57 protein-coding genes and 1 pseudogene (2 of these 58 cut by a window edge) are annotated in these 56407 nt (G+C 64.5%); 25 read left to right on the top strand and 33 right to left on the bottom strand.

Features of this window, described 5'->3' with window-relative positions; all coding sequences use genetic code 11:
* Both WIMU1_RS01915 and WIMU1_RS01910 read left to right on the top strand, forming a co-directional pair.
* Positions 1 to 1043, top strand: the 3' portion of a protein-coding gene (locus tag WIMU1_RS01915; RefSeq protein WP_062794914.1) for an acyl-CoA dehydrogenase family protein. Its footprint begins 124 nt before the window's first position; only the last 1043 of its 1167 coding nucleotides appear in the window; the start codon falls outside the window, past its left edge; it ends in the stop codon at positions 1041 to 1043.
* Between the two features lie 11 nt (positions 1044 to 1054).
* Positions 1055 to 2014: an acyl-CoA dehydrogenase family protein gene (locus WIMU1_RS01910; protein ID WP_158599292.1), complete on the top strand. Its 960-nt coding sequence runs from the start codon at positions 1055 to 1057 to the stop codon at positions 2012 to 2014.
* A 73-nt stretch (positions 2015 to 2087) separates the two neighbouring features.
* Here WIMU1_RS01910 and WIMU1_RS01905 read toward each other — a convergent pair whose 3' ends face one another.
* Together WIMU1_RS01905 and WIMU1_RS01900 are read right to left on the bottom strand one after the other, a co-directional pair.
* On the bottom strand, positions 2088 to 3215 hold the full coding sequence (locus WIMU1_RS01905; RefSeq protein ID WP_062794912.1) for an acyl-CoA dehydrogenase family protein: 1128 nt from the start codon (positions 3213 to 3215) through the stop codon (positions 2088 to 2090).
* Between the two features lie 73 nt (positions 3216 to 3288).
* Positions 3289 to 4092 (bottom strand): enoyl-CoA hydratase/isomerase family protein, encoded by an 804-nt coding sequence (locus tag WIMU1_RS01900; protein ID WP_062794911.1) that lies wholly within the window; start codon positions 4090 to 4092, stop codon positions 3289 to 3291.
* A 322-nt stretch (positions 4093 to 4414) separates the two neighbouring features.
* Between WIMU1_RS01900 and WIMU1_RS01895 the strand changes: the two genes are divergently transcribed.
* The gene (locus tag WIMU1_RS01895; RefSeq protein WP_062794910.1) at positions 4415 to 5194 is read left to right on the top strand and encodes a FadR/GntR family transcriptional regulator; all 780 of its coding nucleotides are present in this window, start codon (positions 4415 to 4417) and stop codon (positions 5192 to 5194) included.
* On the opposite strand, the gene WIMU1_RS01890 is transcribed toward WIMU1_RS01895, so the two are convergent.
* The 6 genes from WIMU1_RS01890 to WIMU1_RS01865 form a co-directional block, all read right to left on the bottom strand.
* Positions 5191 to 5979 (bottom strand): FadR/GntR family transcriptional regulator, encoded by a 789-nt coding sequence (locus WIMU1_RS01890; protein ID WP_245969155.1) that lies wholly within the window; start codon positions 5977 to 5979, stop codon positions 5191 to 5193. The genes WIMU1_RS01895 and WIMU1_RS01890 overlap by 4 nt on opposite strands.
* A 33-nt stretch (positions 5980 to 6012) precedes the next feature.
* Positions 6013 to 6318, bottom strand: coding sequence for a hypothetical protein (locus WIMU1_RS01885; RefSeq protein ID WP_062794909.1), 306 nt, complete (start codon positions 6316 to 6318; stop codon positions 6013 to 6015).
* 91 nt (positions 6319 to 6409) lie between these two features.
* Positions 6410 to 7153 (bottom strand): SDR family oxidoreductase, encoded by a 744-nt coding sequence (locus tag WIMU1_RS01880; RefSeq protein ID WP_245969156.1) that lies wholly within the window; start codon positions 7151 to 7153, stop codon positions 6410 to 6412.
* Positions 7154 to 7264: 111 nt separating this feature from the next.
* Complete coding sequence (locus WIMU1_RS01875) at positions 7265 to 8017, bottom strand: enoyl-CoA hydratase-related protein (protein WP_062794907.1); 753 nt, start codon at positions 8015 to 8017, stop codon at positions 7265 to 7267.
* 57 nt (positions 8018 to 8074) lie between these two features.
* Complete coding sequence (locus WIMU1_RS01870) at positions 8075 to 10207, bottom strand: acyl-CoA dehydrogenase family protein (protein WP_062794906.1); 2133 nt, start codon at positions 10205 to 10207, stop codon at positions 8075 to 8077.
* A 10-nt stretch (positions 10208 to 10217) separates the two neighbouring features.
* Positions 10218 to 11831 carry a class I adenylate-forming enzyme family protein gene (locus WIMU1_RS01865; protein ID WP_245969158.1) on the bottom strand — a complete coding sequence of 538 codons (1614 nt, stop codon included), beginning with the start codon at positions 11829 to 11831 and terminating at the stop codon, positions 10218 to 10220.
* Positions 11832 to 12103: 272 nt separating this feature from the next.
* Between WIMU1_RS01865 and WIMU1_RS01860 the strand changes: the two genes are divergently transcribed.
* Entirely contained in the window at positions 12104 to 13303 is a 1200-nt protein-coding gene (locus tag WIMU1_RS01860; RefSeq protein WP_062794905.1) for a thiolase family protein, read from the top strand.
* An 85-nt stretch (positions 13304 to 13388) separates the two neighbouring features.
* Here the strand turns inward: WIMU1_RS01860 and WIMU1_RS01855 are convergent, their stop codons facing one another.
* From WIMU1_RS01855 to WIMU1_RS26580, 3 genes are all read right to left on the bottom strand, one after another.
* Positions 13389 to 13844, bottom strand: a complete 456-nt coding sequence (locus WIMU1_RS01855) for a MaoC family dehydratase (RefSeq protein WP_062794904.1) — start codon at positions 13842 to 13844, stop codon at positions 13389 to 13391.
* 75 nt (positions 13845 to 13919) lie between these two features.
* A complete protein-coding gene (locus tag WIMU1_RS01850) occupies positions 13920 to 15116 on the bottom strand; it encodes a thiolase family protein (RefSeq protein ID WP_062794903.1) in 1197 nt (398 codons plus the stop codon).
* The gene (locus WIMU1_RS26580; RefSeq protein ID WP_307714027.1) at positions 15116 to 15565 is read right to left on the bottom strand and encodes a Zn-ribbon domain-containing OB-fold protein; all 450 of its coding nucleotides are present in this window, start codon (positions 15563 to 15565) and stop codon (positions 15116 to 15118) included. The genes WIMU1_RS01850 and WIMU1_RS26580 overlap by 1 nt, the downstream gene beginning before the upstream one ends.
* 270 nt (positions 15566 to 15835) lie before the next feature.
* Between WIMU1_RS26580 and WIMU1_RS01840 the strand changes: the two genes are divergently transcribed.
* Positions 15836 to 16483 carry a TetR/AcrR family transcriptional regulator gene (locus WIMU1_RS01840; protein WP_084247944.1) on the top strand — a complete coding sequence of 216 codons (648 nt, stop codon included), beginning with the start codon at positions 15836 to 15838 and terminating at the stop codon, positions 16481 to 16483.
* 68 nt (positions 16484 to 16551) lie between these two features.
* Here the strand turns inward: WIMU1_RS01840 and WIMU1_RS01835 are convergent, their stop codons facing one another.
* Both WIMU1_RS01835 and WIMU1_RS01830 read right to left on the bottom strand, forming a co-directional pair.
* Complete coding sequence (locus tag WIMU1_RS01835; RefSeq protein ID WP_062794900.1) at positions 16552 to 17700, bottom strand: thiolase family protein; 1149 nt, start codon at positions 17698 to 17700, stop codon at positions 16552 to 16554.
* Positions 17687 to 18139 carry a Zn-ribbon domain-containing OB-fold protein gene (locus WIMU1_RS01830; protein ID WP_062794899.1) on the bottom strand — a complete coding sequence of 151 codons (453 nt, stop codon included), beginning with the start codon at positions 18137 to 18139 and terminating at the stop codon, positions 17687 to 17689. Before WIMU1_RS01830 ends, WIMU1_RS01835 begins: the two co-directional genes overlap by 14 nt.
* Before the next feature lie 339 nt (positions 18140 to 18478).
* Between WIMU1_RS01830 and WIMU1_RS26055 the strand changes: the two genes are divergently transcribed.
* On the top strand, positions 18479 to 18640 hold the full coding sequence (locus WIMU1_RS26055) for a hypothetical protein (RefSeq protein ID WP_157366779.1): 162 nt from the start codon (positions 18479 to 18481) through the stop codon (positions 18638 to 18640).
* 112 nt (positions 18641 to 18752) lie between these two features.
* Here WIMU1_RS26055 and WIMU1_RS01825 read toward each other — a convergent pair whose 3' ends face one another.
* Genes WIMU1_RS01825 through WIMU1_RS01810 form a run of 4 tightly spaced genes read right to left on the bottom strand, consistent with a single transcriptional unit; the run spans position 18753 to position 21678 of the window.
* The gene (locus WIMU1_RS01825) at positions 18753 to 19205 is read right to left on the bottom strand and encodes a nuclear transport factor 2 family protein (RefSeq protein WP_062794898.1); all 453 of its coding nucleotides are present in this window, start codon (positions 19203 to 19205) and stop codon (positions 18753 to 18755) included.
* A gap of 19 nt (positions 19206 to 19224) precedes the next feature.
* The gene (locus WIMU1_RS26340) at positions 19225 to 20148 is read right to left on the bottom strand and encodes a VOC family protein (protein WP_062794897.1); all 924 of its coding nucleotides are present in this window, start codon (positions 20146 to 20148) and stop codon (positions 19225 to 19227) included.
* On the bottom strand, positions 20145 to 20999 hold the full coding sequence (locus WIMU1_RS01815; protein WP_062794896.1) for an SDR family oxidoreductase: 855 nt from the start codon (positions 20997 to 20999) through the stop codon (positions 20145 to 20147). The genes WIMU1_RS26340 and WIMU1_RS01815 overlap by 4 nt, the downstream gene beginning before the upstream one ends.
* 43 nt (positions 21000 to 21042) lie before the next feature.
* On the bottom strand, positions 21043 to 21678 hold the full coding sequence (locus WIMU1_RS01810; RefSeq protein WP_062794895.1) for an isochorismatase family protein: 636 nt from the start codon (positions 21676 to 21678) through the stop codon (positions 21043 to 21045).
* A 217-nt stretch (positions 21679 to 21895) separates the two neighbouring features.
* Here WIMU1_RS01810 and WIMU1_RS01805 point away from each other — a divergent pair, with 217 nt between their 5' ends.
* Both WIMU1_RS01805 and WIMU1_RS26835 read left to right on the top strand, forming a co-directional pair.
* Positions 21896 to 23077, top strand: a complete 1182-nt coding sequence (locus tag WIMU1_RS01805; RefSeq protein ID WP_307714020.1) for an AMP-binding protein — start codon at positions 21896 to 21898, stop codon at positions 23075 to 23077.
* A gap of 21 nt (positions 23078 to 23098) precedes the next feature.
* Positions 23099 to 23452 carry a class I adenylate-forming enzyme family protein gene (locus WIMU1_RS26835; RefSeq protein WP_307714018.1) on the top strand — a complete coding sequence of 118 codons (354 nt, stop codon included), beginning with the start codon at positions 23099 to 23101 and terminating at the stop codon, positions 23450 to 23452.
* An 87-nt stretch (positions 23453 to 23539) separates the two neighbouring features.
* Here WIMU1_RS26835 and WIMU1_RS01800 read toward each other — a convergent pair whose 3' ends face one another.
* Positions 23540 to 24409: an acyl-CoA thioesterase gene (locus WIMU1_RS01800; RefSeq protein ID WP_158599293.1), complete on the bottom strand. Its 870-nt coding sequence runs from the start codon at positions 24407 to 24409 to the stop codon at positions 23540 to 23542.
* Positions 24410 to 24592: 183 nt separating this feature from the next.
* Between WIMU1_RS01800 and WIMU1_RS01795 the strand changes: the two genes are divergently transcribed.
* The 6 genes from WIMU1_RS01795 to WIMU1_RS01770 all read left to right on the top strand — a co-directional run bounded on the left by WIMU1_RS01795 (position 24593) and on the right by WIMU1_RS01770 (position 30011).
* Positions 24593 to 25762 carry a thiolase family protein gene (locus tag WIMU1_RS01795; protein WP_062794893.1) on the top strand — a complete coding sequence of 390 codons (1170 nt, stop codon included), beginning with the start codon at positions 24593 to 24595 and terminating at the stop codon, positions 25760 to 25762.
* A gap of 37 nt (positions 25763 to 25799) precedes the next feature.
* Complete coding sequence (locus WIMU1_RS01790) at positions 25800 to 26945, top strand: thiolase C-terminal domain-containing protein (RefSeq protein ID WP_062794892.1); 1146 nt, start codon at positions 25800 to 25802, stop codon at positions 26943 to 26945.
* Entirely contained in the window at positions 26942 to 27379 is a 438-nt protein-coding gene (locus WIMU1_RS01785) for a Zn-ribbon domain-containing OB-fold protein (RefSeq protein ID WP_062794891.1), read from the top strand. The genes WIMU1_RS01790 and WIMU1_RS01785 overlap by 4 nt, the downstream gene beginning before the upstream one ends.
* A gap of 81 nt (positions 27380 to 27460) precedes the next feature.
* Positions 27461 to 28078, top strand: a complete 618-nt coding sequence (locus WIMU1_RS01780) for an acyl-CoA dehydrogenase family protein (protein WP_245969287.1) — start codon at positions 27461 to 27463, stop codon at positions 28076 to 28078.
* Entirely contained in the window at positions 28030 to 28545 is a 516-nt protein-coding gene (locus WIMU1_RS01775; RefSeq protein WP_062794889.1) for an acyl-CoA dehydrogenase family protein, read from the top strand. Before WIMU1_RS01780 ends, WIMU1_RS01775 begins: the two co-directional genes overlap by 49 nt.
* Positions 28542 to 30011 carry an AMP-binding protein gene (locus WIMU1_RS01770; protein ID WP_062794888.1) on the top strand — a complete coding sequence of 490 codons (1470 nt, stop codon included), beginning with the start codon at positions 28542 to 28544 and terminating at the stop codon, positions 30009 to 30011. Before WIMU1_RS01775 ends, WIMU1_RS01770 begins: the two co-directional genes overlap by 4 nt.
* Positions 30012 to 30050: 39 nt before the next feature.
* Here WIMU1_RS01770 and WIMU1_RS01765 read toward each other — a convergent pair whose 3' ends face one another.
* From WIMU1_RS01765 to WIMU1_RS01755, 3 genes are all read right to left on the bottom strand, one after another.
* Positions 30051 to 30899, bottom strand: a complete 849-nt coding sequence (locus WIMU1_RS01765; RefSeq protein WP_084247940.1) for an alpha/beta fold hydrolase — start codon at positions 30897 to 30899, stop codon at positions 30051 to 30053.
* Positions 30900 to 31021: 122 nt separating this feature from the next.
* On the bottom strand, positions 31022 to 31447 hold the full coding sequence (locus WIMU1_RS01760; RefSeq protein ID WP_062794886.1) for an acyl-CoA thioesterase family protein: 426 nt from the start codon (positions 31445 to 31447) through the stop codon (positions 31022 to 31024).
* Entirely contained in the window at positions 31448 to 31729 is a 282-nt protein-coding gene (locus tag WIMU1_RS01755) for an acyl-CoA synthase (RefSeq protein ID WP_120803051.1), read from the bottom strand.
* 292 nt (positions 31730 to 32021) lie between these two features.
* On the opposite strand from WIMU1_RS01755, the gene WIMU1_RS01750 reads away from it, so the two are divergent.
* Positions 32022 to 33194 carry an amidohydrolase family protein gene (locus WIMU1_RS01750; RefSeq protein ID WP_062794885.1) on the top strand — a complete coding sequence of 391 codons (1173 nt, stop codon included), beginning with the start codon at positions 32022 to 32024 and terminating at the stop codon, positions 33192 to 33194.
* A 97-nt stretch (positions 33195 to 33291) separates the two neighbouring features.
* Here WIMU1_RS01750 and WIMU1_RS01745 read toward each other — a convergent pair whose 3' ends face one another.
* Together WIMU1_RS01745 and WIMU1_RS01740 are read right to left on the bottom strand one after the other, a co-directional pair.
* Entirely contained in the window at positions 33292 to 34269 is a 978-nt protein-coding gene (locus WIMU1_RS01745; protein WP_062795695.1) for an NAD(P)H-dependent flavin oxidoreductase, read from the bottom strand.
* A gap of 128 nt (positions 34270 to 34397) precedes the next feature.
* The gene (locus WIMU1_RS01740) at positions 34398 to 35447 is read right to left on the bottom strand and encodes a TIGR03617 family F420-dependent LLM class oxidoreductase (protein WP_062794884.1); all 1050 of its coding nucleotides are present in this window, start codon (positions 35445 to 35447) and stop codon (positions 34398 to 34400) included.
* Between the two features lie 119 nt (positions 35448 to 35566).
* On the opposite strand from WIMU1_RS01740, the gene WIMU1_RS01735 reads away from it, so the two are divergent.
* The 5 genes and pseudogenes from WIMU1_RS01735 (at position 35567) to WIMU1_RS01715 (ending at position 40559) form a co-directional block, all read left to right on the top strand.
* The gene (locus WIMU1_RS01735) at positions 35567 to 36760 is read left to right on the top strand and encodes an acyl-CoA dehydrogenase family protein (protein WP_062794883.1); all 1194 of its coding nucleotides are present in this window, start codon (positions 35567 to 35569) and stop codon (positions 36758 to 36760) included.
* Entirely contained in the window at positions 36757 to 37932 is a 1176-nt protein-coding gene (locus WIMU1_RS01730; protein ID WP_062794882.1) for an acyl-CoA dehydrogenase family protein, read from the top strand. The genes WIMU1_RS01735 and WIMU1_RS01730 overlap by 4 nt, the downstream gene beginning before the upstream one ends.
* A complete protein-coding gene (locus WIMU1_RS01725) occupies positions 37929 to 38645 on the top strand; it encodes a FadR/GntR family transcriptional regulator (RefSeq protein WP_245969160.1) in 717 nt (238 codons plus the stop codon). The genes WIMU1_RS01730 and WIMU1_RS01725 overlap by 4 nt, the downstream gene beginning before the upstream one ends.
* Positions 38642 to 39418: an enoyl-CoA hydratase gene (locus tag WIMU1_RS01720; protein ID WP_062794881.1), complete on the top strand. Its 777-nt coding sequence runs from the start codon at positions 38642 to 38644 to the stop codon at positions 39416 to 39418. Before WIMU1_RS01725 ends, WIMU1_RS01720 begins: the two co-directional genes overlap by 4 nt.
* A 77-nt stretch (positions 39419 to 39495) precedes the next feature.
* Positions 39496 to 40559 (top strand): annotated as a pseudogene (locus WIMU1_RS01715) (CaiB/BaiF CoA transferase family protein).
* Positions 40560 to 40571: 12 nt separating this feature from the next.
* Here WIMU1_RS01715 and WIMU1_RS01710 read toward each other — a convergent pair.
* Genes WIMU1_RS01710 through WIMU1_RS01700 form a run of 3 tightly spaced genes read right to left on the bottom strand, consistent with a single transcriptional unit; the run spans position 40572 to position 43668 of the window.
* Positions 40572 to 41357 carry an enoyl-CoA hydratase/isomerase family protein gene (locus WIMU1_RS01710; protein ID WP_062795691.1) on the bottom strand — a complete coding sequence of 262 codons (786 nt, stop codon included), beginning with the start codon at positions 41355 to 41357 and terminating at the stop codon, positions 40572 to 40574.
* Positions 41350 to 42483, bottom strand: a complete 1134-nt coding sequence (locus WIMU1_RS01705) for an acyl-CoA dehydrogenase family protein (RefSeq protein WP_245969162.1) — start codon at positions 42481 to 42483, stop codon at positions 41350 to 41352. Before WIMU1_RS01705 ends, WIMU1_RS01710 begins: the two co-directional genes overlap by 8 nt.
* Positions 42484 to 42495: 12 nt before the next feature.
* Positions 42496 to 43668 (bottom strand): acyl-CoA dehydrogenase family protein, encoded by a 1173-nt coding sequence (locus WIMU1_RS01700; RefSeq protein ID WP_062794879.1) that lies wholly within the window; start codon positions 43666 to 43668, stop codon positions 42496 to 42498.
* A 130-nt stretch (positions 43669 to 43798) separates the two neighbouring features.
* Between WIMU1_RS01700 and WIMU1_RS01695 the strand changes: the two genes are divergently transcribed.
* The 3 genes from WIMU1_RS01695 (at position 43799) to WIMU1_RS01685 (ending at position 47811) form a co-directional block, all read left to right on the top strand.
* Positions 43799 to 45049 carry an OB-fold domain-containing protein gene (locus WIMU1_RS01695; RefSeq protein ID WP_062794878.1) on the top strand — a complete coding sequence of 417 codons (1251 nt, stop codon included), beginning with the start codon at positions 43799 to 43801 and terminating at the stop codon, positions 45047 to 45049.
* Positions 45046 to 46206: a thiolase C-terminal domain-containing protein gene (locus tag WIMU1_RS01690; RefSeq protein WP_062794877.1), complete on the top strand. Its 1161-nt coding sequence runs from the start codon at positions 45046 to 45048 to the stop codon at positions 46204 to 46206. Before WIMU1_RS01695 ends, WIMU1_RS01690 begins: the two co-directional genes overlap by 4 nt.
* Positions 46207 to 46311: 105 nt before the next feature.
* A complete protein-coding gene (locus WIMU1_RS01685; protein ID WP_062794876.1) occupies positions 46312 to 47811 on the top strand; it encodes a class I adenylate-forming enzyme family protein in 1500 nt (499 codons plus the stop codon).
* A gap of 117 nt (positions 47812 to 47928) precedes the next feature.
* On the opposite strand, the gene WIMU1_RS01680 is transcribed toward WIMU1_RS01685, so the two are convergent.
* From WIMU1_RS01680 to WIMU1_RS01660, 5 genes are all read right to left on the bottom strand, one after another.
* Positions 47929 to 48507 (bottom strand): isochorismatase family protein, encoded by a 579-nt coding sequence (locus WIMU1_RS01680; protein ID WP_255283857.1) that lies wholly within the window; start codon positions 48505 to 48507, stop codon positions 47929 to 47931.
* A 29-nt stretch (positions 48508 to 48536) separates the two neighbouring features.
* On the bottom strand, positions 48537 to 48923 hold the full coding sequence (locus tag WIMU1_RS01675) for a hypothetical protein (RefSeq protein WP_062794874.1): 387 nt from the start codon (positions 48921 to 48923) through the stop codon (positions 48537 to 48539).
* Between the two features lie 786 nt (positions 48924 to 49709).
* Positions 49710 to 50717: a ferredoxin--NADP reductase gene (locus WIMU1_RS01670; RefSeq protein ID WP_062794873.1), complete on the bottom strand. Its 1008-nt coding sequence runs from the start codon at positions 50715 to 50717 to the stop codon at positions 49710 to 49712.
* A 64-nt stretch (positions 50718 to 50781) separates the two neighbouring features.
* A complete protein-coding gene (locus WIMU1_RS01665) occupies positions 50782 to 51414 on the bottom strand; it encodes a TetR/AcrR family transcriptional regulator (RefSeq protein ID WP_062794872.1) in 633 nt (210 codons plus the stop codon).
* Positions 51415 to 51422: 8 nt separating this feature from the next.
* Complete coding sequence (locus WIMU1_RS01660; protein WP_062794871.1) at positions 51423 to 52427, bottom strand: Rieske 2Fe-2S domain-containing protein; 1005 nt, start codon at positions 52425 to 52427, stop codon at positions 51423 to 51425.
* A gap of 309 nt (positions 52428 to 52736) precedes the next feature.
* On the opposite strand from WIMU1_RS01660, the gene WIMU1_RS01655 reads away from it, so the two are divergent.
* Positions 52737 to 53534, top strand: a complete 798-nt coding sequence (locus tag WIMU1_RS01655) for an SDR family oxidoreductase (RefSeq protein ID WP_062794870.1) — start codon at positions 52737 to 52739, stop codon at positions 53532 to 53534.
* Positions 53535 to 53637: 103 nt separating this feature from the next.
* On the opposite strand, the gene WIMU1_RS01650 is transcribed toward WIMU1_RS01655, so the two are convergent.
* Together WIMU1_RS01650 and WIMU1_RS01645 are read right to left on the bottom strand one after the other, a co-directional pair.
* Positions 53638 to 54072 carry a Zn-ribbon domain-containing OB-fold protein gene (locus tag WIMU1_RS01650; protein ID WP_062794869.1) on the bottom strand — a complete coding sequence of 145 codons (435 nt, stop codon included), beginning with the start codon at positions 54070 to 54072 and terminating at the stop codon, positions 53638 to 53640.
* Entirely contained in the window at positions 54069 to 55205 is a 1137-nt protein-coding gene (locus tag WIMU1_RS01645) for a thiolase C-terminal domain-containing protein (RefSeq protein WP_062795689.1), read from the bottom strand. Before WIMU1_RS01645 ends, WIMU1_RS01650 begins: the two co-directional genes overlap by 4 nt.
* Before the next feature lie 645 nt (positions 55206 to 55850).
* On the opposite strand from WIMU1_RS01645, the gene WIMU1_RS01640 reads away from it, so the two are divergent.
* Positions 55851 to 56407, top strand: partial view of a TetR family transcriptional regulator gene (locus WIMU1_RS01640; RefSeq protein ID WP_062794868.1) — the 5' portion only. 55 nt of this gene lie beyond the right edge of the window; 557 of the gene's 612 nt are visible here — the first part of the coding sequence; the start codon lies at positions 55851 to 55853; its stop codon lies off the right edge, out of view.

Below are 56407 nucleotides of genomic sequence, written 5' to 3'. Positions count from 1 at the left end.
CGGTTCCGGCCGAGCTCCAGCACCATGCCCAGCTCATGCAACTGCTTTATGCCGGTGGCTGGAACAGGTACGGCTGGCCCGTGTCCGCCGGCGGCCTCGGCGGTGACGAGCGACATCGGGCAGTCCTTTACGACGAGCTCAGCGCACACGGCCTGCCGGTGCCCGGTCAGCATCTGGTGATGGAGACCCTGGGACCGCCGACGGTCCGATTCGCGCCGGAGATCGCGAACACTCTCTTCCAGGGCTTCCTCAACGGAACCGAGTGGTGGGGACAGGGGTTCTCCGAACCCGAGGCGGGAAGTGATCTCGCCTCCCTGCGGTGCCGGGCCACCCGGGAGGGCGACGACTACATCGTCAACGGCCAGAAACTGTGGACCAGTTACGGCGCCACCGCGCGCCGACTCGTGTGCCTGGTACGTACGGGCACCACCGAGAGCCGCCATCGCGGTCTGAGCATGTTGCTGATCGACGTGGACACGCCGGGCCTGCAGGCCCGGCCCATCGCGCTGGCGAGTGGACGCGAAGAACTGGCGGAGGTCTTCTTCGATTCCGTACGGGTTCCGGCGAGTCGGCTCATCGGCGAGCAGGACCAGGGCTGGGCGGTGGCGATGTACCTGTTGCAATTCGAGCGCGGAATGTATGCCTGGCTCACCTCGACCGTGCTCCTGCAACGTTTGGACACATTGCGGAACCAACTGCGCGACCGCGGAATTCATCGCGATGGCGCGGCCGTGCGCCTCGGCAACGTCTACCTCGACATCGTCGCACTGCGGGCCCGCAGTGCCCAGACCGTGCAGCGACTGGCCGCCGGGGAGACCATCGGCCCCGAAGCCAGCACCGACAAGATCCTGCTGGGCACCGCCGAGCAGTCGCTCTACGACGCGGCCCGTGACCTTCTCGGGCCACTGATCGACATCGGCACCGGACCCGACCTCGACACCTGGCGCGACGAATGGTGGTACAGCCGCGCCGCCACGATCCTCGGCGGTTCGGCAGAGGTACAGCGCGGAATCATCGCCGACCGCGTCCTGAAGCTGCCGTGAAAGGAACCCAGATGGACAACGAGACCAGAACACTCCTCGCCGGCTCGCTCAAGGGGATGTTCGAAGGTGAGGGGGTCGACATCGAGGCGGCGCTGGCCGAACTCGGTTGGGACGACGTCATTGACTCCTACCCCGCCGCCACCGAACTCCTGTTCGCCGAACACGGACGAGCGCTGGCACATTCACGGTCACTGGACGCCGAGGTCGTCCGCGAGCTGGCGGATGTCCTGCCCGCGCCCCGGGGCACGCGCGCGCTCGTCTATCCGCTGCCCTCGCCCTCGGCCGGTCTGACCAGTGACGAGAACTCGATCGACGGAGTTGTGCTGACCGGCCTGGGCGACGTCGACGAGCTGATCGTGCCTGTATCCACGGCTCACGGCACGGGCATCGTCGTGGTGCCGGTTGCCGACGTCGAATCCGGACCCGTCGGCAGTATCGAAGCCGATTCGACCATGGTGCGGGTGCGCGGCAGCCGTGTCCCCACCGTCACCGCCGACGCGAGCGCGGACTGGGATAGAGCGGTCGCTTCGGGACGACGCGCACTGGCCGCCGAGATCATCGGGGCGTGCGGTGCGGCGCTGCAACTGGCAATCGAACACACCAGTTCCCGCAACCAATTCGGTCAGCCGATCTCGCGTTTCCAGGCCGTCCGCCACCGGCTCTCCGAGGCTCACGTCGCCATTGCGGCGGCGCAGGGCATGCTGGACGCGGCCTGGGCCGACCTGGACCCCGACACCGCCACCATCGCCAAGGCTCTGGCTGGCCGGGCCCAGGCAATCGCCAGCCGGACGGTACTCCAGGTGTGCGGAGCGGTTGGAATCTCGGCCGAACACCCGATGCACCGTTTTGTCGAACGGGCGGCCGTCCTCGACGCGCTGCTCACACCGCACCTGATCTCGGTGGAGCATCTGGGTTCATCGCTACTGGCAGGCGAGCCGATCTTGCACCTCACCGAGATCGACACGGCGTAGCGCCAATACAGGCAAAACAAGAGGGCCGGAAGAGGATTCCCTCTTCCGGCCCTACTCGTGGTTTGGAGCCTGCTCAGCGGGCAGGCAACAATCCGACCCGCTCACCCAGCAAGCGCCGATGGTGCGAAGGCCCACCGAACAGCACTTCACTGCTGCGAGCCCTCTTGAAGTACAGGTGCGCCGGATGTTCCCAGGTGAAACCGATGCCGCCGTGCAGCTGGATCGTCTCACTCGCACATCTGCTGTACGCCTCCGAGCACACGGACTTGCTCAAATCAGCCAGCGCGGACACCCCCGGATCACCGTCGGCATCGGCCGCAGCAGCCAGCCGCGCAGTCGATTTCGCCGATTCAAGAGCGACCAGCATGTCGGCGCACTTGTGCTTGACCGCTTGGAAGGATCCGATCGGGCGACCGAACTGGGTGCGTTCTTTCGCGTACTGCACCGACATGTCCAGCACTCGCTCGATTCCCCCCACCTGCTCGTTCGCCACGGCGATCACCGCGACATCGAGCATCCGGGCGACCGCCGCCCAGCCCTCGCCGTCGACGCCCACCAACCGGCCGCCTGCACCGTCGAACGTCAGCGTTGCCTGCCGGCGCGTGCGATCGAGCGTCGGCAGTGGCGTTCTGGTGACCGCGGCATCCGCCGCGTCGACCAGGAACAGACTGACGCCGGCATCGGTACGTCCGACCACCAGGATCACATCGGCGATGTGACCGTCGAGTACGTGGGTCTTGGTCCCGTTCAAGGTGTATCCGGAACCATCGGCGCGCGCTGAGAGCTTGATGCCCTCGGGTTCCCAGCTCTCTTTGACCTCGGTCAGCGCGACCGTGCCGATCATGGCACCGGAGGCGATCGCCGGAAGGTATCGGGCGGCGGCATCGTTGTCACCGGCTGCGCCGAGCGCGGTGGCGAACATGACAACGCTGCTGAGATACGGGCCGCAGTAGAGAGCCCGCCCCATCTCGGTCATCACGACACCGATCTCTTCGCTACCGTAACCGTCACCGCCGAATTGCTCGGGGATCGCCAGCCCGAACAACCCCATCTGCTCGGCCATCTGGGCCCACAGTTCACGGTCGTAACCCTCGGCGGTCTCCATGCTCTTCCGCACGGCCGCTTCGGGCGACTTGTCAGCGAACAGCGCGTTCACTGCCGCGCCGAGTTGTTCCTGCTCCTCGGTCAATACCCCGCGCATGTGGCTCCTTCTGGTGGGCGACGGCAAGGTCGATGATTCTTGGATGTGGTGGTGCAGACGAACCTGCCGACGGTCAGCTGCGGCTTGCGGCCGGTGCCGCGTTGTTGCTGCGTTCGACGAACTTGTTCACGATCGCCTGGTGTTCGGGCTGGTCGAAGGAGACGTACTCCTCGGTGAGGGCGTAGTCGAGAACTCCGGCGATTGCACGCTTGATGTGCAGGTTGAGCGCACGCTTGGTCGACTGGATCGCCTGCGGCGGCTGCGCAGCCAGCTGCTTCGCCAGAGCCAGTGCCTCGGTCTGCAGGTCCGCGTCATCGACCACTCGATTGGCCAGTCCCAGCGATACCGCCGTTTCGGCGGGAATCCTAGCGCTGGTGTAGAGGTACTCCTTCGCCCGCAACATGCCCATCAGCAGTGGCCAGGTCGGCGCTCCACCGTCGGCAGCGGTCAGACCGATGCCGACGTGCGGGTCGGCCAAAAATGCGCTGCTGCCGATCAGCACGATGTCGCTGCAGACCGCGAGGTTGCACCCCAGCCCGACTGCGGGCCCGTTGACCGCAGCGACCACCGGAAGCGGGAAATCGACCATCGCGGTGACCAATTCGCGCGCGCCGTCGATCTCCCCGCGCCGTTTGACCGGATCCGTCTGCAACGACTGGAGATGGTGCATGTCGCCGCCGGCACTGAAAGCGCGCCCAGCGCCGGTCAGGACGACAGAACGGGCATCGGGATCCTTGGCGATACGTCCCCACACCGCGATCAACGCGCCGTGCAGGGCTTTGTTGGCGGAGTTGAGAGCCTCAGGCCTGTTGAGCGTCACCTTACGTACGCCGCCGTCGCTCTCGACCAGGAGTTCTGGTCCCAGGTCCGAATACATGTGGCCTCTATTCTGTATCGACTATTCGCTGGACGGCACGGCTGGGGAGAAGCCCCATCTCTGCCGCGGCAAGTTCGCGAAGCACCACCGACCCGTTGCCGGTATGCACTCCACCCTACCAATCAGATAACTGATTAAACTAGTAGCGCTTGAATATTTACGGTCGCGGCACTCCCTCGGGGATGGAATCGGACCTCTGATGAAGTCTGCCGGCGCAATCAGTAGCAATGGGTCATTCACCGCACATCGGTGGGGCACTCGGTCACAATGCAGTGAATAGGTACTATGAGTTCACTTGAATCACGTCTAACGAAGAGGATTGATGGCTGCGACGCAGAGAGCCAGGCCGACAGGTACGCCTCAGACTGTCCGCGTCCCGAAGGCCGGCGAGATGGTGGCCGCCCAGCTCCGTCGGCAGGTCGTCACGGGCGAACTGTCCGAAGGCGCCAGTCTCCCATCCGAAACCGCATTGATGGAACAGTTCGGGGTGTCCCGGCCCACACTGCGGGAAGCGTTCCGGATCTTGGAGTCAGAGCAGATCATCCGTATTCGGCGGGGTGCCCACGGTGGCGCGTACGTGCTGGTGCCCGATCCCGCAGCGGCTGCCAGGTACGCCGGCACACTGTTGCAGTACCGTGGCACCACCCTTGCAGATGTGTATGAGGCACGAGCGCGTCTGGAGTCGGCCGGTGTCGGAATCCTCGCCAACAAGCGAACCGCCGCGGACCTGCGACGCATCGATGCCTGCCTGGCCGAAGGCCAGGGCCTTCTCAGCGACCCGGTTGCCTTCGCCGAACACCATCTGCTGGCGTTTCCGCAATTATTGATGGAACTGGCCGGAAACCAGACCATGGCAGTGCTGTCTGAGATGCTTTTCGCGATCGTCGAGAGTCACAACACCAGCTACATCAGGCAACACCGCGATGACGCGGATGTAGACGCAGGCATTCGCACCACCTTCCGGTCGCACCAGAAGGTCGCCGCCTTGATTCGAGACAAGCAGAGCGAGAAGGCGACGGCGCATTGGCGCAAGCACGTCAACCGAATCAGTGAACTGATGATCACCGATCCTACCGAGGCCGTACTGGACGTGTTGTCCTAGTCGAAGAGATCAGACACCGTCATGGCTGCGTTCTCCCCCAGCAAGTAGCCCATCGATTCGTCGAGGTGCCGCCTCCAGAGGGATTCGGCCCCGCTGATATCGCGCGCCACAATGTGGTCGTACAAGCGGCGATGCGTTCGCACTGCGGCCGCACGAGCCTGCTCTTCAGTGATTTCTGCGTCGGCGTGTAGAGACACGTTGCCCAGGTCGATGATGTCCTGCAACATCTCACTGAGGAGCAACAACGTGCCGTTCCCAGCGCGCTCGATGACCAGCGTGTGGAATTCGCCGTGCAGCATGATCGCCAGGCGCGAATCCTCCTCCTCGGCGGCAGCATGCCGGTCGAGGCTATCGAGCAGGGCCGCAAGATCAGCCCGAGTGCGGGTACGAGCCAGCTCGCCCACTCCGGGCACTTCGAGTGCAACGCGGGCTTCATAGACATCCCGAAGCGTGACGCCACGATATTCGAGCATGAAGCTCGCATACTTGGCGGCGACCCGACGGCTCGGTGTGTGCACCCGCGCGCCGCCATGGGCTCCTCGCCGGACGCTGATCAGCGATTCCGACTCCAGCACCCGAAAAGCTTCCCGGAGGGTCGGACGCGAAACCCCGTAACGCGTCATCAGTTCCGACTCGGAAGGCAGAGCGTCACCCTCCTGGAGTTCGCCCCGGATGATCTGACGCCGCAGCTGCGCGACAACCAATTCGGCCATCTTCGGCACCCGCACCGTGACGACAGAGCCGCCACCTGCACCTCTGGCGCTGCGTCCACTCGTCGATGGCACTTGGCTACCCCTTCATCGAGTCACGTGTGTGAATCAGTCGCTGGACGGGAGGGGTTTGGCCTCTTTCCTGGCCAGCGTTGTCGCCCCCAGGCTCAGATCTGCCGAGCCCGCTTTGGTGACGAGGACCTCGAGTTGGGCATCCGACGAACAGGTGTAGCGCTTCCCGATCTGCGTTCCGGCGCCAGTTTCCGACGTCAGACCCTCGGCCGGGGTTTGCGACACCTCGATCATCGGCTGGCCGCCACACGTGAGAACTTCGTCTCCGGCAGGTGGCTTGATGACAACGACCTCGGTGGTGTCGATCTGACTCCGCAGCCGGACTCCCGCCTTCAACGCCATGATGTGCCCTTCGTCGCTCTCGTGCGCTACAGATATAGCGTAATGATTACCCTGTTTACACAGCCTAGCCGATACTGCTCGACCGTGCTCTCTATCGCGGTCCGAACCGCTGAGCCCCGTCCAGGCGAATGGTCTCCCCGTTGAGGTACGGGTTCTCCAGGATGTGATGCACGAGCGAGGCATATTCTGCGGGAAGTCCGAGACGTTTCGGATTGGGTATGTTCGCGGTGAACTTGGCGAGCGCCTCGTCACCCACCGATTCCATGATCGGCGTCCGCATGGTGCCCGGGGCGACGGTCACTACCCGTATTCCGAGTGAGCTCAGATCACGAGCGGCCACCAGCGTCAGACCCACCACGCCGGCTTTCGACGCGGCGTACGCTGATTGGCCGATCTGGCCTTCGAAGGCTGCAATGCTCGCTGTTGTGACGATCGCGCCGCGCTGACCGTCGGCGTCGGGCTCGTTCTGCGCGATCGCTGCGGCCGCGAGACGCAGGACATTGTAGGTCCCGGTCAGATACAGATCGACAGTCTTGGTGAACCCCGCGAGAGGCGCGGGACTGCCGTCGCGCTGCACAACTTTCTCCGCCACTCCGAAGCCGCCATGGGCAACCACCGCGTAGCGAAGGGTGCCCAGCGCCTTCGCCGCTTCGACGGTCTCGAGCACACTCGTCTCGGAGGTGACGTCGGTACGTACGTACTTGACCTTCGGACCGAGGTCTTCGGCCAGCTTCTCCGCCTTGTCGTCGGCGAGGTCGGCGATGACCACCGATGCGCCGGCCTCGGCCAGCTCCCGCACGGTGGCCTCACCGAGTCCTCCGGCTCCTCCTGTCACAATGGCAACGCTGTCTGCAAGCTTCAAGTCAACCTCCGGCGATATGTCGATTACGTCTGATAATCAGATGATTTGAAACCGCATTCACCCGTCGAAAGACGGATTCACGGTTTACTTCCCAGTCCAGCGGGGCTTTCGCTTCTCGGCGAAAGCGACCGCGCCTTCCTTGGCGTCCGCACTGATGAAGGCCGGCGCCGATGCCTCGGCGATCTGTGCCGCGGACATTCCCGCCGCCTCGGTCACCATGAGCTGCTTGGTGATCCGGAGCGCGAGCGGTCCGTTCTCGGCGATGGTGGCCGCCAGGGCTACTGCCTCGTCGAGCACCGCCGCGCCGGGTACCACCCGGTTGACCAGTCCGAGTTCGAGTACCCGCTGGGCCGAGACGATTTCGCCGGTGAGTGCGAGTTCGAGGGCGAGAGCCAGTGGGATCCGTCGGGGCAGGCGCGTGCCGCCACCGGCGGCCACCAGCCCTCGTTTGACCTCGGGCAGGCCGAACTTCGCGTGATCGGCCACCACGGCGAGGTCACAGGCCAGCAGCAGCTCGAATCCACCGGCGACCGCAGTGCCTGCCGCGGCGCAGATGATCGGCTTGGGATACACCCGGTCGGTGAAGACCTCAAGGCCCGGACGCGACTTGTCGACCATCTCACCGCCGGCCGCAAATGCCCGCAGATCCATTCCCGCACAGAAGGATCGGTCACCGGCGCCGGTGAGGACCACGGCCCCTACCGAGTCGTCGGTCTCGGCCGCGACAAGCGCCTCGCCGATCCCGGCCATCGTCTCGGCATCGAGGGCATTGCGCACTTCTGGACGATTGATAGTGATCACCAGGACGGCGTCACGCTGGTCGATCAGAACACTCACTGCCGGTACTCCATCATCGGTTTCTCTTCTTTCCCGTGCGAAACCCGCCCCGGGATGTCACATCTTTTCGCGCGGCAGACCGAGAACTCGCTCGGCGATCTGATTCCGGACGACCTCGGAGGTGCCCCCGGCGATGGTGAGTCCCCGCACGAACAACACACCCTCATGCAGATCCGCGGCGCCGCCAAGAGCCCATTCCGCACCGCCCACTTGAACAAGCAGATCGGCGACCCGCTGCTGGTGTTCGCCGGACAACAACTTGGTCACATTACCCTCGGGTCCCGGACCGGCGCCGGACACCGCACGTGCGGCCAGACGCAAAGACAGCATACGCATGGCCTGCCGTTCGGCAACCAGGTGTCCAACCTTGCCCAACAGTTCTGTGTCAGTTGCTTTTTCGGCGTCCGCGACAACCCGGACCGCCACATCGAGGTCGACGAACTCCGCCACACCGCCTCCGATCGTCACACGCTCGTTGCCCAGCGTCGCCCGGGCGACCTTCCACCCTTGGTCGACTGCACCGACGACATCTGCATCCGGGACGAAGACGTTGTCGAGGAAGACCTCGTTGAAGGTGGCGTTGCCGGTGATGTCACGCAGCGGCCGGATCTCGACTCCGTCGGATTCGAGGTCGATGACCAGCATCGATACGCCGGCATGTTTCGGAGCATCCTTGTTGGTGCGTACCGTCGCGAGTCCGCGGTTGCAGTTCTGCGCGTCGCTGGTCCAGACCTTCTGGCCGGAGACCAGCCAGCCACCTTCGGTGCGGACTCCCCGGGTACTGATCGCCGCCGCATCCGATCCCGCGCCGGGTTCGCTGAACAGCTGACACCATCTGATGTCGCCGTCGAGTGACGACCAGACCCAACGGTCGATCTGCGCGTCTGTTCCCTGCTGCAGCAGTGTCGGAACGATCCAGTTACCGATGCCGAGATCGAGCTTCGGGATCACGGCCAGCTCTTCCTCGATGACGAGCTGCTCGACCGGCCCCGCCGAACGACCATACGGCGCGGGCCAATGGGGAAACGCAAACCCCGATCGGGCGAGCAGTGACGCACGCTCACCGGCGGGTGTGGCCAGATACTGATCGCGGAACGCCCGCGCACCGCGCCGAAATGTGTCGGCGTCCTCCGGGAGCTCGAGACTCGGTGGGCGATGTACCCCATCGATCGCCAGCCGTGCCACCTGACGAGCGGCATCGTGACCGAAGACCGCCTGCAGCACATAGGCTCGGCGAAGGAGCAGGTGGGCGTCGTGTTCCCAGGTGAAACCGAGTCCACCGTGCACCTGGATGTTGCGCTGCGCCGAGACCGCGAAGGCGCCGATGGCCTGGTCTGCGGCAACCGCGGCGGCAAACCTGCCCTCGGCCGAGGCCAGGTCCGCCCGCGACGCATCCCATGCAGCAGCCGTTGCTATCTCGGTGTCCACGAACATGTTCGCGCACAAGTGCTTGACGGCCTGGAAGCTCCCGATGGTGCGGCCGAACTGCGACCGTGTCATGGCATAGGCAACCGCGGCCTCCGTACAGGCGCGGGCGCCGCCGGCGGCCTCGGCGGCGGAAAACGTCTGTGCCACCGCGAGGAGGGTGGCGAACGCGCCCGGCAGGACTGCGAGTGGGGTTGCAGCGGAACACGACACGCGCGCCGATGGGCGCGTCCCATCGATCCCGACCACGACCTCGACCTCGACGCCACGTCCCCGCCGGACCACCACCACGTCGGCTTCGGACCGTAGGACAAAGATCTCGGCCGACCCGCCACCGAGCAGGGCGCCGCCGGCACCGCTGACCGCACCATCGGCATCAACGGTGACCTCGCCACCGAGACCGATCGCTGCGGTCGCTTCGCCGGCGCAGAGCTCTGGGAGCAGCGCGGTGCGCTGGTCATCGGTGCCGGAAAGCCTGATCAGCTCGGAGGCGATCACCGTCGGCAGAAAGTCGCCGGGCGCAACGGCACGGCCGAGTTCTTCGAGGACAACCGCGAGCTCCGCGGTTCCGAAACCCTGTCCGCCGTACTGCTCCGGGATGTGCAATCCCAACCAGCCCAGCGAGACCAGATCTTTCCAGAACGGCACTGTGGTGTATCCGGTATCGATCGTCGTCCTGGCCGCGCCGATGGCGTCTCGGTCGGACAAGACCTTGCGCACCGATTCAGCGAGTTCGATGTGTTCGGTGCTGATGGGCAATCCCATGCCGGGACTCCTAGCTGGTCGAGTTTTCCAATTTGTTCAGGATTTGTTGCCGGAGAGCCGGTTTGGCCAGCTTTCCAACACCCGATCGGGGCATGCTGGAGACGATCTCCACTTGCTCGGGAATCTTCTGTCTCATGATTCCCGCCTTGGAGAGGAAGTCTGCGATGTCGGCCAGTGACGGTGCCTGCTGTCCCGATGCCACGGTGAGAACCGCGCACACCCGTTCTCCACGATCGATGTCGGGGAGGCCGATCACGGCGACCTCGTCGATCGCCTGGTGTTGAGACAGCAGCGATTCGATCTCGAGCGGCGAGATGTTCTCGCCCTTGCGGATGATGACGTCTTTGAGCCGACCGGTGACCTCGATGCAGCCGCTGGGCCGAATTCGGCCACGGTCGCCCGTCCGGTACCAGCCGTCCGCGGTGAACGCGTCGGCATCCAACGCCGGATCGGTATATCCGCGGCAGACCGTGACGCCACGGACTTCGACGTCGCCTTCGGCTCCCGGCAAGACGGGTACGCCGTTCTCCATGATCCGCACTTCGACGCCCGGGACGGGACGGCCGTCGGATTCGGCGAGGTCGTCGTCGGAATCCAGGGGCGAGGCGACGCCGATCATCGGACACTCCGTCATCCCGTAGTCGTGCGCAACCGGGACACCGAGCTCGCTGCGTACCGCGGCGAACACTGCCGGAGGACATGGCGCACCACCGCCTTTGAGAAGCCGGAGGTCGGGGAGAACCCGGGTACCGGGTTCGGCCTCTCGTTGCTGGGCGACCAGCATGGTGTAGAAAACAGTGCTGCCACCGGCCAACGTGACCCCGTGACGGCGGAAGATCTCCGTGGCGGTGTCCGGCCGAAAGACCTCGATCAGCACCGAGGCGAACCCGGAGAGCAACATCGACGAGAGATAGACGACGCCACCGACGTGCGTGATCGGGAACGGGATCGACCCGACTTCGTCGGGCAACTCTCCGAGCCGGCCGTTCAGGACAAAACCCCGCGCGGCAGCCAAGATGGTGGAGTCGGTGTGCTGGACTCCTTTGGGAGTGCCACTGGTGCCCGAGGTGAAGTAGATCCATCGGACCTCCTCCGGGCTTTCCGGGGGCGGGGCAAGCGATTGCACCGCATCGGACTCGGGTAGATCACGCGGGAGGGCGATGATCTCGGGGGACCCCTGGCGGTCCTCGCGCAACTGTTGGAGGCTGTCGTAGGCCAGGCCGGGCCAATCCTGCGGGACCAGAACAAAATCCACCCTTGATGTCCTCAGCGCGGCAACGGTCTCACGTTCCCCGAATAGCGGAATCACCGGGGCCTGAACTGCGCCGATGCGCGCGAGCGCGGCGATCAACAGGGCACTGCCGATGCGCGTCGGCAGCTGCCAGGCAACGCGGGAACCGGGCGTGATGCCCTGTTCGGTCAGGAACGCCGCGACCCGTTCGGAGCGATCGCGGTACTCGGCGAAGGTCACCTTTGTGCCGTCGTCGCCGATCAGCAGGACACCGTCGGGAGATGTGTCGGCGCGGCCGGCGACCACCCCCCAAAAGGTGTCTGCGGGCTGCAGTCGGGCTGCGAAGTCCGTCAGGGATCCGTATTGCGCTCTGCTCGATGTCGCGGCAACCAAAGCAGTGTCCTTTCCGGGAGGGAGACAGATTCGTCAGGGCACGCGACCGGTCGGCAACAACCGACGACAGGCACCGATATACAGGCCATACAGTACAATGATTTGGAGAATACGCAATACCGTTCCGACAATTCAGGCAGACTCGGCGAGCGCGTCGAATCGCCGGGGTCCATGCTAAATTGGGATTATCGTATAACTGATTGCCGTCCAGGCTCATGCGGCGATCTCACTCCGGCCGGCGACGACGTCGGCCGCACATCGAGGAGGACCACATGGGCACTGAACAGCCCCGGGCGGTGATAACGGCCGCCTGCCGAACGCCGATCGGAACCGCCCGCAAGGGCACGCTGACCGAGACCACTGCTGAAGAACTCGCCGGCCACGTCGTCACCAATGTCGTGAAGCGGTCAGGCCTGTCGCCGGAAGTCTTCGACGACCTGGTACTCGGCGAGGTGTATCAGGGTGGCGGTGATATCGCCCGCTACGTCGCGGCCGCGAACGGATTGACCTCGATACCCGGGATGGCCGTGAACCGGCAGTGCGCCACCGGCCTCACCGCGGTCGCATCCGCCGCCGCAACGATCATGTCCGGTATGGGTGATGCGGTGATCGCCGGGGGAACCGAGGCCGCGTCGATGTCGCCGGTCGGACGCCGCCGGACGCCGGGTACGTCCGGAAAGAACGCCGACGACTGGACCGATCCGTGGTTTTCGCCGTCGCATCCGGGAACGCCGGACGCACCGGCGATGGATATGTCGATCACCGTCGGCTGGAACGCCGCGGTGCAGTACGACATCACCCGGCAGCAGCAGGACGAATGGGCGGCGCGGTCGCATGAGCGCGCCATCGCGGCCATCGACGACGGCCGTTTCGACTCCGAGATCGTTCCCATCACCGTGACGAACAAGTCCGGCGAGACCGTGGAGTTCGCCGTCGACGAACACCCTCGGCGCGGAACCAATCTCGAGGTGCTGTCCGGTCTGCGCGTGATCCATCCGGAGATCGAGGGGTTCTCGGTGACGGCAGGCAACTCCTCGGGTATCAACGACGCCGCCGCCGCGCTGACCGTCGTCTCTGACGGGCTCGCGAAAGCAGAGGGTCTGGAGACGCTCGGGGTGATCCGGTCGTGGTCGGCGGTGGGCGTCGAACCCAACAAGACGGCGATCGGACCGACGATCGCCATCCCGCGCGCGTTGGCCCGGGCCGGCTTGTCGCTCAAGGACGTTCGCCTGTTCGACATCAACGAGGCATTCGCGGCGCAGGTCATCGCCTGCACCAGGGTGCTCGAGCTGGACGAGGACCGGGTCAATGTGTCGGGCTCGGGAATCAGCCTCGGTCATCCCATCGCGGCCACCGGAGCTCGAATGGCGACCACCATGGTCTACGAACTGCGTCGTCTCGGTGGCGGTATCGGGGTCATCGCGATGTGCGCCGGTGGTGGCATGGGCGCAGCCATGGTCATCGAGGTCTGATCGGCTCGTATCCACGACAAAGGCCCGCAGATCCTTGGGACCTGCGGGCCTTGTCGTTGTCTCGGGCCGCGCGACCGGTGGCCGGTCAGAAGTAGTAGCGACTCACCAGATCCGCCACACAGCCCGGCTTGTCACTTCCCTCGACCTCGATCGTGGTGCGCATGACCAGCTGGATGGAGTTCTCGTCGATCCGGTCGGCGGTCTTGACGACCGTACGGCCACGGATGCGACTGCCCGCTCGGACCGGCGACGGGAACCGCACCCGGTCGAGACCGTAGTTGACCCCCATCTTCGCACCTTCGATGCGGCGTAACTGGCTCACGAAGTAGGGCACCAGCGACAGAGACAGGAACCCGTGCGCGATCGTCGCCCCGAACGGCCCGCTCGCGGCCTTCTCGGTGTCGACGTGAATCCACTGATGGTCTTCGGTGACGTCGGCGAACCCGTCGACGCGATCTTGCTCGATGGGGAACCAATCGGACGGCCCCAGTTCCTGACCGACCGCCGCTTCCAGATCGGCGATCCCTCGGTAGACCTCCATGTGCAAATTTCCTTCTCTCGGTGGTGAATGTGGTTGCTGCCGAACGGTGTCGACAGCATGGGCTGAGACGGTGGGCTAGCGGGTACTGAGCAGCATCGCCCCGGCCACCGGACCACCACCCACGGCAACGACGGCCACCTCCGCGTCGCCACCGACCTGCCGCGGTCCACCCTCGCCCCACAGCTGCACGCACGCCTCGTGCAAGAACCCCATACCGTGCAGGCGTCCGGCGGAGAGCTGTCCGCCGCTGGAGTTGACCGGTAGTCCACCCTGGAGCGAAATTCGCTCGCCGCCTTCGATGTACTGACCGACCTTGCCGTGCTCGCAGAAGCCCAGTGCCTCGAGCCATTGCACCGTCAAGAAGCTGAAACCGTCGTAGAGCTGTGCGAAGTCCACGTCACCGACGGTCATGTCGGTACGGTCCCACAAGGTCGCCGCCGCGTCGTGCGCCGCCATGGTCGTTAGATCCTTGCGCTGGTCCCAGGTGGCCCTTTCGAACATTCCGGTGCCCACCGATTCGACCGTCAGTGGCTGTCGCGGGAGGCCTTTCGCGGCATCTCTGCGTGAGATGACAACCGCGGTCGCGCCATCACACGGCACGTCACAGTCGTAGAGACAGAACGGATCCGAGATCATCCGTGCATCGAGATAGTCCTGCAACGACATCGGGTCGCGATAGATCGCATCAGGGTTGAGCGCAGCATTCTTTCTCGCGTTGACCGCGATCGCGCCGAGCTGTTCACGGGTGAGGCCGAACTCGTGCATATACCGCTGCGCGGGCATCGCCAACCAGTTGGCAGCAGAGATGGCGCCGTACGGACCGAAGAACTCGTGGTGCGGATTCGCCCGACCGGTGCCCATCAAGACCGATCCGCGGCTGCCCGTCGACGCCTGAGCGGTCGATTCCCACACCGACCGGAAGCACAACACGTGGTCGGCCAGGCCGGTCGCCACGGCCATACATGCCTCGATCACCGGACCGATCTGCCCGGCGGTCTCCGAACTGCTGACGTACCAATTGCTCCGCAGTCCCAGCGCGTTGCGGAGTTCGTGCACGCTCGCCCCTGAGAAACCCGGATCAGGCATGCCCGGACCGGGGTAACTGGCAACTCCGTCGATGTCGTCGGGTGAGAGACCTGCGTCCGCGATCGCACGGAGTGAAGCCTCGACGGTGAGGTCTAGACCGGTTCGACCGAGTCTCCGTCCCACCTGGGACTTGCCGGCCCCGGTCACCACGGCCTTGCCTTCGAAAGGACCTCCACGCCCACCCATCAGTTCGACTCCTTTGCGGGACGGGACACGTCCACTGGACGGAATAGGGGAACCCAGACGTCTTCCCACTCTTCGAAGAAGACCTCGACCTCGAGACCGATCGTCACGTCGGCAGGATCGATGTCGACGATGTTGCTGACAACCCGGGTGTCCGGCTGTTCGGCCAGTTCGATCAGCGCGACGGTGTACGGCGGCGGAAATGCCGGAATCCAGGTTTGCCGATTCACGGTGAAGGCAGCAACCGATCCGCGGCCTGAGACGGGTTCGGGTGCCACGTCGGTGCTTCGGCACCGCCAGCACACCGGCGCACCCGGAAGGAAGAAGTTCTGGCAGGCGTGACACCGGTGGATGCGCAACTCGCCATCGCGGCCCCCGGCCCAATAGTCCTGAGATTGCGGCGTCGGAGCCGGAAGCATCCGGAACTCCGGTCGTACATACGGGATGGTCACATCTGCTCCTGGAGATCTGAAGTCGGTGCCTGGCATCGGGTTAACCGATTGCACCGATTGTGATTCACCCTCACGCTATGCCTGGTCTGACGACAGCGTCAAGTATGCTCCCGGGTCGTTTTCAGCATCCCTTCCAGCGTTTGTGTTGTCGCATTCGAAGGTGATGGCCGTATAGTTGACCCACACGTCAAGGAGGCAGAGCCCGTTTGTCGATCTCGCGCAGCGACCGCCCGGAAACCCTCTCCGGACAACCCACGGGGATCATCACATATGACATCACACGAGTCACCACATAGTGTCGCCGCGGGCACTTTGGCGACGCCCGAGGGCGGCGCTGCTCTCGGTGAACGCGCGGTACGGACCCGCGAGGCGATTCTCGAAGCCTCCCGCAAACTGTTCCTCGAACGTGGCTACGCAGGCACCCGGATCAACAACATCACCGACGCCTGCGGCATATCCCGCGCAGGCTTCTACACTTACTTCCGCGACAAGCGAGAGGTGTTCAACACGATCGGCGAGGAGACGTACAAAGAGATCCTCGCGGTGGTGTCGCTGTGGTCGGACATCCCTTCACCGGCCGCGCTGTCCGATGTGGCCTCGTGGGTGCGTCGGTACTTCGACTTCATGGACCGGCACGGCGCGTTCATCTTCTCCTCGACTCAGTCCGCCCCGACCGATGACGAGTTCCGGCGCACGTCTCAGCGCACTCAGATGCGGGTGGCCTGGCTGCTGGGAACGAACCTGGTCTCTCGACAGGAGCGGCGCTACGAGGCACCCGAGGCGCTCGGCCTGACGATGATGGCCATGCTCGACCAGTCGTACTTCTACAGCCGCGTGTGGCGGTTGCCGGTGGACGACGAGGACATGATCTCCACTCTCGCCGAGCAGATATACGACTCGCTCGCCAACGGCAGGTGACGCCGTTGGCGAGCAAATCGTGGACGGGACCCTACGCCTCCACACCGGATCGGACCGGAGCGTGCCGATCAGGTCGAGAGGATCGTGACCGCTGCGGTCCCGGGAGCGCCGTAGAGCTGGGCGTAACCGACCTTGGCGTCGTTGACCTGACGATCACCGGCGCGCCCACGCAACTGATTGACCAGTTCGAAGATCTGTCGCAACCCGGACGCGCCGACCGGTTCACCGTTGGCCAGCAAACCGCCGTCGGTGTTGATCGGCAGCCGCCCGGTGATCTCGGTTTCCCCGGCGGCGATGAGCTTCTCCTGGTCACCGTCAGCGCAGAATCCGTTCTCCGCCATATGGATGATCTCCGAACCTGCATCGGTGTCCTGCAGCTGGATCACGTCGACGTCCGACGGCGCGATCCCGGCGATCTCGTACGCCTCCTTCGACGCGTCGACCGTAGGGCTCGGTACGGACTCCAACGGCAATGAGGGACTGAGGAGTTCGAACGCCCCTTCACGTCGGCTGCGCAGTGTGCTCGCCCGTAGATACACGGGCGTGTCGGTGTACAAGTGCGCCTTGTCGGCCCGGCACAGGACAACGGCCGCTGCGCCCTCATCCGGTCCGCAGTACATGTATTGGGTCAACGGATAGTTGAGGATCTGAGAGTTGAGGATCTCTTCCTCCGACAGGGCCTTACGCCGCCAGGCCGACGGGTTCGCCGCGCCGTTGCGCATCGCTTTCGCGGACACTTTCGCGAGGGTCTCGGGCGTGATTGCGAAGTCGTGCATGTAGCGGTTGATCTTCATGCCGAAGAAGTGGGTCGTGAGGAACAGCCCCGCTTCGCCATACCAGTCCGGCAGTCCCGAGACCGAGGGATGGGCCGCGAAGGCACCACGTTCGTGCTTGTCCAGACCGACCGCGATGGTGATGTCGTGCTCACCGAGCTTGATCGAATTGGCGGCCATCGCCAGCGACGTCGCGCCGGTGGCGCAACCGGTGAAGACCGCCCGCCCCGGCACACCCGTCAAACCGAGAAGGCCCACGATGGCCTCTGGATTCTTGACCTCCATGCTGCCCGCATACAGCTCCTGCACGTCGGACCACTCGATGCCCGCGTCGGTGAGTGCGTCGAAGACAGCGTCTTCACCCATCTCGAGCGCGGACTTTCCGGGGTACCGACCGAAGGGGTGCAACCCGACACCGATGATCGCTACGTCACTCGACGACATCGTCCTGACCTTTCTCGACCGGCGCAAACGCGTAGATCATTGTTTCGCGGCCCTCGGCATCGACACCGAAGGGCACGATCTTGAGTTCCATCTCCTGGCCGATGGTGAGCTTCTCGGGGTCCGCCTCGGTGAGGCGGGCTTCCACCCGCAGCGCGCCTTCGAGTTCCACGTACCCGACAGCAAACGGCTGGAAGGTCTTGGCGTCGTCGTTGCCGTTGTACGGCGGCTGCGGCGGCCGGAACTTCTGAGTGGTGAAGGTCCACAGCGTTCCGCGCCGAGGTAGCTCGACCTGCTCGAGCTCTTCGCGGACTTTCCCCACGATCTTGTGACTTCGATAGGGGAACACGAGTTTTCCGTCCGAGGACTTCCCGGCGAGTAGCGCCGGCTTGTCGGCAGGCCAGGTGAACAATCCCTCGGCCAGCGGCACTTGTTCGGTCATATGTTGTCCCTTTCCATCGCAAGGTGATCGTGCGACGCACGTCACCGCGGTCACGCCGGTCAACCCGCTGAACCTACACGGTAGGAGTTCAGTGAAACGATTGTCAACGAAACCGTCAAGTAACGCCGACAATTCACAGGCGACCACGCTGCCATGTCAAATATTCTTCTCATTTTCCCATGTCAACGGGGTCACACCCGGCGGTATCCGCCAGTTGACGAAATCGTCGAATCAATGCGCGACTCCGATTCCCGAATTCGGGGCCGCGAAGTGCACAGTCTCGCACCCGGAAGGATACAGTCTAAATAGTTAGCTATTCATAACACGAGAGGAGCGGCTATGTCAGGGTTGGACAACAGTCAGCAGGTCACGGACGAGACAAGTCTCGAAGAAGCGGGCCTCGGTGATAAGAAGACGGTGACGGACGCGACGAATCCGCAACCCGAGGACGACAACGACGATCCCGAGGTGCTCGACGACGCGACTCCCGGTCCGCGATAACGTGCAACGCTCCGCCGAGGGTGTGCTCCCAGCACGCCCCTGGCGGAGCGAGCACCGCACCGCACCGCCCCGCCTACTCAACGCAGATCAGCAGCCGTCCGGGCAGATGCATTCAGGACCGCGCCAGTGATTCCACATAGCCGCGCACCCGGGAACTCGGCGAAAAACCGGTGAAACGTACACTCCGAGAGACGAATCGCCACCCATCACCGGTACGAATCAGGTGATCTCGATAGGTACCCCAGTGATCGGGACCGGATGTTGCGACAAACATGAACAGACTCTGCGACGTCGCAGAATCGTCGGAAACCAGCTCGGTCATCCGTGACGACACGTGATGGGCGCCGGGGAGCAAACTCGTGATGGCGGACATCGCCGCACCGGACTGCACGGCGAAGGCGACAATCTCGTCCGGGCCGACGAACCGACGACCGGCAACAGTGAGTACACCGTCCTCGGTGAACAGCGCCGCGAACTCTTCGATGCGGCCGCTGTCGCCGAGACCCGTGTACCGCGAGAGCAAGACGTCGAGGTCAACGCGGTCGGCGACCGACATCTCGATCATGGCTTCGCCCGGTGGTTCATCACAGCGGCTGCAGCGGGCGACGAACAGTGTTCCGCGGCCGGTCGACCAATTCGACGACGAGCCCGTCGGGGTCGGACAGGAACAGAACCGTGAAGCCCCCGGTCGGCACGTCGGGCATCGGGACAAAGCCGGGCTCCGGAGTGGCCGGATCAGCTTTCGCGAGCGCCGTGTAGGCGGCCTTGACATCCTCGACCGCAGCTGCGACGCGGTAGAGGCCCTGCGTGTTGGCGACCTTCGGCTCGATCTCCACCTGCTCGACCGGGCACTCGAGTTCGAAGGAGAAGGTCGGATCCTCCGGCAGGTACAGCGATGCACCGGGTACCGATCGCGTCACGTCGGTGACGTCGGGCCGAACAACAAATCCGATGGTCGAATACCAGGCCACCGAGCGTTCCAGATCGCTCACCACCATTCGGATGTGGTTCAGCATCGGTGTCTGCGGATCTGATTCCGCGGCTGCGACTTCCACGATCTCGACGCTCACTCCATCGGGGTCGGTGACTCGAATCGCCTTCCGCGCCCGTCCCCGGACGACAACGGATTCGCCTTCTCCGGCACCAGGAACGGATGCCAACGAGTTGACGCGGTATCCGATCACCCGGAAACCCGGTGCGTCGGCACCCAGATCGGATCGTCGGATGAGCTGGGGATCATGCCATTGCACCAGTTCGAGGGCCGGCGCGGATCTCGGTCCACGTCCGTCGTACAGGAAGACCGTCTCGCTCGCGGTGTGTTCGGACAGTCCCATGAACCGGCCGTCGGTGTCTTCACTGATCGACCGCATCCGGTCGCGTACCGCGAACAGATCCGCATAGAACTGCTGCGAACGGATCACGTCGGCGCTGTTGAGATTGCAGTGCATCACCGAATGGGCATACTCGGCCCGCGGTGATTCCGTGCAGGCCGCCGCGACCGTGTTCACGCGCTCACCTCAGCCGAGTCGGCGACAAAGAAGCTGCGGGATTCGCCCTCACCCACGCTGTACTCGGACAGATCCGTTTTGCCCTCGGCCGCGAGTACCTGCTCGTCGGTGAAGAGATTGCCCGAACACGTCCGCGGGTCCCGGAGCACGACGGCCAGCGCCGCATCGGCCATGATGTGGACCGAACGGGCCTTCTGTTCGGCGACTTCTTCGCCGAGGATCGAGCGGATGGCCTCGGTGGCGACCGCCGTTGCCGGCCACAGCGAGTTGGCCGCGACACCCGAATCGGCGAGTTCTGCCGCGAGCCCTAGCGTCGCAAGGCTGACGGCGTACTTCGATGTCGTGTAAGCCAGGTGCGCGCCAAGCCATTTCGGTTCGAGGTCGAGCGGCGGAGAAATGGAGAGAACGTGCCCCGCCGGCGATTGTATGAGGTACGGGATGGCCGCCCGGGACACCGCGAAGCTCCCTCGGGCATTGATGGCCTGCAGGAGGTCGTAGCGCTTCATCGATACCTTGGATGTGGGGGTCGTGTCGAAGGCGGCAGCGTTGTTGACAACGATGTCGAGGCCCCCGAAGACCTCCGCTGTCCGGGCGATGGCCGATTCGACGTCCGCGTCGCTGCGGAGGTCCCCCGGGATGGCCAATGCGCGGCCACCGGCCCGCTCGATCTCCTCGGCGACGCTGTACACCGTTCCCGGCAAGGTGGCATGCGTCGAACCTGATTTCGCGAACAACACCACTGCCGCGCCGGCGTCGGAGAAAGCGCGCGCGATGGCCGCGCCGATACCTCGACTGTCGCCGGTGACGAAGGCGGTCCGGCCGCTCAGATCTACGGACTTGTCAAAAGTCATGGGTGTCCTCGGTTCCAATTGGGGGTGAGGGTCGACGGCCTTCTCAGCGTGCCGCGACCTGTGCGTTGGCTGCAGCAGCCTGCCACTGCGAAGCCAGATCAGTGGACCGGGCAATCCGGGCGACCTGGCGGATCGAGTTCTCCAGGACCATCTCGCCATACTCGGGCGGGACGCCACGTACCGCATCACGCGCCACCACGACATGGAAACCCTCACCGGCCGCGGCGGCCGCAGTGACCAGGACGGCAACGTTCACCGATACACCCACGAGCACCACCGTGTGAATACCGAAATTCTTGAGCAGAGGGAGCAGCTCGGTGCCCTGGACCGGCGACAGGCCGTGGTGGCGCGGCGATACGACGTCGGCCGGGTCGAGCAGGCGGGGCAGCACCTGGGTCGGAAGACTGCCCGGAGTCCAATTCGCCGACGCCGGACCGATATGCCGCCAGAGGGGCTCGGTACCGAGATTGGCTGCGCCGAGCGCTCCTTCGTAGATTGCATGCACCACTCTGACGCCGTGGGCGCGCGCGGCCTGCAGCACCTCGTCGATGCGATCGACAAGATCTCCCGCGGCGTCACGCAACGCGGGTATGGCCACGTCGTCCCCGAGTGTGCCGTTCTGACACTCGATGGCGACCACCGCGGTTCCGGCCAGATCCCACTCGGTACGCGATCCCATGGTTGTGTCCTCACACTCGGTGCCGACGCCTGTTTCGACTCGCCGGCGCCAATGACTCCACGCGTCATTGACTGCAGGCGGTGCCGACGCTAACTTAAGCTATGGGTTTTTGACAGTTTCGTCAACATCCCGCAACCGCGCCGGTCCGGGCATTCCACAGATGTCTCACACCGGCATCGCTTCTGCGTCTGAAGTCGCGGACTGACGAAAGAACACCATGTCACCCGATTCGACACTCGGACAGACCCTCTCCGACAACGCAATTCGGTTCCCGGACCAGCCTGCGTACGTATCGGCAGGCTCGGTGCTCACCCATGGCAGGCTTCGTATCGATGCGGCGACCATCGCCACTGCGCTCAGGGCCCGCGGAATCCGGCGACAGGATCGCATCGCGGTTCTCGATCGCAACACCCTTGATTTTGCGCGAGTGCTGGCCGCAGGACAGTTGAGCGGAATCGTGGTGGCCACCATCAATTTCCGGCTGGCCGCTCCCGAGATCGTGAACATCGTGGCGGACGCCGCGCCTCGGGTCCTGTTCTACGGTGCCGAATACGAGGACATGATCGCCGACGTCCGACAGGAACTCCCGGAGGTGGAGCTGTTCGTCCGGATGGGTGCGCCGGATCGTCCGGCGACCTCTGAGGTGCTGAACCTCGACACACTTTTGGCCGAACTCGCCGAAGAACCACCCTACGAGGCGCGTCCCGACGACATCGCGTGCCTCATCTACACAAGTGGCACCACGGGAAAGCCGAAGGGCTGCATACTCGGGCAGCACGAGATGCACCGCCTCGCCCTCACCATGAACGGTGAGATGCGATCGGGATCGACGGACAAGATCCTGTTGTGTATGCCGATGTTCCATGTCGGAGCAATGGCGATGGCGCTGGGCATCCACGCACGCGGTGGCAGTGCCGTCCTTCATGAAGCTTTCGATCCGGCACATGTCCTGGCCACCGCTGCCGACGAACAGATCACCGTTCTGCACCTGGCGCCGACCATGCTGGCCGAGGTCGTCGCCGCTGCGCGACACGATGCCGCGACGTTGAAGACTGTTCGCACGGTGGTCTATTCGGCTGCACCGATCACCAGCACCGCGCTTGCCGCCGCCCTCGAGACCATGCCGAACGTCAACTTCGTGAACCTGTACGGACAGACCGAGGTCATCACCTCAGGGCTACCACCAGAGCTGCACCGGGCCGCCGATACGCACGCGGACGCGCGTCGGCTGCGCTCGGTGGGCTATCCGTTCCCGGGTACCCGGGTGCGCATCGTGACCGACAGCGGCGACGATGCGGCCCCGGGGCAGCCCGGCGAGATCGCGGTCCGTTGCGAGGCAATGTTCCGCGGCTACTGGAACGACAGTGTCCGAACAGCCGAAGTCCTGCGCGACGGCTAGTGCCATACCGGCGACATCGGCGTGGTCGACGACGGTCTCCTGTTCCTGGTCGATCGCAAGAAGGACGTCGTGATCTCCGGCGGGGAGAACATCTATTCACTGGAGGTCGAGAACGCGCTCGCCACGCATCCGGGGATCGAGAAGTGCGCCGTGATCGGGACACCTGATCCGCGTTGGGGAGAAGCAGTGACCGCGGTGATCGTGCCGGCTGCGGACTCACACGTCGACGAGACCGAGATCCGAACTTTCGTCAAGACCCGGCTGGCCGGCTACAAGTGCCCCCGCAAGATGTATTTTGTTCCCGACCTACCCACCTTGAGCAACGGGAAGATCGACAAGAAGGCGTTGCGGGCCACCTACTCGATTCGGGAGTAGTTCCGCCTCGCGGAGCCCTCCGGTGAACGCGAATCTTCGCTATTTGCAAATGTTCTGCCTTGGATCAGTTGCGAGCAGCCAGCCGAGTCACGCTTCGCGGGGTCCACGAATCAGCGCTTCCTGCGCCACACTGGCGATCGTCGCACCGTCGGCGGTGAACACTGAACCGAAGACCAGCCCACGCGAATTGACCGTGGCAACCGACCTCTGCTCGACCAGGAGCCATTCGTCGAGCGGGACGGACCGGTGAAACCAGATCGAGTGGTCGAGGGAGATGTGCTGGGTCGGGCCGGTCGGGTCGAGCCCGATCGATTCTACGGCAGGCAACATGGCCCAGAAGTCCGTCAACACGGTCAACAGGCACGCGCGCAACGCGGGATCATCGGGGACCGCCCCGACCGGACGGGTCCAGTACCGCCGGACAACGGCACCGTCGACCTTCTCCACCCGTCCCCGGTGCTCGAATGCCAGCTGAGGACCCCAGTCCGCGTCGAGCGGCTCGGACCAGCCGTCGGCATCGGGCCCGGGGACGATGGGCATCAGCGCCTCGTGAACCGCGCTCGGTTCCTGGACGTGGAATGACGCTGTCAGCGTGCAGATCACCTGGTCGGATTGGATGACCGTGACCGTCCGAGAGGCAAAGGAGCGGCCATCGCGGGACCGGTGCACGACCAGGGTGAGCGGAACATCGGCGGGGCCCGTCCGCAGGAAAGCGGTGTGCAGGGAGTGCACGCCGAATCCCGCTGGGACGGTGCGCTGCGCGGCGTGCAGCGCCTGCGCCGCGATCAGACCGCCGAACAGTCGATCCGGGGTCAGAGCCAGGTCGTTGACCGCGCGGAACCGGTCGACGTCGAGCGGCTCGAGCTCGAGCAGTGTGATCAACAGCGCCAGGTTCTCCGTTCCGCGAGCCGTGCTCACGGGCGAGTCCGAGGCGTCACCTGGGTACTGCTCTGCCATCCGTCGACTCCAGTACTCGTTGTTGCTGAGCGTGTTCGGTGACTGGAGAATACTGCCACCGAACACGACCATGGGTTGACCGGCACGGACGAACCATCCGTTGCCTTTCCCAAAGCTATACCGCTAATTTAGTTAGCGGTATAACCTCGAGAGCAAGATACTCACCGGAAGATTGGAACGAGCATGCGTGATGCCGTCATCGTCGAAACCGCACGAACCCCCATCGGCAAGCGCAACGGCGGCCTGGCGAGTGTCCACGCCGTGGCGTTGTCGGCACAGATACTGAACGCGCTGATCGAGCGGGCCGGGATATCGGCCGATCTGGTGGAAGATGTGCACTGGGGCAATGTGCTCAGCGTGGGGCAGCAGTCCGGCAATGTCGGGCGAATGGCCGTTCTGGCGGCAGGCTGGCCCGAACACGTTCCCGGATTCACGATCGATCGCCAGTGCGGATCGTCGCAGCAGGCGATCTCTACCGCGGCCGCAACGGTCATCTCGGGCCAGGCCGACGTCATCGTCGCCGGCGGTGTGGAGATGATGTCTGCGATTCCGATGGGCGCCACCGCGGTCGAAGGTGCCGGCAGGTCCGGTGGGCCGGCCGTCGATCGGTACGCCGAGGAACTCACCGGTCCCGGATTCTTCGGTTCCTTCAACCAAGGCGCCGGCGCCGAGCAGATCGCCCGCGAGTGGAAACTGTCCCGTCAACAGGTTGATGAGTACGCCGTGCGTTCTCACGAGCGAGCGGCGGCAGCGCAGAAGAACGGCGACTTCGATGCGGAAATCGTCCCGATCACGGTGGGCGAGGACGTGATCAGCCGTGACGAGGGCATCCGGCCGGGATCAACCGTCGAGAAACTCGGAACGCTCAAGACCCCGTTCCTCGACGGTGGCGTGATCAGCGCCGGCAACGCGTCGCAGATCTCCGACGGCGCGTCGGCCGTCCTGGTCATGACCTCGGAGAAGGCCGCATCACTCGGACTCACGCCCATCGCACGGGTGCACACCGCAGTGGTCACCGGGGACGATCCGGTCAAGATGCTGACCGGGCCCATTCCGGCAACAGCGTTGGCTCTCAAACGATCCGGGCTCACCATCGACGACATCGACGCGTTCGAGATCAACGAGGCGTTCGCACCGGTACCGCTGGCCTGGCAGATCGAAACCGGGGCCGCCGACGCCAAGCTCAATCCGGCGGGCGGCGCGGTCGCACTCGGCCACCCACTCGGGGCGTCGGGCACTCGCCTGACCACGACATTGCTGGCTTACCTGCAGCGCACGGGCGGCAGGTACGGCCTGCAGTCGATGTGCGAGGGCGGCGGTACCGCCAACGCCACCATCTTCGAGCGCCTCTAGTGGACGCCATCTCGGCGCAGGCTGCCGAAACGGGAACTTGACCAGCGGCATCCCGGTCATCGCAGGTGTCGGCCGGACCGCGTTCTCGCGCAGATCCGGTCGAACGGTTCTGCAATTGGCCACCGAGGCGGCACTGGCCGCCATCGCCGATGCCGGTATCACGGTGGACGACGTCGATGCGGTCGCGACCTACCACGACAACGACACCGCAGCGCCTTCCGAAGTGGCATCCGACCTGGGCACCGGACCATTGACCTGGTCACAGGCGGTGGTCGGCGGCGGATCCGAGTTGTGTGCGCTCATCGGCACAGCAGCGGACGTGGTGGCCGACGGGCGCGCCTCACACGTCCTGATCTACCGCGCCATGAACGGCGCGTCCGGAGTGCGGATGGGCGACTACGGCACTGGATCTGCGGCCGGATACCGGCAGTTCATGGCTCCGTACGGCTACGCGGCACCGGTGGAGGTCGCCGCCATGGCCACCGCCCGGCACATGGCGGAGTACGGAACCACCCGCGAGCACCTCGGGGCCATTGCGGTGACGCTGCGCGAGAACGCGCAACACAATCCGAATGCCGTGATGAACGGGCGTCCGATGACGATGGACGACTACCTCGGTTGCCGCCCGATCGCCGAGCCCCTGCACCTGCTCGACTGCTGCCTCGAGACCGACGGCGCCGTCGCGATCGTCGTCGCCTTGCCAACAGGTTCGGAGCGGCGGCCGGTAGTCGAGATCCGTTCCTGGGCATACGGAGCCGGGCCGCATTCGGTGGTTCCCTACGAAAAATATCCGGACGTGACGGCCATGTTCCCGGTCTGGCTGCGTGACCAGTTGTTCGAACGGGCCGGGGTGGGTCCGGCCGACATCGACGTGGCGTGCCTATACGACGCGTTCACCTATTCGGTCCTGTGTCAGATCGAGGACTTCGGGTTCTGCGACAAGGGTCTCGGAGGCGAATACGCCGGCTCGGGAGAGATCGCGGCGGGCGGCGCATTGCCGATCAACCCGAATGGCGGCCTGCTGTCCGAGGGATATATCCACGGACTCAACAACGTCGCCGAAGCGGTGACGCAGTTACGGGGCGCGGCAGGCGATCGCCAGGTGCACGATGCCCGGCTCGCCTTGGTGTCGGGATACAGCTCCACCCGTGGCAGCGCCCTCATCCTCGGTTCGGCGGCATGACCGGCACCACGCAGGCGGGGTCCGGCCGGATGAAACCGATTGTCGATGACGTCACCCGCCCTTACTGGGAGTCGGCCTCCCGCGGCGCCCTCGCCATCCAGAGGTGCGGCCTTTGTGAACGATTCATCCACGCTCCGGTCGCCCGCTGCCCCGGGTGCCACCGCGGCGATGCGCTCGATTGGCGTGACATGTCGGGCAAGGGAACGATCTACAGCCGAATCACCGTGCATGGCAGCAGGGTTGCCGGATACCGGGACCGGCCTCCGCATGTGGTGGCGATGATCGAGCTCGACGAACAGCCGAGATTGTTTGTCATCACCAATGTCACCGATTGCGCACCGGCCGACGTCGCGGTCGGTGCACGTGTCGAAGTCCATTTCGACGACACACTCGACGGAGTGACACTCCCCCAGTTCCGACTCATCGAAGAGTGAAGGGCCACCACATGGCATCCGGTACACAGTCAGGCGAGATCACCTCCGCGAACAGTAGCGAGACCGCCGCACTGCGCAAGGATCTGGCGGTTTGCCGCCGAGCACCGTCGCACATTCGACGACGCTGAACGCCGGGGCGAGTTCCCCCTTGATCTCTACCGGGAGATGGGCCGTCGCGGCTGGGTGGGCTCGGTGACGCCGCCGGAGTTCGGGGGCAGCGGAGGTGGCATCTGGGAGTACTGCGTTGTCGCCGAGGAGGTGGGTCGACTCGGCATCGTCTCACCGCAGACGGCCATCCAGGGCGAACTGTGGCTGCTCGATTGGGGTACCGATGAGCAGAAGGCCGAACTGCTGCCGGGATTGGCCAAGGGCGACATCGTCTTCAGTGAATCGATCTCAGAACCCGGGGTCGGCTCGGCGCTACGATCGGTCACCTCGACCGCGGTACGCGACGGTGATGTGTGGGTGATCAACGGGCGCAAGACGTACGTCAACCTGGGCGCGGAGAGCAGTCTCACCGTGGTGTACGCGGTCGCCGACGAAGGTCTCACCGCATTCCTGGTGCCGATGGACACACCCGGCGTGACAACCCGAGCCACCGATCCGATCGGTCTTCGGCTGATCCCCACCGCCGAGTCGACTTCGACGACGTGCGAGTCCCGTCGTCAGCGGTCCTCGGCTCGCCCGGCCAGGGCCTGAAGACCTTCCTGAGCACCTTCAACACCAGCCGGCTCGGAAATGCCAGCGAACTCATCGGATTGGCACGCCGAGGATTCATCGAGGCGGTCGACTACGCGGGCGCACGTGAGGTCGGAAAGAACGTGGTCACCGACTTCCAGCGCCTGCAGTGGGAGTTGACAGACTGCTACCAGGCGATTTCGGCTGCCATCCGGTTTCGGGACGAAGCTGCGACGATGATCGCGTCCGGTGCGGACCCGTCGTTTGCCACCTCGCTCGCGAAGTCCGCGGCCATCGATGCCGCCGAACTCACCGGCAAGGTGATGTTCGGTCTCGTCGGCGGACACGGCCTCTACAACGACCAGCCGTACTGGCGCACGCTCGCCGACATCAAAGTTCTCCGGACCGCCGGTGGGTCACGGGAAGTGTTGCGCAACTTCATCGCGAAGCAGATCTTGCGCTCCGACGACCTCGGCGGGCTCCGGTGAGTTCGGCGACCGCTCTGAATCTCGCCGAGCGCCTGCTGCGGGCCGCCGGCGAACGTCCTGATCTCAGGATCGACGTGGGCGAATCGTCCACCACCCTCGGCGTGGCGATCGATGCGGCACAGCGGGTCTCGGCAGCACTGTCCGACCTCGGCCTGCGTCCTGGATCCACCCTCGTCCTCGTCGGCACCAATTCCCTCGAGTACACGGTGTTCTGGTTCGCGGCACAGATCGCCGGACTGCAGGCGATCATGATGAACCCCGAGTATCCGGCCGATTTGATGGCCGACCCCATCGGCGAGGTGCATGCCGCTGCAGTCGCCTCTGAGTCCGGGTCGGTCGCGGCAGGCGACGGTCACCAGATCGACTATTCGGCCGTGCTGTCCGGCGCCGTATCCGTTGACGGGGTGCTGCGGGCCGGTGATCGGCGAGGCGACTGGGGAACCGACCGCGACCCGCTCGACATCGCCACGCTGATGTACACCTCGGGTACGTCGGGAAAGCCCAAACTGTGCGCACAATCGCACCGCTATCTGCTCGAGCTCGGCCAGTATGTGGCGGAAACCTTCTGCCTGTCGCCCGCCGACGTCGTGTACGCGCCGTTGCCGCTGTTCCAAATCAACCCACTCGGATACGGACTGATGGGCGCTGTGTGTGGGCTGTCGGACTTTGCCACCTCACCGCGCTTCTCGGCATCCCGGTTCTGGGCGACGGTCGCCGAATACCATGCGACCGTCCTGATCTTGCACGGACCCCCGGTTCAGATCCTGCTCAAGACTCCGGGGCCCACCGGCACACACACGGTGCGCGCCGCATTCTTCGCCAACGAGGAATTCCTGAGTCGTTTCCGTATTTCACTCGGGGTCGCGGGCTATGGTTCCACCGAGTTCGGTGGATTGACCCACACTAGGTTGTGGCGACACGGAGAACGGGTGAGCATTCCGGAGGGCATGACCGCGCTGGCGGGCAGAGCCCGGCCCGGCGTCGAGTGGCGCCTCGGCACCGACGGTGAGATCGAGCTCCGCGCGCAGCGTCCCGGGGTGTTCCTGAGCGGCTATCTGCGGGATGGGGTGGTGAACCCGACTCCCGCCGACCACGGATGGATCCGCACCGGTGATCGTGGCCGGGCCGAAGGCGATGAACTGGTGTTCATCGAGCGGATGGGCGAATCGGTCCGGATGAGGGGCGAGTACGTACCCCTGTCGTATCTCGACAGCGTCTTCGCGAAACTCGAAGGCGTGGAGGAAGCTTCGGCGTGGACCACCGAGGACACCGCAGAGCTTGCCGTCTACATCGTCGGCAGTCCCGATCCCTCCGCGGTGTCCGGGCTTCTCGACGACCTGCCGAGGTTCATGCGACCGGCGTGGATGATCCAGACGGACGCGCTTCCGCGCGATCCGGGAGTCGGCAAGGTACAGCGACGCCGTCTCGGCGAGGTCGAAGAGCTGGCTCGGCGCCCCCTGGTCTGACGCTTTTTCCACCGACTTGGTGTGCCCGTCCCGCGGTTGTCAGCGAGATATGGAGATCGAGGTGTCGAGGAACTCGACCAGTCCGTCGGTGAATACATCGTTGTCGTCACCCGCCACCATGTGGCCGGCGTCTCGGATATCCACCACACGCGTCTGCGGAACGAGTTCGCGCATCTCGGCCACACCTTCGTCCGACACGACGTCGGACATCTTGCCCCGGACGAGCAGCACCGGGCACGTGATGTCGCGCGCGGCACTCTTGGACCGCTCATACGACACAGCGCTATTGGGGAGCTCGGGATTGGTCTGCGTGTAGTCGATGTCCATGCTGCGAGGATCCCAGTGCCAGTGCCATCGGCCGCCGCGAAGACGCAGGTTCTTCTTCAAGCCCTCGAGGCTGCCGCTCCGCCGCCGATGCGGGTTGTACGACGCGATCGCGGCCGACGCGTCTTCGAGACTCTCAAATCCGTCCGGCGCACTCATCATGAAATCGCGCACCCGGGCGCTCCCGGTCTCCTCGACTTTCACCACAACATCGACAAGCACCAGTGCCTGCGCAATACCCGGGTTCTCCCCGGTGGCGATCAGCGACACCACCCCACCGAGGGATGCACCCACAAGCGCAATCGGCAGTCCGGGTTCGCGGCGACGGATCTCGCCGACGAGGGCCAGCACATCACCGAGGTGAGCGGTGAGACCATATTCGCCCTGCTCGGCCCACTCGCTGTCGCCGTGGCCACGAAGGTCGACGGCGTAGGCGATCCAACCGAGCCCTCCCAACCGCTCACCCGTCGCACGCCACGAATGCCGGGTCTGTCCGCCGCCGTGCAACAGCACGACCACTCCCTTGTCTGGACCGGTGGCGTCGGACCAGCGATCGGCAGCCATCGTGAGTCCGGCGCCAGGCAGATCAACACGCTTGTTTCCAGTGGCTTTTTCTGTACCCAACGGATCTCCTGGTCTTGTCGTTGACGTTTCCCGCCACGTCGCGCGCAACGCGTGGCCCTACCTCACTGCTCTATCAGAACTCGGCTCAGTGCGGCACGTTGGGCGGGCGTCAGAGGTAGTGAACTGGTGCGGCCGGGGGCAAGTCGCACGAGAACGTTGGTGATCACCGCACATGCCGCGCCGTCCTGGAAGATGGCGACCCGAAACCCCAGACTGCTGGAACCGAGTCGGACCAGGCTCACCTCGGCCGACGCCTCGCCGACGAACATCTCGCGAGAGAACTGCGCGGACACGTCCACAACACCGAGGTCGCCGGCGGTGAGCAGATCGCCGCACGTCTCGACGAGCAGCGAACGCCACGCGGCCGCGGAGTACTCCATCGCAAGGTAGAAGGGCACGTGTGCGCTGCCGGGGATGGTGCCGTCACGCTCAGGACGGTGAGCGAGTGGAGCGGTGTAGACCTTGACCAGTGCCGCGGACCGCCGCACTCAGACGTTCCGTCTCGCAACGCCCTTGTAGCCGAAGAACTTTTCGAAGTTCTCGTCGTTGATGGGCTGCCGGCTGTTGCGATCGCGAGCGCCTTCCAGGGCGGCCAGTCGTTCCTGGGCCTTCGTCAGCGCTTCCGACTCTCCGGCGGCACCGAGGTCACGCACCCGCTGTTTGAGGGACTCGATCTCCTCGTGCAACCGGACGGCCGCCTCACTGTAGGTGAGCAGATCGTGATCGTCCTTGTCGTCACGCTCTGGGGCGTTACCAACGTTCTCCGCCATCGCGACCTCCATCGTCTCGAACGGTATCTGACCAGAATCGTACTCGGTCAGTCGCAATCAGGTTAATAAATGCGCTTATCGAGGACCATCGCCGTCGCCGACCCAGCGCTGAACTGGACCCCTGACCGGCGGCCCGACCGAAGCCAAACAAGATAGCCAAAAAAGGTGCGCCAATGCCTCGCATCTGGTGACGTGATCTGGTTCACTGGAATGGCGGCCGAAATAGGCCAATCAGTTAGATACTTCCGCTTAGGACGAGCAGCCAACGATCCTCGTCAAAGGAGACGCAACAATGCCACTGCAGGACTATCACCAGATCGTCTCGGTCGACGACCACCTCATCGAGCACCCCATGGTGTGGCAGGATCGCCTTCCAGAAAAGCTCAAAGAGCGTGGCCCACGGATCATCGAGCAGAACAATAAGCACGTGTGGCACTACGACGGTGACATCTTCCCGACGGTAGGTCTCAACGCCGTGGCCGGCAAGCCCCCGGAGGAGTGGGGCATCGATCCGGTCCGTTACGAAGACATGATTCCCGGTTGCTATGACCCCAAGGCCCGGGTGAAGGACATGGACGTCGACGGTGTGGAAGCGGCGCTGTGCTTCCCGTCTCTTCCCGGCTTCGGCGGCGGCGTCTTCCAGCGTGCCAAGGACAAAGATCTTGCGCTCCTGAATGTCAAGGCCTGGAACGACTTCTACATCGACGAGTGGTGCGCCACCGCGCCCAGCCGATTCATCCCGATGTCGCTGATTCCGATGTGGGATCCGGAACTGTCCGCCGCGGAGATCCGCCGAACCGCCGCCATGGGTTCACGCACCATCAGCTTCCCGGACGCTCCTGTTCCGCTGGGATTGCCGTCGTTCCACGACAAGACCTATTGGGAACCGGTGTGGGACGCCTGCGAGGAGACCGGTCAGGTGCTGTCCCTGCACTTCGGCTCCGGATCGTATGTTCCCGGCTTCTCGTTCTCGGGAACAAAAGCGATACCCGGTCAGGTAGTACTGCCCGACGCACCCTTCGCGGTGGCGATCACCGTGTTCTCCACGAACCTGATGTGGTCGTTGGTGGATCTCATGTTCTCCGGTGTGCTGCAACGGCATCCGAAACTGCAATTCTCGCTGGCCGAGGGTGGCATCGGGTGGATCCCGTACATCCTCGAACGGGCCGACTTCGTCTGGGAGCGTCACCGCTACTACCAGCCGATCGATTTCGACAGCCGTCCCTCAGATCTCTACTTCAAGCACTTCTGGGGCTGCTTCATCGACGATGAGTTCGGTGTCGAGAACCGCCACAAGGCGGGGATCGACCGCATCATGCTGGAGATCGACTACCCGCACTCGGACTCGAACTGGCCGAACAGCCGCAAGCGCGCGGCCGAGGTACTCGCCAACGTTCCTGACAACGAGGTCGAGATGATCACCGAGACCAACGCTCGCCGGATGCTCAACTTCCCGCGCGTCTGACGACACTCGGCATCGAGAACGGCGATCCGCACAGTGTGCGGATCGCCGTTCTCGTCGATCCGGGGACCATCCGACGGGGCCCGGCGTCCTGGCGGTGCTAGGCCAGCATTCCTGGTAGCCGGTCGGCGACGACGGCGCGAGCCGACGTCATGATCGAGTCGACGACGTTGGCGCACGTGTCGATCTCGTTGATCAGTCCCTGTGCCTGACTGGCCCACCACATGCCGTCTCCGGTGTCACCGGCGCCGAGCACGCGCTCACGACCGCGAACACCCGAGGCGAGGTGGGCGACGTCCTTGAATGTCGCGCCGGGCCGCGTGGCGATCTCCGCGATCTCTTCTGACACCGCGTTGCGCGCCACACGGGCAGAGTTGTGGAATTCCCGGAACACCACAATGGTGTCGCGTTCGGAGTTCGCGACGATCTGATTCTTCACATTCTCATGGATCGGCGCCTCGGCAGTGGCCATGAACCGGGTGCCCATGTTGACCGCATGGGCTCCCAGCGCCAGCGCCGCGACGAGCCCTGCACCGGTGGCGATACCACCACTGGCGATGATCGGGATGGTCAACTGCGCTGCGGCGGCCGGGATGAGCACCAGACCGCCGATGTCGTCCTCCCCCGGATGTCCAGCGCATTCGAATCCGTCGATGCTGATCGCGTCGACCCCGAGGGATTGGGCTTTGACCGCATGCCGAACAGCGACCGCCTTGTGGATCACTTTGACACCCGATGCCTTGAAGTCTGGCAGATGTGGTGCCGGGCTACTGCCGGCGGTCTCGACGATCTTGATACCGGACTCGATGATCGCTGCCCGGTATTCGTCGTACGGAACCGGTTCGATGGTCGGCAGAATCGTCAGGTTGACGCCAAAGGGCTTGTCCGTCATCGTCTGGGTGCGAGCGATCTCTTTCGCAAGCGCTTCGGGAGACGGCTGGGTCAGGGCGGTGAGAAATCCCAGGGCCCCTGCCTCCGCGACCGCCGAGATGAGCTCGGCGGTGCCCAGTCCCGTCATACCACCACAGACGATGGGGTGTTCGATGCCGAACGCCTCGGTGAAGTCGGTCTTGAACATCAATACGAAAACCTCTCTGCCGATTGCGCTCACGCTCTGCATCAAAGAATTCGAACTCTGATGCGGTCTCGTTTCAGGCGGCAAGAGGTGCCGCACACCGCGCACGTTGCAAGCAGATTACCGCATAATCATTTATCTGATTGGGACCGACCACCGTAGAACTTCGGTGCGTCCCGCCAGGCCGACAGCGCAGCGTCGGTGGCTGCCGTCACCGAGATCCGGTCGGCCACCGGACCCCAACGCCGGTCGACCTCGGCTGCCGCACGCTCAACCGGAGCCGACACGGCGAATTCGTCGACCACCTCGTCGGACACCATCAACGGCATCTGCGCCCAATCTCCCTGCTTGGACAGGCGGTACAGATCCTCGTGCAAACCGGCCCAGCCGTGCACATCGAGGACACCGCGATACGCCGGCGTCGAACCGTAGAAGGCAATCTGACCGCGGACGAACTCCCGCGCCTCGGCAACCTCCTCGTCGGTAGAACCGGTGGCGAACATGGGAGAGACGATCACCTCGAACTGTGCCCGGGAGCGACCGGCCGCCGCGAGTGCACCTTCGACATTGGGCAACAGAACCTCCTGGAGATAGCGTTTGGTGACAAAGGAATGCACCAGCAGGCCATCGGCCACCTCCCCGGCCACCCGGGTCATGTGCTCACCGACCCCGGCGACGATCACCGGCGGATTCCCGTATGGATTGGGCCCTGGATCGAACATCGGGGTCATCAAGCTGTGTGTGTAGAACTCACCCTCGAATCGCAGCGGGGCAGAGTTCTCCCAGCTCGCCCAGATCGCCCGCAGGGCGAGCACATACTCGCGCATCCGTGCTGCCGGCCGCGACCACGGCATCGAGAACCTGCGGGTGATGTGCGGCTTGACCTGACTTCCCAGACCCAGCGTCAATCGGCCTGCCGACAGGGCCTGGACGTCGTTCGCGGCGATCGCCGTCACCATGGGACTACGGGCGAACGCCACATAGATGCTGGTACCCAGACGCAAGGTCGATGTCGTCTGGGATGCGGCCGCCAGCAACAGCAGGGGGTCGTGGCACGTTTCCCCGAGGAACATTCCGCCGAAGCCGCTTCGCTCCACATCGGCCGCGATCTCGCCGACCCTGCCCATCCCCGGGTCGATCGCCACGTCAAGCGCTGCCGAGGTTTTCATCTCTGTTGTCATGACACTCCCTAATCGGGCAATAACGTCGGCGGAATTAACTCTATTCCGCCTCTTCCCAGAGAATGTAACAGCAGATACAGTCTATTTCGGTAGCTAATTGACTCCAGAGAGTTGGCCCGATGACAGCAACACACCAGACTCCGGCGGCGCGCCGCGACGGTATTGCACAGACACTTCGCAATTTCCTCGCGCAGAACGATCCCACCGCGATGTCAGCGATCGAGTTCCTCGGGCGCCGCTTCGACGCGGGGCTGGCCTGGGTCCACGCACCGGTGGGTTCAGGCGGATTGGGCTGGGAGCGCGGCCTGCAGGCCGACGTGGAGCAGGCCATGGAAGCCGCCGGCGCCGAGCATGCCGACATCATGCGCAACCCGATCGGACTCGGGATGGCGGCACCGACCTTGCTGGCACATGCCGCACCCGAACTGAAGTCGCGGCTCCTTCGCCCGTTGTGGACGGGCGAAGAAATGTGGTGTCAGCTGTTCTCCGAACCAGGGGCCGGCTCGGACCTGGCAGGGCTGGCCACGCGCGCCATTGCGGACGGCGACGACTGGATCATCAACGGCCAGAAGGTATGGACCACTTACGCGCACATCTCGAAGTGGGCGATGCTGCTGGCCCGAACTGATCCGTCCGCGCCCAAACACACCGGTATGACCTATTTTCTTCTGGACATGACAACTCCCGGGGTGCACGCTCGGCCACTTCGCCAGGCCACCGGCCAGGCGGACTTCAACGAGGTCTTCCTGGACGACGTCAGGATCTCCGATAACTACCGGATCAGCGAGCCGGGAGCAGGATGGTCCACCGCACGCACAACACTGGTGAACGAACGGGCCATCATCGGCGGCAACGAGCCACGTAGAGAAGACGGCCACATGGGTCGACTCACCGAGATGTGGAGAAAGCGGCCGGAGTTGCGAACCGGTGACAGGTTCAGCGCAGTGGTAGATGCATGGATTTGCGCAGAGGTTGCACGACTGTCGAATGAGCGGACCCGCCAATTGATGGTTTCCGGCGAGCCCGGTGTGGAGGGCTCGGGAGCCAAGGTCACCGCCGCCACCAACAACCAGATCATCACCCGATTACTTGCTCAACTCGATCCGTCGGCTGCACTGGACTACGACGATTGGTCGGTGGAGTACGACGCGGCGATCCGGCCTGAGACCTTCCATTATCTACGGGCGAGGGCCAACACCATCGAGGGGGGAACCACCGAGATCCTCCTCGGTCAGATTGCCGACCGAATCCTCGATCTCCCGCGCGAACTCAAGCTGGGTCCGAACCTCCCGTGGCAGGACATCCCGAAATGACGATCATCACTCCCCCGCCGGTTCCCATGGTGGAAGACTCCACCGCCCAGGAGGTCCGGGCCACTGTGCGTTCGCTGTTGGACGCCCGTTGTACACCCGCTTTCGGGCTCGAATTCGTCGCCGGCGGTGAAGATTTCGACAACGCACTGTGGTCGGACCTCTCGCGTGATCTGGGCCTCGCCGGGCTACTCATTCCCGAAGACCTCGGTGGCGCCGGTGCGTCGGCGCGCGAAAGCGCCGCGGTAGTAATCGAACTCGGCCGCGCACTGGCACCGGTGCCGTACTTGTCGAGTGCGGTGGTCGCGACCACCGCGCTGGTGCACTGCGCACGTAACGGGTCGTCGGCTGCCGCAGACGTGGTCGCCCGACTCGCCGACGGTGCGATCGCCGCCCTCGCCGTCCCCGCCACCCAGTCGTTCGTCGACGGTGCCGAGCCGACCGTACGGGCAACGAACACCGGCAAGGATACGGTTGTGTTGACCGGCACCGTCAAACAGGTCATCGGTACCGCAGATTCACTTGCCCTTGTGGTGCCGGCGCGACGCGGCGACGACCTTGTCCTGGCGCTGGTCACCGCTGACACACCGAAAGTCAGGGCCACCCGGCGAACCAATGTCGACAGCACCCGGCCCACGCGGGATCTGGGCCTCGATGAGGTCAGCGGCACGGTCATCGCGACAGGCGTGGAGGCCGGCGACGCGGTGGCGACTGCGCTGGAGACGGGAGCGGCGCTGCTCGCGTCCGAGCAGGTCGGAATCTGCGAATGGGCGTTGGCCCAGGCCACCGAATACCTCACGGTTCGTCACCAGTTCGGCCGCCCGATCGGTTCCTATCAGACGCTGCGGCACCGCGCCGCCCACCTGTGGATCGATATCAACCATGCTCGGGCGGCGGCGATCTATGCGGCCTCGACCCTGGCAGACGCGGTCGCCGACCACACGATCGCGGCAGCACTCGCCCAGACCTATTGCGGTGCAACGGCCTTGCGAGTAGTCGAAGAAACGATTCAGATGCACGGTGGCATCGGTTTCACCTGGGATCATCCGCTCCACCTGTACCTCAAGCGCGCGTTCGCCGACACCGTGGTATTCGGCGATGCCGAGGTTCACAAAAGCACCCTCGCCCGCCTGATCGGTCTCGCCGAGCCGACGCCGAACCCCGTCCACGTATGACCATCGGCCCAGACGGTTCGCGCACCCGCGCTGCCGAGATCGCCCGCCGTATCGAAGACGAGGTGATAGCCGACGGCTGGCGTGTGGGCACCGCCCTCGGGTCCGAGACCGCATTCATGGCTCGATTCGAGGTCGGCAGATCAGTTGTGCGCGAGGCCTTTCGGATCCTGGAGAGCCGCCACGTCGCCACACCGCGCCGAGGGCCAGGTGGAGGGCTTGTGGTGACGGCCCCTGACCGGTCGGCCGTGCTCGACCAGGCATCACTGTTCCTGGAGTACGACGGATTCGCTGCTGACGACCTGTTCCAGATAATGGAACTTCTCGAGGTTGCTGCTGTCGAGCATGTTTCGGCGACCATCGACGCCGAGGGCCTGGCCCGACTTCGAGAGGTACTCGCGGCCGAGGTCGATGTCGGCGACCTGCGGTTCGAGCCGGTGACCGTCTACACCGAGCTGGCACGGCTGTCGGGCAATCCCGTGCTCTCGTTGTTCATCCACATCGGAAACAATCTCGCGCGCACACACGGCGTCCGTCCTTCGCAGAGTGAACACCAGTGGATACACAAACACAGCGTCGAACTCGTCGAGGCGCTCGAGGTCGGTGACACCGTGGCGGCGGTTCGCAGCGTTCGCCGTCGCATCCGCGGAATGAGCCGTCGCCGATCGGTCTCCTCCACCCGCATTCCATCCTTGCCCACAAGAGGAGAGTCATGACATCCCCAGAACTGGTACTCATCGAACAGATCGGTGCGGGCCGCCTCATCACGCTGAACCGGCCCGAGGCCCGCAATGCACTGTCCCAAGCCCTGAATTGGCAGCTCATCGACGCCTTGGCGGCGGCCGACACCGACGGGGACACCTCGGTCATCCTCCTGGCGGGCGCCGGTGGCGCGTTCTGCGCCGGAATGGACCTCAAGGAGCTGGCCGAACGGGGATTCACCGGCACCGAGAAGACCGAGAACTGCATCGATCGGGTGTCGAACTGCCGCACGCCGGTGATCGGTCTGATCGACGGACCGGCGGTGACCGGTGGTTTCGAACTCGCGCTGGCGTGTGATTTCCTCATCGCCTCGCAGCGTGCACGATTTGCCGATACCCACGCGCGGGTCGGTATCGTCCCGGGCGGCGGGCTCACGGCACGTCTGGCCGAGGTGATCGGGGTCCGCCGAGCCCGGCAGATGAGCGGCACCGGCCAATACATCGATGCCGCAACGGCCCTGCGCTGGGGTCTGGTCAACGAGGTTGTGGAGTCCGCTGCGCTGCGCCAGCGTGGACTGGCGATCGCCGAGGCCTTCACCGCCACCGAGCCCGCCACTCTTGCCGAGGTCTGGCAGCTCTACGACGCGATTTCGCAGGACCAGATCGCTCACGCCGTCGACCGCGAGGCAGAGATCAACAAGGCGTGGTCGGCACAGGCCGCCGCATTGGCCGACAGCACCACGGCGGTGCTCGAGCACGGGCGCGCGCAGAACAGGACGTCACGTTGACCCGGAAGCCGGACAGTTCAGGCGGTTCAGGCGGCCGAGCATCCGACTCCGGGGACACCGCCGGGTCCGGGGGTCCCCTGGCCGGACTGAAAGTGATCGAACTGGCCAACATCGGTCCCACCGCCCACGCGGCGATGGTGCTTGCCGACCTCGGTGCCGATGTCGTTCGAGTGCAGCGCCCGGGCGATGCCGGCACACCCCAGCACATGCTTCGAGGACGACGGATCATCAGCGCCGATCTCAAGGACCCTGCCGCGATCGCCGACGTCATTGCCCTGGCCACGCGCGCCGACGTGCTGCTCGAGGGATTTCGCCCCGGGGTGGCCGAACGTCTGGGCCTGGGACCAGATGAACTCCTCGAGCGCAATCGGCGTCTCGTGTTCGCCCGTCTCACGGGTTGGGGACAGGACGGGCCCTGCAGCGGCGCGGCCGGCCACGACATCAACTTCATTGCCCCCACCGGCATCCTGCACTCGATGGGCCCGGCCGGTTCTCGGCCCACTCCGCCACTGAATCTGGTTGCCGGATTCGCCGGTGGATCCATGTTCGCGGTGACCGGCATCCTGTCGGCCCTCTGGGAACGCACCACGTCCGGTCAGGGACAAGTCATCGACGTCGCGATGGCCGAGGGCGCCCTGTCGCTGAGCCAGCAGGTATGGCCACTGCGGCCCAGCGGCTGCTGGTCCGACATCCGCGGAACGAACCTTGTTGAGGCAGCTGCCCGTTCTGGGATACCTACGAGTGCGCCGATGGTCGATACATGGCGGTGGGAGCGTTTGAGGCGCAGTTCTATTCCCGGTTTCTGACCACACTCGACATCGACCAGGCCGCCACGCCGGCACAGGACGACCGAGATGCCTGGCCGGCGTTGCGCATAATGATCGCCGACCGCTTTCTACGAAAGCCACGTGACCAGTGGGCGCAGATCTTCGCGACCGTGGACTGCTGCGTCACCCCGGTCCTCGACTTTTCCGAAGCCCCCGACGATCCGCAGTTCCGTCACCGCGACTCGATCATCGAGTTCGAGGGTGTCGCGCAGCCCGCTGCGGCTCCGGGCTTTTCCCGAACCCCATCGCCACCGCCGACACTGCCGGTGCACGAACGCTCAATCCACGGCGTCTGGGCAGGCGACGCGGATTGACGAGCGCGGCGCTCAGTTCCCGGTGTAGTTCGGAGTTCGCTTGTCCCGCAACGCGGCGATCGCCTCGGCGGCATCGTCGGTGGTTGCCAAGACGGCATAGTGCGACGACAGCAGATCCAGTGAGGTGTCGAGATCGGAGCGCGAAGCCTGATCGATGGACCGTTTCATCACCCGAACCGTTGTGGGTGCGTGTCGGGCAATCGATGCAGCCAGGGTGCGGGCGCTCGCCTGCAGATCGGCGCTGTCGGCAAGGCTGTTGACCAAACCGATCTTCTCGGCCTCCTCGGCGTCGATCGCGGTACCGCTCAGCAACAATTCCATCGCCTTGGCCCGGCCCACCAGGCGCGGCAGGAAATAGGCGCCGCCGGCCCCGGATGTCAGACCGAGCGAGACGTACACCTCCGATACCCGCGCACTGCGCGACATCACCCGCATGTCGCACGCGAGCGCAAGATCGAGACCGGCGCCCTGAGCGTTCCCGTTGATCGCCGCGATGATTGGTTTGTCACATGCAACGATCGCTCTGATCAGCTCGTGCACGTGCTCGTGAAGCTGACTCTTGCGCCGCAGTGGTGTCAGCTCGAGCCCGGCGAACTCGCGGGTATCCATACCCGAGCAGAACGAACGGTCGCCGTGGCCGGTAACCACGATGACGCGCACGGCGTCGTCTATGACCGCCCGCCGCAGCACGTCGGTCATCGCATCGACCATCGTGAAGGTGAAGGCGTTACCGCGGTCCGGCCGGTTCAGCGTCAACGTTCCGATGCGGTCGTCGACCTTCCACTCGAAGTCAGCCAACGTGCGCGCCTTTCGCATCCTCGGCAGAATCGGCACCAATCGTGACCGTCAGCACGTCCCAGGGATTTCCTGCGGCAAGCAGTCTGCTGCCGAGCTTCTCCGACCACCGTCGCGGTGATCCGTATTCGCCGATCGCGCTGCGAGCTCGCATGGTGTGCAACCAGAGTGAGTGTTCGGCGGTGACCCCGATGGCGCCGTGCAACTGGTGCGCGCTGCTGACGATGTCGTCGACGCAGTGGCCGAGAGTGACCTTTGCGACGGCGACGGCGAAGTCCGTCTCGTCGGCGCCGAAACCCATGTCGTCAGCCGCGGCCACTGCCAGTGCCACTGACGCCCTGCCCTTCTCGAGCGATCCGGCCATCGCCGCCAGTTGGTGTTGCACCGACTGGAACTTGCTGAGGCTCCGACCGAACTGTTGCCGTTCGCGGGTGTGCGAGACGGTGAGTTCCATCGTTGACTGCAGACTTCCCATCGTCTGCAGACACCGTGCCCACGCGCCCCTACGAATCAGTTCGGCGTACACCGGCGCGGGTAGTTCGGTGCAGTCGTCGCGGCGCACCGACACGTCGATGCGTCCGCGCGGCTCACTGGCGAGGCTTTCGGTCGTGCTCAGCGGGTGTGCCGACGGGTCGATCACGGTGATGAATCGGCCTTTGTCGCGCTCGAGCACCAGCAGCACCGCCGCACAATCGGCTGCCCACGGAACGTCGTCCACAGTCGCGGTCAGCGTGTCACCGTCCTCGCTTGCGATGCCGAATCCGACTGTCAGCGGCCCGGATTCGGGTACTACGGACGCGGTTTCCGCCGACAGCCACGCCGCCAGCAAATCGGTCTCGGCGATCGGGACCGGACACGCGAAGCCTGCCAACTCGCTCAGCAGCACCGCCGCCTGCGCGGGCCCCGCATCGAAATCGACTGTGGTCGTGAGCCGGCTGAGGCCCGTCTCTTCGAGATTGGCCCAGAGAACCTCATCGAGGCGGGCCGGTCGACTGCGCTGTCCAGTGAGTCGATCGCGCGACCGGGCACCGAGATCGGCGACCAGGCTTCTCACATCATTGTTGTCATCATCCGATGGGGTCTCGCCGAGCCCGGCCATCGCATCCCTTCCAGGGTCCACTGTTGTCATGTTCTGCTCCTTCTACCGCAGACCCAAGCCGCGGGCGACAACACCACGCAACACCTCGTTGGTACCGCCGCGCAGGGTGAACAGCGCCTGATGCAACCGGGCATCCCGCAGGAGTTCGGCGATCTCGAGCGTGGGCGCTCGTCCGGTGTCGGCCTCGACGTCGTCCAGCAATCGCGCGACGAGATCGATGGAGTCCTGCTCGAACCTGGTCCCCAGATCCTTCACCAGAGCTGCCTGGTTCGCGGGAGATTCACCGGCCTCCAGTGCCCGTGCCACGGCCGTGGACAACTGACGCAGCGCGATCACTCGCGCCCCCAGGTCGCCGACGGCCGCCGTGACCGACGGCGAGGGTGACACATCGTCGGAGCCCAGCCATCCGATGACGGCCACCAGCAGTGGCATCGTGGAGAGGAACCGCTCCGGACCGCTGCGCTCATACGACAGTTCGGCGGTCACCTGGTGCCAACCGTTGCCGATCTCACCCAGAACCTCGGAGTCGGGCACGAACGCGTCCGTCAACAACACCTCGTTGAAATGATGATCACCTGAGAGCAATTCGATCGGACTGATATCGACGCCCTCGGCGTCGGTCGAAACCAGGAACTGGCTGAATCCCGCGTGCCGGGCCTTCGGATCCGCGGGTGCGGTCCTGGCCAGCACCACCACCATGTGCGCGTGGTGGGCACCGCTCGTCCACACCTTGGTGCCGTTGATGATCCAGCCACCGTCTGTTCTGGTGGCCTTGGTCTTGACCGCCGCCAGATCCGAGCCGGCGCCGTGCTCGCTCATGCCGATCGCCGAATAGAAACGGCCGCCGGCAATCTGGGGAAGTATTCGGGTCTTTTGTTCTTCGGTGCCGAATCGCAGCAAGGTGGGCGCCACCTGACGGTCGGCCACCCAGTGGGCCGCCACGGGTGCACCCTGCGCGAGTAGTTCTTCGGTCACGACGTATCGATGCAGGTGCTCACTGCCGCGGCCACCATAGCTCTCGGGAATCGTCAGTCCCAGCAGCCCGGCTTCGGCGAGGCGGACGCTGAAGTCGCCATCCCACCGCGACAGCCAGGAATCCACCGCGGGCCGCCAGCCGAACTCTTCGCGGTCGGCGGCAAGGAACTCGCGTGTTCGGGCACGAACCTCGTCGAGCTCCTGATGATGCATACCCAGTAGGGCAAATGAACCGCTCATGTGGATTCCCTTCCGGGCACCGACGCCCGTCTGCTGTACCAACGCACAGTTGCCCGTAATCAGTTAACTATATACCCTATTAAAAAGTTGCTGAGCCGCTCCAGGCTCACATTGGACGAATGGCACAACCTTGAGTGAGATCGTAGCGATCGGGACCTATCTGCCGCCGTGGACCACGGCGGGTAAGCGAGTTCGCGGGCCGGACGAGGACGCTGTGACCATGGCCGTCGCAGCCGGGCGGGCCGCCGATCCCGACCGTCGCGCACAGCGGGTCGTCGTCGTGTCGCGCAACATGCCGCTCATCGAAGGAGGCAACGCCGCGGTTGTGCTCGCCGGCCTGTCCCTCGATCCGGATGTGCCCATCACCGAGGTCCTCGGAGGTGCTCCGGCGGTCCTGGACCAAGTGGCCGCTGCCGACCCACACACGCTGGTGATCGCGGCCGACGATTCCCCGACAGCAGCCGGCGCCGGGGCCGTGTTGACCGGTACCGGGCCCACAGGCACCCGCCTGGTCGCGGCCGGCGGGCAGACCCGGAGCCTGCCCGTGGTGGTGCGCAACGACCGAGGTGAACGCCGTGAGTACGCCGATCCGCGACTGCAGCGGGAGGTCGGGGCAAAAGCAACGATCACCCGGCTAAACGTGTCCGATCAGCCCGATCTCGTGGTGGCCGCAGTCGCCGGCGTCAGGGCCGCGCACATCGGTGGCGCGTACAAGAAGGCGCCGATCAACGATCCCAGCACCTCGACGAGTGCCGCGATCCGCGTGCTCGCCGACGCGGTCGAAACCGGGCAGGCCGGACTGATCTTGGCCACCGAACAGTCGGTCGCCACCGTTGCCACGCTGCACCTCGGAGATACCACCGCTGTTGTGTCTCGCGACGAGTCGATCTCCGGGGAACTGCCGAAAGCAACGGTGGCACCGGGAATCGGTATCCCGATCTCGCTGGCCGCCTACGCGCGCGCCTTCGAGCCGAAACTGCGATGGGAAGCAGCGATCTTCCCCGGCGATGATGAACCGGTGTTCCCGCCGCGACGCCGGGTCGACGACGCCGGCAAGCTGCAATCCGATTACACCCTGCAGCCGCTTCCACGCACCGGCGAGGTGTACACCCATACGACCATCGAGATCCCCGTGCCCGACCTGCCCAGTCCTTACTCCATCGCGCTGGTCCAGCTCGATGACAGTCCGGTTCGCGTGCTCCTGAAGGTCACCGGCGCGGTTGCCGGGAACGTCGAGATCGGGCAAACCGGTGCCGTCGTCCTGCGCCGCGTTGCCCTGCGCAGCGGCATCCCCGATTACGGATACGCATTCTGGCCTGGGCGGCCCGCCGAACCCACACACGCGGTGACCGCTGCCGCGACCGAAGGAGCACGTCAATGAGGAAAGTTGCCATCGTCGGCGCCGGAATGACGCCGTTCGCCGAGCATTTCGATCTCGGCATCAAAGATCTCATCCCGATGGCCTACGCCGAGGCCGCAGGGAATGTGGACAAGGGTCTGCGCAAGGCCGACATCGAGGCTGCCTGGTTCGGCGAGCTCGCCACCACCGACGGCTTTCCCTCGGGGATTCTCGCCGACACCCTGGACCTGACCGACATTCCGGTGACCCGCGTGGAAAACGCTTGCGCCACCGGCAACGACGCCATCCGGAACGCGACGCTCGCGATCGCGTCCGGACTCCACGACGTGGCGCTGGTGGTGGGTGCGGACAAGGTCCGCGAGACGGCGTCGAACACCACCTTCTGGGAGTGGGCGGCCATGACGCGCGACAACGCCTGGGATTATCCCCTCGGCCTAGTGGCGCCCGCCAACTTCGCCCTGCACGTCACCAGGTACCTCCACGAGTCGCCAGCCACCAAAGAGCACATGGCGATGGTCGCGGTCAAGAATCACTTCCACGCGCTGAACAACCCGAAAGCGCAACTGCGTTATGAGATCACGGTCGAACAGGCGCTGGCGGCGCCCACGGTCGTCGCCCCGTTCGGACTCTACGACTGCACGCCGCAGAGCGACGGAGCGGCAGCGGTGATCCTCGCATCGGAGGACGCGGTGGACCGATTCACCGATCGGCCGGTGTGGGTTCGCGGTGTCGGCCTGGGGATGGATCGGGTGATGCATCAGCACAAGAAGGACATGACCACCTTCCCGCCCACCGTCAAGGCCGCCAAGGCAGCCATGACGATGGCCGGCGTGACCCCGTCCGACATCGACGTGGCCGAAGTCCACGATTGCTTCACCGGTGTCGAATTGATCAGCTACGAGGACCTCGGTTTCGCCGACCGCTTCGAGGCGTACAAGCTGGTCGAAACGCGCGAACACTACGTGGGTGGATCGATCCCGATCAACCCCAGTGGTGGACTCAAGGCCAAAGGCCACCCGCCGGGCGCGACCGGGGTGGCGCAGTGCTACGAACTGTTCAACCAGTTGCGTGGCGAGTCCGAGAATCAAGTCGAGAGTGCACGGATCGCGCTGGCCCACAACATCGGTGGACCGACGGCGGTGTCGGCGGTGACCATCCTGTCCAGCGACCGCGGCTGAACCCGTCCACCGGGCAATCGCCGGGGCGCTCGAACATATCAGTCGAATTACACAGCTTTCATGGGCTTTTGCTCTGGGGAGCCGGTGCCATCGGAAGGACAAAGCGTGTCGATCTCTCTCTTGCTGGAAATGGCGGCCTCTGCCCATCCGGACCGGATCGCGGTGGTGACCGACGAACTGCGGTTGACCGTTGCCGAACTGGCCACCGTCACAGCGGGCGGTGCCGGTGTGATCGCCGAGTCCGGTGCCGAGCACGTGGTGTACGTGGGCACCGGAGGCGCCCATCTGCCTTTCCTGCTGTTCGCGTCCGCTCAGGCGGGGATACCGTTCACCCCGCTGAACTACCGCCTCAGTGCCGAGGGCATCAACGGTCTCATCGCCCGCCTCCGTGATCCACTGGTCGTTGTGGACCTCGATTACCGGGACATGGTCGACGTACCGCCGGATCGCATCATGGATTCGGACGAACTCCTCGACCGGGCGCACACTGCCGAGCCGTACACCACCTTCGCCGACCCGGACGATCTCGCGGTGGTGCTGTTCACCTCCGGCACCACGTCGCGGCCGAAAGCAGTTCAGCTGTCGCACAGCAATCTCACCAGCTACGTCATGCAAACGGTCGAGTTCGACAGCGCCGCAACAGAAGATGCCGTTCTGATCGCGGTCCCGCCCTACCACATCGCGGGCGTCGGAGCCGCCCTGTCGAACGTCTACAGCGGGCGCAAGATGGTGTACCTGCGTCGCTTTGATCCCGTGGAGTGGATTCGCCTCGTCCGGCAAGAGGGCGTCACCACTGCCACCGTCGTTCCGACGATGCTCGACCGGATCATCACCACGCTCGAGCAGAATCCGGTGGAACTGCCCACGCTGCGCAACCTCGCCTACGGTGGCGCAAAGGTGGGTCTGCCGCTGGTACGCAAGGCTCTCGCGCTGCTGCCCGACGTCGGATTCGTCAACGCATACGGTCTGACCGAGACGAGTTCTACTATCGCCGTCCTGACACCGGACGATCATCGGGCGGCGCTCAGTTCGTCCGATCCCGACGTGGCCGCGCGGCTCGCTTCGGTGGGCCAACCCGTACCCGGAATCGAATTACAGATCCGTGGCGCGGACGGCGAGGTGGCCCCGCAGGGCGAGCCGGGTGAGTTGTACGTCCGCGGCGAACAGGTATCGGGCAAATACGACGAGATCGGATCGGTTCTCGATGAGGAGGGCTGGTTTCCCACCAAAGACATCGCGACACTGGACGCCGACGGTTACCTGTTCATCACCGGGCGATCCGACGACACCATCATCCGCGGGGGTGAGAACATCGCTCCCGCCGAACTCGAGGATGTCCTCGTCGAACACCCTGCAGTGCACCAGGTTGTCGTAATCGGTGTGGAGGACCCGGAGTGGGGTCAGAGCATCGTCGCGATCGTAGTGCCGGAGCCAGGTACCGAGCCAGACGGCGATGAGTTGCGGGCATACGCGCGCAAGGCGCTGCGTGGTTCCCGAACCCCCGACCGGGTGGTCTTCCGGGACGTACTTCCCACCACGGCGACCGGTAAGATCCTGCGCCGCACCTTGATCCAGGAACTGAGCCCGGTCACCGGTAACGCCTGAGACCTCGCACACCCTGAGATACGAAAGACGATCCGCCTGCTGGGCGGATCGTCTTTTTGTGTAGGTGCGTCGTTCCGCAAGGCCCGCGACAAGAGGTTCGGTCGCCGGCATCGGCCGTCACGGCTGCACGGTCTGCCCGCTCCAGTGCGCGATCAGGTCGCCGGTGGTGGTGATCCTGGCCATGAGGGCAACGGTGTTACGCAGGACCTGGTCCCCGTACTCCGCCGGAGTACCCGCGACGGCGTCACGGGGTACAAAAACCCGGAAGCCCGCCTGCGACAGGTCGCCGACGGTGTGCGGGATCGCGAGATTTAGCGACACCCCGACGAGGACGACGGTCCGTACACCACGCCCGCGCAGGACCGCCATCAGTTCGGAGTCCGAGGTCGGGAACAACCCGTGGTGGCGCGGTATCACAAGGTCGCCGGTTGCATGCAACGCCGAGATGACCCGAGTGGGCTCGGACCCGGGCGTCCAGTCCCGTGTCGCCGGCCCCATGCTGCGCCACACCCCTGCGGTGCCCGACGGTTCACCACCTAGCGGTCCTTCGAACGTTGCATGCACCACGATGGCGCCCGAAGTCCGGGCCGCATCGAGCAGGAGACCGATCGCCGGACCCAATCTCGACGAATCACGTTGCAGTTCCGGCAGTATCGACTGCTCGCCGAGGATTCCCTGCTGGCATTCGATACACACGACCGCTGTGGTACGCGGATCGACCGCAATCAGACTGGGAGACGCGTTGATTCCTTCAGGAGTCGCGGACGATAACGGCGGTCAGATGAAGCTGCCACGGAGATGGATGGCGCTGAACTCTTTCGGCAGTCGCCCGAGCCAATCGGCAGTACCGCCCCACGACAGCGTCGGTACAAAACCGCCTCGTTCGACAACGTTCCCGGAGAGGCGTTCTCCGAGACCATCGGCCCGATGATCGCAAGACATCTCTCGTCGGCCAGTTCTTGCCGGGCATCGACGACCACCTTCACCTCCCCACGAGCCAACCCTTCGACCGACCGCTCGATCAACGCGACGTCGCGGTCCAGGTGTCCGGCGTCGACGGCTTCGGTGAATGCCAGGCGAAGTCCGGCGAGCCAATCTGACTGTGAGGTCATACGTCGCGGGCGGCGGAATCGCGAAATCAATAAGCAGGCCGAGTTTGATGGAGCCTGCGCTGCTCCCAATGCCACTGAAGACACCCTTCTTCGGGCCGTGAATACCGGCATCTCGACCGTACCCCAGAGTACGGCACCAGTGTCAAGACATGCAATACCTGTGCAGCGCAGCCATATTCGTTTCAAAAGGTGCCGCGACCACGGTGAGTGGCGCCGCCTGGTAGCAGATGTACCATTTCCTCTTCGCGTTCGAGGGGGAAGCTGTTGTGCCACTGTGGGAATCCAATCCTCTGCGCGCAACTGTTATTCGCCTCGCACTCACAATGGACTGTTGAGTGACGTCAGACTTCGCACCCGTCGGGTACTGTCTTGGCGCAGCAGACCCGCTTCCTTCTCCTTGGTGCCACCTTCAGGAACCGCCGGCCACATCGCCGGTCCTGACATGGCCGGCACTGTCGAACGATTCCGATCAGGGCCGGATTAAGGTATCCCGAGAACAGTTGCGGGCCACGCAGACGAAGCTCACCCGGGAAGCCCGGGGACACCTCGTTTCCCTCCGCGTCGGTGATGCGTACCGCTACAGCAGGGACGGGGACAAAACGTCGACGCGCCGAGAAAGTCGTTGTCGTCGTCCCATGACGGACCCGACGATCAGACATCCGGTGAGACCGTAGGCGCTCAAGATGCCGTGACAGCCGATGTGATCGTCAGCCACGGGCCGTCCGTGATGCCTACACCGCGTAGGGGCAGGTCCGGTCGCCAGTAGCCGTAAGTCACTGCCGACAATCAGAACTCGACAGCCACATGGTCGGACACCGGACGTGCCTGGCAGCCGAGAATGAGCCCGTCCGCCATGTCTTCCTCGTCGAGGGCGCCGGGGTTCGCCATCTCGACCTGTCCGGAGAGCACCGTGGCCTGGCACGACCCGCATTCACCCTCCCGGCATGAGTACGGCGCCTCCACTCCGTGAGCGAGTAGTACGTCGATCAGCGTTTTCGTGCGGGGCCAGGCGAGTTCGTGGGTGGCGCCGTCGAGCTCAACGGTGACCCTGGCGGCATCCCGCATGTCCTCAACGCTGTCCGCAGTGACAATTGCCGGCCCGTGGTGGCCGAACGGATCGTCGGACAGCGACACGAAGTTCTCGATATGGATCCGGGCCCGCGGTAGTCCGATCTGTTCGAGCGCCTGGCGTGCTCCCTGCATGAAGGGTTTCGGACCACAGATGAACGCTTCGAAGTCCCCGTACGGTTGCAACACCGACCGCAGCGCAAGGTGTGTCGGCAACCCTTGCACACTCTCGATCCAGTGCACCACCGTGAGTCTCTCAGGATACTCGCCGAACAGAGAGCGCAACTGGGCCGCGAAGATCACCGACTCGAGATCACGATTGGCATAGAACAGCACCACACGTCCACTGCCGTCCAGGAGCGCGGTCTTCACGATGGACAACAACGGTGTGATGCCACTCCCGGCACCGACCAGCAGTAGGTCGCGGTCGAGATCTTTGGGCGTGAATGCGCCCGCCGGAGGCAGACTTTCGATGACCTGACCCGCGGCGACGGTGTCGCACAACCAGTTGGATCCGTAGCCGTCGAGTGTCCGTTTGACGGTGACCATCAGCAGGTCGTCGTGTCTCGGCGAGCTCGACAGCGAGTAACACCGCGCCACCGATCCCGTGCGATCACTCGGAATCCTCAGGGTGAGGAATTGTCCAGGCCGATAGGAGAATTGATCACCGGGAGGATCGAACACGATCGTCTTGGCATCGGGGGTCTCGGCAATGACCTCTCGCACCCGTAGCGCGACCGCCCCCGGGGGTGTCGGTGCGGGCGCCCCAAGCTCGCTGCCGGTCGCCTGATCAGCGGGCGACACGGGCAGACACCGGTGAACTCTCGACGCGCGAAGGACCCACCATCGCATATATCAAATCGGTGATCGCCGCGATCGTGCCCTCCCGGGTCATTTGAGCCTTGGTGTTGCGTGCGAGGAACCACGACCGCTCCAACATCGCCATCACACACACCCCCGAGGTGGCGGGATCGCTCAGGGAGCGCCCGGACAGTCGTTCCAGCTCGCGACCGATGACGCCGGCTGTCTCGGCATGAACTCGTGCCACCGCTGCCTGGAACCGGGCGTCCGGTGGCGAATCATCGACGGACCTGATCGAGAAGGCTCCGGTTCGGTCGAGATAGTCGAACAGCTGACGTACCCATGCTTCGAAGGCGGACTTGTCAGCACCGATTTCGATGAGCTCGAGCGCCCGCACGGCGTCCGCTGTCTCGCGTGTGGTGACGGTACCCAGCTCGATGAAGATGTGCCGCTTGTCTCGGAAGTAGTAGTAGAAACTACCCCGCGCGACCGAAAGCCGATCGGTGATGTCTTTCACCTGAGTACCGGAATAACCCTTGCGCTCGAACACGTCCCGGGCCGCGTCAAGGAACGCTTGTCGCGTCACCGCCGACTTCGGATGCTTCGCTTCACTCAGTTTCACCGGGCGAATTACTCTGCGGAGACGGTCTGACGTTCGACCTCGGCGTTCTCGGCCGGCGGATAGAAACTGCGCGCCCACGAGCGCAGCTTGCGGAATCCGGCCGCCTCGGACGGAGACAGCCCCGGAGGATCCATGTAGCGCTGGTGATTCCAGATCTTGACGTCGTCGACCAGCGCACCCTTGCCGTTTTCGATGAACCCTTCGGGGTCGTCGCTGCCCTCGTCGATCCAGTACGTGCCGAAGATGTCACTCACCTCGTCATCGACCGGTGTCGGGCAGATCCCGGTGACCCGGATGCCGTTGCGCATGTGCTCACCGCTGAAGCTCAACCCCACTCCGCTCCAGAGGATTTCGAGCGTGTTGATGGTGTCGTCAGGGTCGTCCACGCCGTGCTGCCACTTGTTGCCGAATCCCACCTTGGCCGCCCACGAGGCGTCATCGGTGCTCTCCCGCAGGACAACCGGGCTGATCGGTGTGCGATGCACATATCGGAAGTGATGCGGGTCGACCGCATTCTCCGCAATGGTCTGCGGATGAACCCGCACGTTCTTGGTGAGCACACGTGCGTTCGCTTCGACCGGCCGGAACGTTGTTGCGCTGATGTGGTCACCCAGACTCTGCAGAGCGTCCGGCACCTCCCACATCGGGTCTCGGCCGAGAAGGTCATGCCAGACGTAGATGGAATCATTGCGCTCGCTGACCGGCCAGCTGCGTACCTTGCGGGCACGGTTCGGTTTCGCCTCGTAAGGAATCCGGACATTACGCCCTCGCCCATCCCAGACCCACCCGTGAAACGGGCACTGGATCCCGTCGTCCACAACACAACCACCGAAGGCGAGATTGGCGCCGAGATGCTGGCAGTGGGCATCGAGCACGTGCGCAAGGCCGTCGTTGCCGCGATACGCGACCAATTCGGCACCGAAGTAGTGCAAGGGGACGACATCACCGATCGCCAGATCGGCCGACCACGCGACCTGGAACCATCCGGTGGGATGCATGCTGAGCTGACCCATCGATCAGACCTCCTGAAGAATTCGCTGACATTTTTGGCGCGGACGTCAAAAATTGATAGCCCGACCATACGCCCGTGAGCGCCCATCTGTAAACACCAAACCGTTGTCGAATATCTCCACATACGCCCCTTCCGCACTAATCATGCTGCACGGCAGATGTTTACAGGATGTGAATCGAGATCAGCTCCTGCCACCAAAGGGCGTAACTCGTTGATTCATCTAACTGAATAGTGATATACGTCATACGCGGCTTCAGTCCCCGGCCCATGCTCGGCTGCCGAGTACCACAAGCGATCAAAGGACACATCCATGGACTACCTGATCAAAGGACGAGTGGCACTTGTCGTCGGTGGCAGCAAAGGCATCGGCAAGGAGACGGCGAAGATGCTCGCCGCCGAGGGCAGCCGCGTCGCCATCGTCGCCCGTACCCAGAAACACATCGACCGCGCGGTCGAGGAGATCACCGCAGCCGGCGGCGAGGCACTCGGGGTGCCTGCGGACATGAGTTCGCAGGAAGGCATCGAATCCGCTGTCGCGACAATCACCGAGCAGCTCGGTGCCCCTCTGATCGTGGTGACACAGGCCGACTTTCACGTGCGCGGTTACTTCGAAGAGATCACCCGCGCCGAAGACTACGTCGACTCATACCGGACGTACACGCTCAGCCAGGTGCACATGCTCCGTGCCGTACTGCCCGCCATGCGCGAGGCCGGATGGGGTCGCTTTGTCCACATCGGGTCGGGGACCGCCAAGGAGCCGCAGAGTCTGCCGCCGCACACGGTCGCCAACGCGACACGTCCGTCGACGGTCGGACTCCTCAAGAGTGTCGCCGACGAATACGCCCAGTTCGGTATCACCATCAACACGGTGGCCCCTGGATGGATCGCGACCAAGACCACCAACTGGTACCTCTCCACTCACGAGGGGCTCACCGACGACGCCGCTCGCAAGCAGTGGCTGATGGAGAAGGCCGGAGTGCCGGCAGGCCGGGCGGGTGAGCCCGAGGAGATCGCGTCGACGATCGCCTATCTGTGTTCAGACCAGGCCGGCTATCTCAACGGCCATTACATCTGTGTCGACGGAGCACATCACCGATCGGCGTTCTGAACGTCCACGTGGGTCGTTCAGCGTGCCCGGTTGCACACAGGTCGCGCTCACAGGGCCGGATGTGACGCTCCGGGCCGACCTGCGTGCACTCGGGCCCCTGCCTTCATTCTTCGTCGGTGCCGATCGGGACGAACTCGGGCGCATACACGCCGCTGTCGCCGATCTCGACGATCTCGACGATCCGGGCTCTCACCCGCTGGCCGATCCGAATCGTGTGCGGCTGCGCGTTCACCACCGCGCTCATGCGAAGTCCCGGCTGTTCATCGAGTTCGATGAGGGCTGTCACATACGGCGGCCGGTGGCCGGGCACCGTGGGCTGACGAATGACGATGAAGCTGAATATCGTTCCGTAACCGCTCACTTCGTCGAACCGGACCGGCCCGCCGGTTATCCGGCTGCGTTCGAGGGGTGGGTGGATCCATGTACCGGTGTCCACGCAACGGCAGATCTTGAGCTTGCCCTCCGCGAGGGCATCCCAGTACGGCGCCGAGTCAGGATCGGGAACGGGCAGCGGCGCCAACATGAGTGCGTCGGTCATGGGTGCTGCCTGCTGTAGATGTTGGCGCCGCCGAACGGGCCACCGCCGGCGGTGACCAGCGCGAGTTCGGCTCCCTCGACCTGCCGCGCCCCGGCCGAATTCCGTAGCTGGCTGACGGCTTCGAAGTGGTGATTGAGACCGTGTATGTACCCCTCGGACAACAGGCCTCCGTGCGGATTGACCACCACGTCGCCGCCATAGGTTGCTCGCCCCGTGGCGAAGAACGTGCCGACCCCTCCCTTCTCGCAGAATCCGTATCCTTCCATGGTGGCCATCACCGTGTACGTGAAGCAGTCGTACATGCACGCCACATCCATGTCGCCCGGCCCGAGTCCGGTGCGCTCCCAGATCTTTGGGCCGGCCGATCGCGCGTACATCGCGGCCGGGTCATCCCACTGTGTCCATCCCGCTCCGCTCTGCGAATTGGATGACCCGACCAGCCACACCGGATCGTGTGCGGTGTCGGCTGCGAGGTCCTCGCCCACCACGAGCACGGCCACCGCGCCGTCGACCTCAGACGTGCAATCGAGCACCCGGAAGGGCTCGTTGATCCAGCGCGCGCCGAGGTAGTCGTCCATGGTCAGTGGTTCACGCCGCAGCGCATGTTCGTTGGGCCCGGCGTGGGTTCGCTGGGTGATCGCGATGTGACCGAGATCCTCTCCGGTGGAACCGTGGTCATGCTGGTGGCGCCGCGCCCACATCGCGAACCACTGCGGGGGCACAAGGAATCCCGACGCGGCGTCGAACTGGTTTTCCTGATCCACCAGCATCGGACCTTCCACCGTTCCGAAACGGTGTCCGGACCGGCCGTTGAGGGATCGATACACCAGAACTGCCCGGCACATCCCGGCCTCGATCACCGCTGCCGCCGTTGCGATCTGATCGGCAACCAGGTTACCGCCGCCATACATGGCATTGGCCCACGACAACTCGTCGATGCCCAATCCCCAACCGACGGTGATCGGTTGGGCTGAGTCGTTGACCATGAAGGTACTTATCCCGTCGACGTCCGCAGGGGTCAATCCCGCATCGTCGATGGCACCACGGCACGCCTCGATGGCCATTGCGAGTGGGGTTCGGTTCGATCGGCACGAATACTCGGTTCTGCCGATGCCGACAACTGCACAACTCACCTGACTGGTCCCGCGACTTTCCGCTCGCCTCGTGGCCGCCATACCGCCATCGACACCCCCGCGAGGTCGAGAGAACCGCTCAGCGCCATCTGGCCCGGAACCGACCCGATCGAGAAATGACCCCATCACGATGTCGGGGTCGCGGTCGAGTTCATAGACCGCGAGATAGCGGTGTGCCGGGGCCTGGGGCGCGGCGATTCCCTCAGCCTCCGGCGGTGTCATCGGAGCCAAATCGTAGCGTTGCGCGGCGGTGACCCCCTCGACCTCGAGAACGTCAGGGACGTGCCGGGTCTCGTACCAGCTGTTGAACTCGTCGTCGTTGCCCTCTGTCGGATTGGAGAAGACAAAGAGATAGCTGTCCGACATATGGCGCCCACTTTCGCTGGAAATGTTTCGCAGTTCGCATTCTCGACTTTATGGCAGTCGACTGTCACACGTCAACGACGATGTTGGTTGAGTACTCGCCAGATGGCTTGCAATCAACCCGATCCGTATTGGAGCCGCCCGGCGTCCGTGCCGCCATGCGCCGCGTCACAATGACAGTTGAGTGTCGATAGCGCAGTATGGTGATCACTGCGCGGGACGGTCGACATCCCGGCGACATACACCGAAGGCAGGTGCCGTTTCGAAAGGACCACCACAGAGATGCAATCCGGCGACCGGTCACGGCGGCAAGATCGTGCCACCCAGACGCGACTGGCATTGGTCGACGCGGCGTTGAACCTGTTCAGCACGAACGGTTTCGATCAGACCACCACGGATCAGATCGCCAAGGGTGCCGGCGTGTCACCGCGGACGTTCTTCCGCTACTTCCCGACGAAGGAATCGGTTCTCTTCCTCGGTGAGTACGACTTCGTACGGGCTTTCAGCGGCGTGTACCTGGCGCAACCGGAGTCGATGTCCGAACTCAATGCGATGGCACAGGCTTTCATCACTTTGGCACCAGGATTGTCGAGGCAGCGGGAGCGCATCACGCTCTATCGGGAGGCTGTCGCTTCATCGGTCAAGCTCATCGGCCAAGAACGAAAGAACCACGACACCAGCGCCAGGACGGTCTCTGACGCCATCGCGGAGCGTCGGAAGATCGCGGTGGCCGACGAGCGGTGCATCCTCCTGGCTTCAGTCGGGATGCTGGTCGTCGAACGCTCGATCGACCGGTGGATACGGTCGCCGGGCTCGGCACCCGAAGACGTGATGCGTTC

Source organism: Williamsia muralis NBRC 105860, from assembly GCF_001598915.1.
Taxonomy (GTDB): Bacteria; Actinomycetota; Actinomycetes; order Mycobacteriales; family Mycobacteriaceae; genus Williamsia; species Williamsia muralis.
The sequence above is the reverse complement of the archived record's forward strand: the minus strand, read 5'-3'. Positions and strand labels throughout refer to the sequence as shown.

What these genes read in the sequence shown, in the direction of transcription:
- WIMU1_RS01910 (WP_158599292.1), top strand. Translation starts at nt 1,055, where the DNA reads ATGGACAACGAGACCAGAACACTCCTCGCCGGCTCGCTCAAGGGGATG.
- WIMU1_RS01905 (WP_062794912.1), bottom strand. Translation starts at nt 3,215, where the DNA reads ATGCGCGGGGTATTGACCGAGGAGCAGGAACAACTCGGCGCGGCAGTG.
- WIMU1_RS01900 (WP_062794911.1), bottom strand. Translation starts at nt 4,092, where the DNA reads ATGTATTCGGACCTGGGACCAGAACTCCTGGTCGAGAGCGACGGCGGC.
- WIMU1_RS01895 (WP_062794910.1), top strand. Translation starts at nt 4,415, where the DNA reads ATGGCTGCGACGCAGAGAGCCAGGCCGACAGGTACGCCTCAGACTGTC.
- WIMU1_RS01885 (WP_062794909.1), bottom strand. Translation starts at nt 6,318, where the DNA reads ATGGCGTTGAAGGCGGGAGTCCGGCTGCGGAGTCAGATCGACACCACC.
- WIMU1_RS01870 (WP_062794906.1), bottom strand. Translation starts at nt 10,207, where the DNA reads ATGGGATTGCCCATCAGCACCGAACACATCGAACTCGCTGAATCGGTG.
- WIMU1_RS01860 (WP_062794905.1), top strand. Translation starts at nt 12,104, where the DNA reads ATGGGCACTGAACAGCCCCGGGCGGTGATAACGGCCGCCTGCCGAACG.
- WIMU1_RS01855 (WP_062794904.1), bottom strand. Translation starts at nt 13,844, where the DNA reads ATGGAGGTCTACCGAGGGATCGCCGATCTGGAAGCGGCGGTCGGTCAG.
- WIMU1_RS01850 (WP_062794903.1), bottom strand. Translation starts at nt 15,116, where the DNA reads ATGGGTGGGCGTGGAGGTCCTTTCGAAGGCAAGGCCGTGGTGACCGGG.
- WIMU1_RS01840 (WP_084247944.1), top strand. Translation starts at nt 15,836, where the DNA reads ATGACATCACACGAGTCACCACATAGTGTCGCCGCGGGCACTTTGGCG.
- WIMU1_RS01835 (WP_062794900.1), bottom strand. Translation starts at nt 17,700, where the DNA reads ATGTCGTCGAGTGACGTAGCGATCATCGGTGTCGGGTTGCACCCCTTC.
- WIMU1_RS01830 (WP_062794899.1), bottom strand. Translation starts at nt 18,139, where the DNA reads ATGACCGAACAAGTGCCGCTGGCCGAGGGATTGTTCACCTGGCCTGCC.
- WIMU1_RS26055 (WP_157366779.1), top strand. Translation starts at nt 18,479, where the DNA reads ATGTCAGGGTTGGACAACAGTCAGCAGGTCACGGACGAGACAAGTCTC.
- WIMU1_RS01825 (WP_062794898.1), bottom strand. Translation starts at nt 19,205, where the DNA reads ATGATCGAGATGTCGGTCGCCGACCGCGTTGACCTCGACGTCTTGCTC.
- WIMU1_RS01815 (WP_062794896.1), bottom strand. Translation starts at nt 20,999, where the DNA reads ATGACTTTTGACAAGTCCGTAGATCTGAGCGGCCGGACCGCCTTCGTC.
- WIMU1_RS01810 (WP_062794895.1), bottom strand. Translation starts at nt 21,678, where the DNA reads ATGGGATCGCGTACCGAGTGGGATCTGGCCGGAACCGCGGTGGTCGCC.
- WIMU1_RS01805 (WP_307714020.1), top strand. Translation starts at nt 21,896, where the DNA reads ATGTCACCCGATTCGACACTCGGACAGACCCTCTCCGACAACGCAATT.
- WIMU1_RS01800 (WP_158599293.1), bottom strand. Translation starts at nt 24,409, where the DNA reads ATGGCAGAGCAGTACCCAGGTGACGCCTCGGACTCGCCCGTGAGCACG.
- WIMU1_RS01795 (WP_062794893.1), top strand. Translation starts at nt 24,593, where the DNA reads ATGCGTGATGCCGTCATCGTCGAAACCGCACGAACCCCCATCGGCAAG.
- WIMU1_RS01785 (WP_062794891.1), top strand. Translation starts at nt 26,942, where the DNA reads ATGACCGGCACCACGCAGGCGGGGTCCGGCCGGATGAAACCGATTGTC.
- WIMU1_RS01765 (WP_084247940.1), bottom strand. Translation starts at nt 30,899, where the DNA reads ATGGCTGCCGATCGCTGGTCCGACGCCACCGGTCCAGACAAGGGAGTG.
- WIMU1_RS01755 (WP_120803051.1), bottom strand. Translation starts at nt 31,729, where the DNA reads ATGGCGGAGAACGTTGGTAACGCCCCAGAGCGTGACGACAAGGACGAT.
- WIMU1_RS01750 (WP_062794885.1), top strand. Translation starts at nt 32,022, where the DNA reads ATGCCACTGCAGGACTATCACCAGATCGTCTCGGTCGACGACCACCTC.
- WIMU1_RS01745 (WP_062795695.1), bottom strand. Translation starts at nt 34,269, where the DNA reads ATGTTCAAGACCGACTTCACCGAGGCGTTCGGCATCGAACACCCCATC.
- WIMU1_RS01740 (WP_062794884.1), bottom strand. Translation starts at nt 35,447, where the DNA reads ATGACAACAGAGATGAAAACCTCGGCAGCGCTTGACGTGGCGATCGAC.
- WIMU1_RS01735 (WP_062794883.1), top strand. Translation starts at nt 35,567, where the DNA reads ATGACAGCAACACACCAGACTCCGGCGGCGCGCCGCGACGGTATTGCA.
- WIMU1_RS01730 (WP_062794882.1), top strand. Translation starts at nt 36,757, where the DNA reads ATGACGATCATCACTCCCCCGCCGGTTCCCATGGTGGAAGACTCCACC.
- WIMU1_RS01725 (WP_245969160.1), top strand. Translation starts at nt 37,929, where the DNA reads ATGACCATCGGCCCAGACGGTTCGCGCACCCGCGCTGCCGAGATCGCC.
- WIMU1_RS01720 (WP_062794881.1), top strand. Translation starts at nt 38,642, where the DNA reads ATGACATCCCCAGAACTGGTACTCATCGAACAGATCGGTGCGGGCCGC.
- WIMU1_RS01705 (WP_245969162.1), bottom strand. Translation starts at nt 42,483, where the DNA reads ATGACAACAGTGGACCCTGGAAGGGATGCGATGGCCGGGCTCGGCGAG.
- WIMU1_RS01700 (WP_062794879.1), bottom strand. Translation starts at nt 43,668, where the DNA reads ATGAGCGGTTCATTTGCCCTACTGGGTATGCATCATCAGGAGCTCGAC.
- WIMU1_RS01690 (WP_062794877.1), top strand. Translation starts at nt 45,046, where the DNA reads ATGAGGAAAGTTGCCATCGTCGGCGCCGGAATGACGCCGTTCGCCGAG.
- WIMU1_RS01675 (WP_062794874.1), bottom strand. Translation starts at nt 48,923, where the DNA reads ATGACCTCACAGTCAGATTGGCTCGCCGGACTTCGCCTGGCATTCACC.
- WIMU1_RS01660 (WP_062794871.1), bottom strand. Translation starts at nt 52,427, where the DNA reads ATGGGTCAGCTCAGCATGCATCCCACCGGATGGTTCCAGGTCGCGTGG.
- WIMU1_RS01655 (WP_062794870.1), top strand. Translation starts at nt 52,737, where the DNA reads ATGGACTACCTGATCAAAGGACGAGTGGCACTTGTCGTCGGTGGCAGC.
- WIMU1_RS01650 (WP_062794869.1), bottom strand. Translation starts at nt 54,072, where the DNA reads ATGACCGACGCACTCATGTTGGCGCCGCTGCCCGTTCCCGATCCTGAC.